Here is a 54,791-nt window from a genome sequence, read left to right as displayed (position 1 = left end):
GATTATCTGATCAACCTGCTGCAAAACGCCATCGAGGCGCTGCTGTTCTTCCACCCTGCCGTCTGGTGGATTTCACGCGGCGTGCGCCTCGAACGCGAACACATTGCAGATGATTTCGCAGCAAGACAACTGGGCGAACCGCGGCGTCTGGCTCTTGCACTCTCGGAACTGGAACGTCTCCAGTTCTCAACCCACCACCTGGCCCAGGCGGCCAACGGAGGAGATCTTATGTCACGTATCAAACGATTGCTGCGCCCCGCACCACAAACCCTGAACTGGAAAGCGGCCGTGCCGCTGCTGGCACTGGCCGGCGCCTGCCTTGGCATCTACGGCCAGGCCGTCGCCGCCGACAGCGCGCCCGTACTGGAACGCCGCCCCGTCATCGACTTTGGCGTCTGCGGCAAGCCGGTCTGGCCAGCAGCATCGCGGCAGGCGAAGGAAGAGGGCACGGTCAACATGTCCTTCGACGTGAATGCGGCCGGCAAGGTAACGGGTTCGAGCGTGGTCAAAAGCAGCGGCCACCCGGCCCTCGACGAGGCGGCGCGCAGCGGCATCGCCAAGTGCACGTTCAAGCCGGCCCTCGCTGGCGGCAAGCCTGTCAGCGCCAGCGTCAAGGTGCAATACGTCTGGCGCCTGAACTAATGCAGGAGCGGCGGCGTTACAACATTGCTGCAGCGCTGCCGCCGCCCGCTTGCGGGTATGATCATGGATTCTTCCACGCACCTGTGAACACGCCATGAACAAGATCAAAACCGGCCTCGTCGGCTACGGCTTTGCCGGCTCCACCTTCCACGCTCCCGTCCTGTCCACCATCGCTGCCCTGGAACTGACGGCCGTCGCCTCCAGCAAGCCGGAGCTCGTGCACAAGGATTGGCCGCACGCGACCGTATATGCGGATGCGGCGCAGCTGTTTGCCGATCCGTCCATCGAGTTGGTCGTCATCGCCGCGCCCAACGAGGCGCATTTCAGCCTGGCCCAAGCGGCCCTGCAAGCGGGCAAGCACGTGGTGGTCGACAAGCCCTTCACCATTTCCAGCGCCGAGGCACTGAGCCTGATCGCGCTGGCGAAGGAACGCAAGCTGGTGCTCAGCGTGTATCACAACCGGCGCTGGGATGGCGATTTCCTGACACTGAAAGCGCTGCTGGCCCAGGGTACCCTGGGCCGCATCGCCAGCGTCGAATCGCATTTCGACCGTTTCCGCCCCGAGATCCGCCAGCGCTGGCGCGAGTCCGGCGCACCCGGCGGCGGCCTGTTGTACGACCTGGGTCCGCACATGCTGGACCAGGCCATGCAGCTGTTCGGCATGCCGGAAAAGCTGTACGCCGATATCGCCCTGCAGCGCGATGGCGCGCAAGCCGTCGACTACATGCACATTGTTTTGTACTACGACCGGCTGCGCGTGGTGCTGCAAGCGGGCTGCCTTGTAAAAGCGCCGACGGCGCGCTTTGCCGTGCATGGCGACAAGGGCAGTTTCGTGAAGTTTGGCCTCGACCCGCAGGAAGACGCCCTGAAGGCGGGCGGCAGGCCGGGACAGCCTGGCTGGGGCGCGGACCCCGTGCGCGGCGCACTGCATTTGGGCGCGCAGCCGGACGGCCATTTCGAGCACATGGAGATGCAGGCGGGCCGCTACCAGGACTTTTACCAGGGCATGGCCGACGCCATCCGCCACGGCGCGGCGGCGCCCGTGGCGGCCGAAGATGCAGAGGCAACGATACGCCTGATCGAACTGGCGCTGCAAAGCGCCGCCGAAGGGCGCGTGCTCAAGGTCAGTTAATCGAAATCAGTTGATGACGAAGGCCAGCACGACGGCGCCCAGCGCCAGCAGGGCCAGGCCGCAAAGGAACAGCAGCTCGCCCCACCATTCGTAGCGCAAGCGCGACTGGCCGGGGCGCAGCGACATGAACGAGAGCACGGCGCTGACGAGGAACACGATGGCATCGACAGCCAGCAGCTTGTCGATGGCCACGCGCACCTCGCCGCGCGGCGCCAGGTGGCCGATCGACAGCACCGTCATGCACACGCCGACCATCGTCGCCGACGTGGGCAGGATATGTGCTGACAAGCCCCGCGCCGACAAGCCCTGTTCAGGCGCCTTGCCGTCGCCAGCCATCAGGATTTACCTTGATTCGTTCCCGCCGGCCAGACCAGCTCCACCCGCGCGGACGATCCCGCCTTGACCTGCACCTTGCGTTCCAGTGTCTTGCCGGCCAGGGTGGCGTGCAGGCTGTAGCTGCCCGGTGCCAGTTTCGCCAGCAGGAACGGTCCGCTGGCCGTCGTTTCCAGCGCCACGACACCCTTGGCGTCGCGTATTGTCAGCTTCACGTCGGAGGCAAATTCCGCCTTGCCCGCCGCCTGCACGGAAAACACGAGGCTCAAAGGCCAATGCCGGCTGGCGCTCTTGATGGCCATCGATTCATCGAGGCCGATACCGCCGCTCAGGTACTCCACCGCCCCGCTCTTCTGCACGGGAGGCAGTGCGCTGTCGGTTTGCGCCTGCGCCGCACTTCCCATCAACAGCCCGGCGGCCAGCATTGCCGCCGCCAGGGTCAAGGTACCGCGTCTGTCTGGTGCCATCTCACTCTCCTCATGTCGGTTGAATCAAGATAGGAAGCGCAGCTTAGGCCAGTCTTAGGTCAGCGCCGGCGCATGGCCTCGGCGATCTTCTGGTCCGTCTTGTACTGGCTCAGCGAGTACACGGCCCAGATCGTCGCTGGCAGCCAGCCGATCAGGGTGATCTGCAGGATCAGGCAAATGATGCCGGCAATGGGGCGGCCGATGGTGAAAAAGGTCAGCCACGGGAGTATCAGGGCAATCAGCAAGCGCATCGTTCGTTCCTTGAGTATTCCCCTGTGCCGCGGGGACCGGACCGGCATGCGCCGGCGGTGAATTCAGTGAATCCGATTATAACGATACTGGCGCCTCACGGCGCTACGGGCGCCAGCAGTTTCTCCATCCATGCCAGGATGGCGGCGAAAATCACGTCGCGGTTCACTTCATTGAAATTCTCGTGATAATTGGCCGGATAGTAGTGGTAGTCGAGCAGGCCATCGGGCACGCTGCGCAACATGCTCTCCGTGGCGCGGCTGTCGGCCAGCTTGTCGTCGCCCGCCACCACGGCGAACAGGGGGAAGCGCCAGCCGGACAAGCCGCCCGCCAGTTCCTTTTGCGCCGACGTCAAGGCATGAGCAAAACGCACCGACGCCGCACTGGCACGGATGCCGTCACGCTCATCCTGGAAATGGCGCGCCGTGATGGTTTGATCGTGCGTCAGCAGCATGGTCAGGTTCCCCAGCGGCACCTTCATCGTGGGGAAACGCTGCGCCAGCCAGCCGGACAGCATCTGCAACACCTTCGGCACGGGAATCGCGTTCACATAATACGGCGACGAGATGATGAAGCCTTTGATCGCCGGATCGCCAGCAAAGCGCCGCAGCCCAAGATGGGTGGCGATCAGGCCGCCCATGGAGTGGCCCATGACGAAAATCGGCACGCCCGGATACGTGGCCTTGACCCACGCAAGGAACAGTTCCTCGTCAGCGAGGAAGGCCTCGAACGAGGGGATATCGACCTTGCGCTTGCCATCGTGGCCCACCATGTCGAAGCTGACGGTGGCGATGCCGTGCTGGCGGAAGGTCAGCGCCGGCGTGACGTAGTCGCCCGCATGCGCCATGCCGCCGTGGATCGCCAAAATCACGGCGCGGGGATGCTCGGGCTGCCAGATGTGGATCGGTCGCTCGACCTGGTCGCTGCACCGCAGGCTGGCCATCTTGTCTTCTGAAAAACGCATCGCTGCTCCTGTCATGCCCTGTCACGCCTTCAGATGATCGATCAACTGGCGCGCATACAGGGGTAATTCACTGAACTGGCGCACGCAGATTGTCAGGTTGCGTACCGACCAGGGATCGGATAATTCCATGCAGCGCAGCGCCATCGTCTGCTGGCAGCGGCTGGCAGCCGCCAGCGGCACCACGCTGATGCCCACGCCGCTGGCCACCATGCGGCACACGGCATCGAAACTGCGCAGGCGCACGCGCACCTTCAATGGGCGCCCCAGGCGCGCCGCATGCATGCCCAGGTACTGCTGCATCGCGCTGTCGTCGGCCAGGCCGATGAAATCGTGATCCAGCACGCTGGCAAAGTCGACGACGCCATCCTGGCCGAGCGCGCGGTGATGCACGCCGTCGGCCGCGGCGATGACCACCAGCCGGTCGGGGCGAAACAAAAACGTCTGCAAGCCGCGCATGTCGACCGAGTCGGAGACGATGCCCATGTCGGCCAGCCCTTCCGAGACGGCCTTGACGATATCGTAACTGAGGCGCTCTTCCAGGTCGATGGTCAGGTTCGGATGCCGGTCGAGAAAAGCACCGAGCGCTTCGGGCAAAAATTCGCTGAGCGCGGCCGTATTGCACAGCAGCCGCAACTGCCCTTTCAAGCCGCGCGCAAATTCGCCGAGTTCGCCGCGCATTTTCTCCATTTGCAGCAGCACCAGGCGCGCGTGATGCAGCAATGTCTGGCCCACGGAAGTGGGCTCCACGCCGCGCCGGCCGCGCAGCAGCAAGGGCATGCCCAGCATTTCTTCCATGCCGCGCACGCGCGCACTGCTCGACGCCAATGCGAGATGGCTGCGCGCGGCGCCCGCCGTCAGGCTGCCCGCCTCCACAACGTTGACAAACAGCTGCAAATCGACCAGATCAAAGCGCATGGCGGCTCTCCTTTTCGCCATCTTATCAGCCTTCGTATTTTACTAAGGCTGACTCAAAATAATCCGCCTTGGCGAAATCCCCGGGCAAGCGCAGAATCCACGCAAAATCACTCTGGATAAAAAAGATGGAGACGTCATTTCTGCTGGCTGTCGGCGCCAGCTTCCTCGTCGCAGGCTTCGTCAAGGGCGTAGTCGGACTGGGCTTGCCGACTGTAGCCATGGGCACGCTCAGCCTCGTCATGCCGCCCGTGCAGGCGGCCGCCCTGCTGATCGTGCCATCGATGGTGACGAATGTCTGGCAGCTGTCGGCCGGCCCCGGCCTGCGCGCCCTGCTGCACCGTTTGTGGCCCATGCTGGCGGCCGTCATGACGGGTACCCTGGCGGGCGGCGCCCTGCTGCCGAAGGGCAGCGGGGCCTGGGCCGTCGTCGCGCTGGGCGTGGCGCTGATGCTGTATGCGCTGGCCGGCCTGTTCTCGCTGCAGCTGCGCGTGCCGGCCCGGCACGAAGCGTGGCTGGGCCCCTTGGCGGGTGCGGTGACGGGACTGGTGACGGCCGCCACGGGCGTCTTCGTCATCCCCGCCGTGCCGTATCTGCAGGGACTGGGGCTGGCGCGCGATGCGCTGGTGCAGGCACTGGGCCTGGCGTTTACGGCATCGACCGTGGCGCTGGCGGCCAGCTTGGCCTTGCACGGCGACTTCAGCCTCGGCGCGGCCGGCGCCTCCGCGTATGCGCTGCTGCCGGCGCTAGCCGGCATGCTGGCCGGTCAATGGCTACGCGGACGCATCGCGCAGCAGGTATTCAAGCGATGCTTTTATATCGGCCTGTTTGCCCTGGGCTTGCACGCGGCATTGAAACCATGGCTGGCGTGATGCAGATAGACTGGCAAGGGGAAAGCGCGCTGTGCGCGTGGATCGACGGCCAGCAGGTGGCCATGCTTGACATCAGCAAGTGCGCGGACGGGGTGACGGTGAACATGCTGTTCGTGAAACCGCCATTCCGCCGGCGCGGCATCGGCGGCGCGCTGCTGCGGCGGCTACTGCAATGCCATCCGCAAGCTGGCGCCGCCTGCAGCGACCCGCGGCTGCGGGCGCTGCTGGATAAGACGACTTAAATACCGTAACGGGCGCGGTATGCCGAAACGGCTTCTTTATATTTCAGCAGTTCCGGATCGGCGCCCGCGCCGTTCAGGTAGCCAAACAAGTCGTCCAGGTTGCCGATCGAGATGACGGGGATGCCGTACTGTTTCGACACTTCCTGTACGGCCGAACTTGGCGACAGCTGGCCGTCCGGGCCCGAACGCTCCATGCGGTCCAGGGCGATCAGCACGGCGCATGGTTCGGCGCCGGCGGCACGGATCATGTCCACCGATTCGCGCACCGAGGTACCGGCCGAGATCACATCGTCAATGATGACGACTTTGCCATGTAGCTTGGCGCCGACAATGGTGCCGCCTTCGCCATGGTCCTTGGCTTCCTTGCGGTTGAAGGCGAACGAGGTGTTGCGCCCCTTGCCGGCCAGCGCCACGGCGGTAGCCGACGCCAAAGTGATGCCCTTGTAGGCGGGGCCGAACAGCATGTCGAACTCCACGCCCGAGTCGAGCAGGGTCTGCGCGTAGAACTGCGCCAGCTCGGCCAGGGTGGCGCCGTCGTGGAACAGGCCAGCATTGAAGAAGTACGGCGACTGGCGTCCGGCCTTGGTGGTGAACTCGCCAAACCGCAAGACTCCCTTGGATACTGAAAACGCGATAAACTGCTGGCGTAAATTATTCACATTAGCCTCATTTTTTAAAAGTGCCTGTATTTTAATCCGCGCGCACCGGCGAGACAATCGCCATGCCGCGCCCGCCGGCCCCGTCCAGCGCCCTTTCACTCTCGACCTATGCCAAAAATTATTTCCGCCAACCTGAACGGTATCCGTTCCGCCGCCAAAAAAGGCTTTTTCAACTGGATGGGCACGCAGACGGCCGATTTCATCTGCGTGCAGGAATTGAAGGCGCAACTGCCCGACATGACGCCGGAATTCCTCAACCCGCACGGCTACCATGGCCATTTCCACTACGCCGAGAAAAAGGGTTACTCCGGCACGGGCGTGTACAGCAAGGTCGAACCGGACGCCGTGCATATCGGCTTCGGCAGCCCTGAATTCGATGCCGAAGGCCGCTACGTGCGCTGTGATTTTGGCAACCTGTCCGTCATTTCCGTGTATTGCCCGTCCGGTTCGTCCGGCCCCGAGCGCCAGGAAGCCAAGTTCCGCTTCATGGAACTGTTCCTGCCGCACCTGCTGGCATTGAAGGCCCTGGGCCGCGAAGTGGTCATCTGCGGCGACTGGAACATCGCCCATCACGAAATCGACCTGAAGAACTGGAAGGGCAACAAGAAAAATTCCGGCTTCCTGCCCGAGGAACGCGCATGGCTGACGCGTGTCTTCGACGAAGTGGGCTTTGTCGACGTGCACCGCGGCCTGGACAAGCGCGAAGACCAGTACACGTGGTGGAGCAACCGCGGACAAGCCTACGCGAAAAACGTGGGCTGGCGCATCGACTACCACGTCGCCACGCCAGGCATCGCAGCCCAGGCGCATACGGTCAGCGTCTACAAGGACGAGCGTTTTTCCGACCACGCACCGCTGATCATCGATTACACGATCAAGGGCTAAGCTTCTAGGCTGCGCCGACTTTCAAAACGGCGCGGCTCGCCGCTCAACGGATCCGTGAAATCAATCGCCCGCGCCAGCAACTGCAAGGGCTGCGACATGTCGTCTTCCTTGCACGGCAAGGCCACCGGGTAAAACGCATCGTTGACGATGGGGATACCCAGCGAGGCCAGGTGCACGCGCAGCTGGTGCTTGCGGCCCGTGTGCGGCTGCAGCCGGTACAGGTTCACGTCGCCGCGCTCCTCAATCACGTCGATGACGGTTTCCGAATTCGGCTCCCCCGCTTCCTCGCGCATGAGGAAAAACTGCGCGCCCTCGACCATGCGGCTGCGGTAGGTAAATGGAAAATCGCGGCCTGCCAGCACGGGCGCCAGCGCCTCGTACGTCTTGCGCACTTCGCGGCGCTGGAACAGCGACTGATAGGCGCCACGGCTGGCCACCTGCCGCGAAAAAATCACCACGCCGGCCGTCTCGCGGTCGAGGCGGTGGATCGGCGTCAGCTCGGCGCAGTCCAGGCTTTTCTTCAGGCGCGTCAGCAGGGTCTCCTGCACGAAGCGCCCGGCCGGCGTCATGGGCAGGAAGTGCGGCTTGTCGACCACGATCAAATGTTCGTCCTGGAACAGGATGACTTCCTGGAAGGGGATCGGCGTTTCCCGTTCCAGCTCGCGGTAGTAAAAAATGCGCATGCCGCGCCGGTATGCACTATCGGGTGCCAGCACGGCGCCGTCGCCATTGACCACTTCGCCGCGCGCCATGCGGTCCAGCCATTGCGCCGCGCTGATCTGCGGATAGCGTTCGAGCAGAAACGTCAGCATGTCGGGCCACTGCCCGTCCGGCAGCCACAGGTAGCTGGGCGCCACGCCGTCGCGCATGGGCAAGGGTGCGGCAACGTGACGACTGGACATCCTAGCGCTGCGCGATGGCGTTGCTGCGGTATGGCGGCAAGGCGTCCACGCTGACGCCCTTGCTGCGCGCGTACAGGGGCAACACTTGCGCCATGTGGCTGTTCATCTGCGAAATGCGGTCCTTGCCCGACGGGTGGGTCGAGAGGAATTCCGGCGGCGCACCCGCGCTCACGGCTGCCATCTTCTGCCACAGCACCACACCGGCGCGCGGATCGAAACCGGCGCGCGCGGCCAGATCCATGCCGATCAGGTCCGCTTCGCGTTCATCGTCGCGCGAGAACTTCAGCATCACGCCCTTGGCCGCCATGTTCGTGGCGGTGCTGGTCAGATTCGGGTCGACGCCGAGCCAGGCCGACAGGCCCGCACCCACCAGCTTCGAGCCGACGGCGGCCAGGTTGCCCTTGCCGGCCTGCGCCTGCGAGTGTTCGCGCAGGGCGTGCGAAATTTCATGTCCCATGACGACGGCCACTTCATCGTCGGTCAGGTTCAGCTTGGTGATGATGCCGCTGTAAAAAGCGATTTGCCCGCCCGGCATGCAAAAGGCGTTGACCTCGTCGGAGTTGAGCAGGTTGATCTGCCAGTTCCAGCTGGCCGCCGCCTCGTTCCAGCGCGTGGCGAAAGGGATGATGCGCTGGGCGATGGCGCGCAGGCGTTTCACCTGCGGATCGCTGTCGGGCACCAGCGCATTTTTTTCCTTCGCTTCATTGACCAGCTGCGTATATTGCTGCTTCGATTCTGCATTGAAATCGGCGCCGCCGGCAAAGATGCGCGAGGTCGACAAGGGACGCACCTTGATGCCATCCTGTACCGTCGCCTGCTGCGCAAAGACGGACAGGGGCGCCAGCGCGGTGGCGGCGCACAGGCTGGCCAGGACGGTGTAACGTTTAAGGGATATTGGTGCCATTGGCAGACCTCCATGGAGCGATTTTAGGCAGCATCATCATGGCCGGGAAGGCCAGGAAGAAGCACACGATGAAAAATGAGAACCAACCCAGCTCGGCGACGAGGAAACCCACCGAGGCGTTGATCAGGGTGCGCGGCACGGCGCTCAGGCTGGAAAACAAGGCATATTGCGTGGCAGTGTAGCGCGGGTCCGTGCTGCGCGACAGGAACGCGACAAAGGCGGCCGCGCCCAGACCCAGGCTGGCGAATGCTTCGAAGCCGATCACGGCGCTCAATAGCATGGTGTTCGGCCCCGCCTGCGCCAGCCAGGCGAAGCCCAGAATGGCGATCGCCTGCAATGCGCCAAACACCCACAGACCCCGGTTGATGCCCAGCTTGAGCATCCACACGCCGCCCACCACGCCGCCGGCCAGGCTGGCCCAGAACCCAGTGGTGTTGGCGGCCAGGCCGATCTGCGTCATGCTAAAACCCAGGTCGAGATAAAATTTCGTCGCCAGCGCCGTGGCCATGCTGTCGCCGATTTTGTAGAGTAATACGAAGGCGAGGATCCACATTGCGTTACGCCAACCATCGCGCGCGATGAATTCCTGGAACGGCAGGATGATCGCTTCGCGCATGGTTTTCGGCGGCGAGCCGTACACGGTGGGTTCCTTGATCAGCAGGGTGCAGACAAACCCCGGCAGCATGAAGGCGGCCGTGATCCAGAAAACGGGCTGCCACGGCATGCGGTCGGCCAGGATCAGCGACAGCGCGCCCGGCACCATGCCTGCCACTTTATACGCGTTGACGATGACGGCGGCGCCCAGGCCCTGCTCATTGTCGCTGAGGATTTCGCGCCGGTAGGCGTCGATGACGATGTCCTGGCTGGCCGACAGGAAGGCCACGCCGCCGGCGGCGGCAGCGATCAGGCCAATCTGCGTGAGCGGGTCCAGCATGCCCATGCCGCCGATGGCAAAGAACAGCGCCACTTGCGTCAGCGCCATCCAGCCGCGCCGGCGTCCCAGGCCCAGGATGCGGTAGCGGTCCATCAGGGGCGCCCACAGGAATTTCCAGATATACGGGAACTGCACCAGGGCGAACAGCCCCAGCGCCTTGACGTTCAAGCCCGACTTGGCCAGCCATGCCTGCAGCAGATACAGCAGGATGAACAGGGGCAGACCGGAACTGAAGCCCAGGACCAGAACGGCCAGCATGCGGCCATTGGCATGGGAACGCCAGCCTGGCACCGGGCTTGTGGTCATCAATGCACCGCTTTTTTACGCAGGCGGAAGACGGCCAGGTCGCCGCGCAGGTTCGGCAGCACGGAGACCATCTTGCCTTCGGCCAGGGCCACGCATTCGATCACTTCCAGGCCGCATTCCTCGGCCAGTTCGCGGAAGTCGTTGATGGTTGCGCAGCGCACGTTGGGCGTGTCATACCACTGGTACGGCAGCGATTTCGACACGGGCATACGCCCTTTCAGCAATGCCACGCGGTGCGGCCAGTAGGCGAAGTTGGGGAACGAGACGATGGCCTCGGCGCCCACGCGCACGATGTCGCGCAGCAGCGGCTCGACCTGCTTCATCATCTGCAAGGACGACAGGCACAACACCGTATCAAAACTGTTGTCGCCAAAGATGGCCAGGCCCTTTTCCATGTCCTGCTGGATCACGTTGACGCCACGCAGGGTGCTGGCCAGCACCTTGTCATCGGCGATCTCGATGCCGTAACCGCTGCACTCCTTGTCGCTTTGCAGGTACTGCAGCATCACGCCTTCGCCGCAGCCCACGTCCAGCACATGCGCGTTGTTCGGCACCCAGTGGGCGATAAAGGCCAGGTCGGGGCGCAGCGCGCTCAATTCGTCAAAAGTCATGCAATCTCCTTGGCGCCCTGGCGGACGGCGGTGTGCTGTGCAGGAGCGGGCAAGCCCGCCCCGATGTCGTTCCATACCTGGCCATAATAGGCGCGCACCATGTTCATGTAGCGCGCGTCTTCCAGCAAAAAGGCGTCGTGGCCGTGCGGCGCATCGATTTCCGCATACGTGACCTGGCGGCGGTTGCACACGAGCGCTTCGACGATTTCGCGGCTGCGCTCGGGCGAAAAGCGCCAGTCGGTGGAAAACGAGGCGAGGAAGAACTTGGCCTTCGTGCCCGACAGGGCCTTGGCCAGGTCGCCGCCATGCGCGCGCGCTGGATCGAAATAGTCGAGCGCCTTGGTAATCAATAAATACGTGTTGGCGTCGAAGTATTCGGAAAACTTGTCGCCCTGGTAGCGCAGATACGATTCGATCTCGAAGTCGATGCCGAAGCCGAATTTGTAGTCGCCCGTCTGCGCCGCGTCGCGCAGCTTGCGGCCAAATTTCTCGGCCATGTCATCGTTCGACAGATACGTGATGTGGCCCACCATGCGCGCCACGCGCAAGCCGTTCTTCGGCACCACGCCATGGGCATAGAAATCGCCGCCATGGTAATCGGGATCGGACAGGATGGCCTGGCGCGCCACGTCATTGAAGGCGATATTCTGCGCCGACAGCTTGGCCGTCGAGGCGATTACCACGCAGTGGCGCAGGCGCTCGGGGAACATGATGCTCCACGCCAGCGCCTGCATGCCGCCCAGCGATCCGCCCATCACGGCGGCGAACTGCTTGACGCCCAGTTCATCGGCCAGGCGCGCCTGCGCGCTGACCCAGTCTTCCACCGTGACGACGGGGAAGGAGGCGCCATACGGCTTGCCGGTGGCGGGATTGGTGTGCATGGGGCCCGTCGAACCGAAGCAGGAACCCAGGTTGTTGACGCCGATGACGAAGAATTTGTTGGTGTCGAGCGGCTTGCCGGGACCAACCATATTGTCCCACCAGCCCGTGCTTTTCGGTTCGTCCGCGTAGACGCCGGCCACGTGGTGCGAGGCGTTCAGGGCGTGGCAGACCAGCACCGCGTTCGATTTGTCGGCGTTCAGGGTGCCGTAGGTTTCATACATCAACATATAGTCTTGCAGCGATGCTCCGCTTTGCAGCTGCAAGGGTTGCGCAAAATACATGGTTTGCGGCGAAACGATTCCAATGGATGACATGTGTGTCGGTTTATAAAAGGAGGTTGGCCCCACGGGCCATAGTCGATGCAGCACCGCGATGATAGGTGCTGCAACTTTAGCATCAGGACACATCTTGCCGCGCGCGACGTGTCCTGATGCCGATAGGGTGACAGTTTACATGAGCTGCAACTGTTGTACGGCTTCCGCGATCACATTTGGTTCCATGGAACGCATAATTTTGCGCATTTGTGGCGCAATCAGGCCCAGGTCGCTGTTGAGGATCTCTTGCTTGACCGCCAATAGTTGCGCCGGATGCATGGAAAACTCGCGCAGCCCCATGCCCAGCAGCAAGCGCGTAAGCTTCACGTCGCCCGCCATTTCGCCGCAGACGGCCACGTCGATGCCCGCCTTGTGGCCGGCGGCGATCGTCATGGAGATCAGTTGCAGCACGGCCGGGTGCAGCGGATTGTACAAATGCGCCACTTCGTAGTCGACGCGGTCGATGGCCAAGGTGTACTGGATCAGGTCATTCGTGCCGATCGACAGGAAATCCATGCGCTTGACGAACATGGGCAAGGCCAGCGCGGCGGCGGGAATCTCGATCATGGCGCCCACCTCGACCTCGTCGTCAAACTTGACGCCCTCTTCGCGCAGGCTGGCCTTCGCTTGCGCGATCATGGCCAGCGACTGGTCGATCTCGAAGGCATGCGCCAGCATGGGGATCAGGATGCGCACCTTGCCGAAGGCGGAGGCGCGCAGGATGGCCCGCAGCTGCGTCAGGAACAATTGCGGTTCGGCCAGGCAATAGCGGATGGCGCGCAGACCCAGCGCGGGATTCAAGGCCGTATGGTCGGCCTGGTCGAGCGGCTTGTCGGCGCCGATGTCGAGTGTGCGGATGGTCACCACGCGCCCTTTCATCGATTGCACCGTGTTGCGGTAAGCCTCGAATTGCTCGTCCTCGGTGGGTATCTTGTGGGCGCGGCCCATGAACAGGAATTCGGAGCGGAACAGGCCCACGCCGCTGGCGCCCGATTCCAGGGCAAACGGACAATCCTCGGGCAACTCGATATTCGCCAGCAGGGTGACGGGCGTGCCGCACTTGGTCACGGCCGGCGTCTTTTTCAGCTTGCCCAGCTTCTTGCGCGCGCGCTGCATGGCCACCTGACGCTCGCGGTACTGCTCCAGCACCAGCGCACTGGGGTTGGCGATGACGACGCCGGCATCGCCGTCGATGATCAGCCAGTCGTCCTGGTCGATCAGCATCGACGCCTGCGACATGCCGACGGCGGCCGGGATATCGAGGCTGCGCGCGACGATGGCCGTGTGCGAGTTCTGCCCGCCCACGTCGGTGATGAAGCCGATGAAGGAGCGGTCGCGGAACTGCAGCATGTCGGCCGGTGAAATATCGTGGGCGACGACGATCATCTGCGCCAGCAATTCATCGTTGGCCGCCGCTTTCGGCAGCAGCTGTTCCGTGCCCAGCAAGACCTTCAGCACGCGTTCGGCCACCTGCTGGATATCGGCCTTGCGTTCGCGCAAATACGGGTCTTCGATTTCGTCGAACTGGGCCGATAATTCATCAATTTGCGTCAACAGCGCCCATTCGGCGTTGTAGTGGCGCGAGCGGATGATGTCGAGCGGCGCTTCGGCGATCATCGGGTCCGACAGGATCAGCGCATGCACGTCGATGAACGCGCCCAGTTCCGTGGGGGCGTCCTTCGGCAGCTCGTTCCACAGGGTTTGCAATTCCTTGTGGACGGCGGCGATGGCGTTTTGCAAACGCTGGACTTCCGCTTCGATCTGTTCCTGGGCGACCAGGTAGTGTTTGACGTCAAGGGCGGCCGGCGCCAGCAGATGCGCGCGGCCAATGGCGATGCCGCGGGAGACCGGGATGCCGTGGAGCGTGAAAGATGCCATGGGGTGACCTGTCGGAATGCGGCTGCGGCTGCGTTCGGCGGGCATTACTCGCCTTCGCCAAACCTGTCATTAATCAGGGAGGTGAGCGCATCGACACATGCCAGCTCATCATCGCCCTCGGCTTCCAGAGTCACTTTCGCGCCCTTGCCGGCGGCCAGCATCATCACGCCCATGATGGACTTGGCGTTGATGCGGCGCGCGTTGCGGGTCAGCCAGACGTCGCTCTTGAACTTGGCGGCGAGCTGGGTAAATTTGGCGGAGGCGCGTGCGTGCAATCCCAGCTTGTTGATGATTTCGAGTTCTCTTTGAATCATTTTTGTATGGTCTCTATCCCTGAATGCACTACGCTGATGACAATCTTGGCCTATAAAACCCGCCGCCTTCAGGGCGGCGGCCATGCACTTCCTTATTCTCCCACGCGGATGCGGTTATCGACGCGCACGGCGCCGCTTTGCGCACCGGCCAGTGCCATCTCCACCACCACATCGAGCGTGTCACGACGATATGTGATGGCGCGCAGCAGCATCGGCAGGCTGATGCCGGCGATGACTTCCACGCGGCCCGCATCGGCCAGCTTGTTGCAGCAGTTCGACGGCGTGCCGCCCTTCACGTCGGTAATCACCAGCACGCCGGAGCCGTCGTCGAGGCGGCAGATGGCGTCCGACGCCAGCTTCTGCACCTCGGCCAGATCCTGGTCGGCGACGACGTCGATGGCTTCAAACCGTTCCGTTGGCCCCCGAAACACATGCGCGCAGGCGGCGATGAAGGCCTGTCCCAGCGGTGCATGTGTCATGAGCAAAATCCCTACCATAGTCATTTCACCTTCTAGCGCTGCTGCGCTTGCGCAACGCCATGCTCGACGGCGTCGACAAACATGGCCGCCACGTCAAAACCCGTCTGCTGCATGATTTCCTGGAAGCAGGTCGGGCTGGTGACATTGACTTCCGTCAGATAGTCGCCGATCACGTCCAATCCTACCAGCATCAGGCCACGCGCGGCCAGGATAGGGCCCAGCTTTTCAGCGATTTCCAGGTCGCGCGCCGTCAAGGGCTGCGCCACGCCCGTGCCGCCGGCGGCCAGGTTGCCCCGTACTTCGCCCGCCTGCGGGATGCGCGCCAGCGAAAACGGCACCGGCTTGCCGCCGATGACGAGGATGCGCTTGTCGCCCTTGTCGATGTCGGGAATAAACCGCTGCGCCATGATGGTTTGCGCGCCGTTCTCGCTGAGAGTCTCGATGATGGCGCCCAGGTTCAGGCCATCTGCCTTGACGCGGAAGATGCCCGTGCCACCCATGCCGTCGAGCGGCTTGAAGATGACGTCCTGGTGCTTGGCGTGGAAGGCGCGCAGGCGCGCTTCGTTCGACGTCACCAGGGTCGGCGAAGTGAATTCGGAAAACTGCGCAATGGCCAGCTTTTCATTGTTGTCGCGGATGGCCGACGGCTTGTTGAAGACGCAAGCGCCCTGCTTTTCCGCCAGTTCCAGCAGATACGTGCCGTACACGTATTCCATGTCGAACGGCGGGTCCTTGCGCTCGATGATGGCGTCCAGGGTCGACAGGCGCACTTCTTCGGTGGAGACGACCTTGTACCAGTCATGTTCGTCGCCCGTCAGCTCGATGTGCTGTACCCGTGCCGTGACGATGCCCTCTTCCAGCGCCATGTCCTTCTGTTCGAAGGCATACACGGCATGGCCGCGTTTGGCCGCCTCGCGCATCATGGCGAAGGTGGAATCTTTGTAAGTCTTGAAGCCTGCCAGCGGGTCGGCAAGGAATGCAATTTTCATGGTGCGTCCAATCGGGGAACCTGGATAAGGAATGCTTGATTCTAGCCGAGATCGCCAGGCGCGGTAGTCACCGCGCCCGGCAAGTCTCCTTGATGGATCAATACACCTCGGGATTCGGGTCCGTACGCTCCATTTCCAGCGACGCGGCCAGCAAGGCCAGGCGCGCCACCACGCCATACACATAGAAGCGGTTCGGCGCGGCCGTGCCTGGCTTGGCCTTCAAGTCCGGTACGGCATGCTGCTGGGCAAATGCCAGCGGCACGTACTGCGAACCGGGCGCGTTCAGGTTCTGGTCCACGCCCCGCTCCGCGTGCACGCGGTAGAAACCGCCCACCACGTAGCGGTCGATCATGTAGACGACCGGTTCGGCCACGGCGTCCTTGATGCTTTCAAAAGTCGGCACACCTTCCTGGATGATCACGTCGGTCACCAGTTGGCCATCCTTGACGATGGACATTTTTTCGCGCTGCTTGCGCGACAGGTCGCGCACTTCGCTGGCGTCGCGCACCGTCATGATGCCCGCGCCATACGTGCCCGCGTCGGGCTTGACGATGACAAACGGCTTTTCCTTGATGCCGTATTCCTTGTATTTCTTGCGGATCTTGGCCAGCAGCACGTCGACGCTGGCGGCCAGCGCATCTTCGCCCTCGCCTTCCTGGAAATTGACGTCGCTGCACTTGGCGTGGAAGGGATTGAGCATCCACGGGTCGACATCGATCATCTTGCCGAATTTCTTCACCACTTCATCGTAGGCCGTGTAGTGATTGCTCTTGCGGCGCAAGGCCCAGCCCGCGTGCAAGGGCGGCAGCAGGCTTTGCTCGTGAATATTTTGCAAGATATCGGGGATGCCGTCCGACAAGTCGTTGTTCAGCAAAATCGTGCACGGGTCGAAATCCTTCAAGCCCAGGCGGCGCCCATTGTTCAGGCGCACGAGCGGCTCGATCACCAGCATGTTGCCATCTGGCAACGCCAAGGGTGTCGGCTGGGTGATCTCGGGCGACCACGAACCCAGGCGCACGTGCAAGCCCGTCTGGCGGAAGATCTGCATCAAGCGCGCCACGTTTTGCAGGTATTGCGGCGTGGTATTGTGCAATTCCGGCACCATCAGCAGGTTGCGGGCGTCCGGGCAATACTTGTCGATGGCGGCCATGGCCGCCTGCACGGACAAGGGCAGCATTTCCGTGGCCAGGTTGTGAAAACCGCCTGGAAACAGATTGGTATCGACGGGCGCCAGCTTGTAGCCGGCGTTGCGCAAGTCTACCGAGCAATAGAAAGGCGGCGTGTGCTCTTGCCATTCCATGCGAAACCAGCGCTCAATGGCCGGCGTCGCGGCCAGAATCTTTTTTTCGAGGTCGAGCAGCGGTCCGGTCAGGGCCGTGACGAGATGGGGAACCATAGTTACATCCTTAAATTATGTGCAGTATTCAAAAAAGCACACAGAACTGCCGACTATATTACCGTGTAAGTACCCCAAATCGGGGCAAAAGCCTTGTTTTAAAGACCTTTTACATTCCCACAACGAAAAAAAGGCACCTCAATGAGGCGCCTTTTCCGGCCGGACATGCCGCGCCGGGGCGCTGGCATGCCAGATAATTGCTATTTAGCCATGGTACGCTTGCTCGCCGTGGCTCGTGATATCGAGGCCTTCGCGCTCTTCTTCTTCCGGTACGCGCAGGCCGATGACGATGTCGACCAGTTTATAGGCGATGACGGAAACGATGGCCGACCAGAGGATGGTGGTGCCGACCGCTTGCGCTTGCACCCACACCTGGTGGCCGATCGAGTACGGATCTGCCGACATCTTGTTGGTGACATAGTCGAAGATGCCCTGGCCGCCCAGTTGTGGTGCAGCAAACACACCCGTCAGCAAGGCACCGAGGATACCGCCCACGCCATGCACGCCGAACACGTCGAGCGAATCATCGGCGCCGATCAGGCGTTTCAGGCCATTTACGCCCCACAGGCAGACGACACCGGCCAGCAAGCCGATAACCAGGCCGCCCATCGGGCCGACAAAGCCGGCCGCCGGGGTGATCGCCACCAGGCCGGCCACGGCGCCGGACGCGCCACCCAGCATGGAAGGCTTGCCCTTGGAAATCCATTCGCCAAACACCCACGACAGGGTGGCGGCAGCCGTTGCCAGCAAGGTGTTGACAAAGGCCAAGGCCGCCACGTCGCCCGCTTCCATCGAGGAACCGGCATTGAAACCGAACCAGCCCACCCACAGCAGCGACGCGCCGATCATGGTCATCGTCAGCGAGTGCGGTGCCATCGATTCGCGGCCGTAGCCGACGCGCTTGCCGATCATGATGGCGCCCACCAGGCCGGCAACGGCGGCGTTGATGTGCACCACGGTGCCGCCGGCGAAGTCCAGCGCGCCTTTTTGCCAGATCCAGCCAGCTTTCAGGGCTTCGCTGGCCGAGGTGGCGGCGTTGGTGATCAGGTCAGGACCGGTCCAGAACCACACCATGTGGGCCGCTGGCAGGTAGGCGAACGTGAACCACAGCACGACGAACGCCAGCACGGCGGAAAACTTGGCGCGCTCGGCAAAGGCACCGACGATCAGTGCGCAGGTGATGGCGGCAAACGTGCCCTGGAAAGCAACGAAGACGAACTCGGGAATGACGACGCCCTTGCTGAAGGTGGCGGCGGCGGCAAACGTGCCCTTGGCCGGATCCCAGATGCCGTTCAGGAACAAGCGGTCGAAGCCACCGAAGAAGGCGGTTTTTTCCGTGAAGGCGATCGAGTAGCCATAAATACACCATAGCACGATGACCAGCGCGAACACCATGAACACTTGCATCAGCACCGACAGCATGTTCTTGGAGCGCACCAGGCCGCCGTAGAACAGGGCCAGGCCCGGGATCGTCATCAAGATCACCAGCAAGGTGCTGATCATCATGAAACTGGTGTCACCCTTGTTGGCGACGGGTGCGGTGGCTGGCGCAGCAGCGGCCGGGGCCGGAGCGGCAGCAGCCGGTGCTGTTGCGTCAGGCACCGGCGTGACGGCGGGGGCGGCAACGGCCGTGGTCGTGGCCGCCTCCGTCTTGGCAGGTGCATCGGCAAAGCTCGGCGTGGCAATGCCAAACGCACACAGGCAGGCTATCCCAGCTAGCAATTTTGTTATATTTTTATGCATCAATATTCCCCTTAGAGCGCTTCGTTGCCGGTTTCACCGGTACGGATGCGGATGACCTGTTCCAGGTTGTAGACGAAAATCTTGCCATCACCGATTTTACCGGTACGCGCGGCGCCTTCGATCGCTTCGATGGCCTGGTCGACAATGGCGTCATCGACGGCCGCTTCAATCTTGGTCTTTGGCAAGAAATCAACGACATACTCGGCGCCACGGTAGAGTTCCGTGTGACCTTTCTGGCGGCCGAAACCCTTGACTTCCGTGACGGTAATGCCTTGCACATTGATAGCCGACAAAGCTTCGCGTACTTCGTCCAGTTTGAACGGTTTAATGATTGCAGTAATCATTTTCATGGCAGTCTCGCTTAAAAGGTTTTGGACACGGTCAGCACGAGACCGGATTTCGCCAGATTCTTGCCATTCGGTGCCACAGACACGATATTGGCCTTGACGGCCGCCAGGGAAACGGTCGCCATGCCAAAGTCCTTGGTCACGCCGATCTTGTAATCGCTGTAGCTGAGGGAATCGTTGTGCTCGACCTTCTGACGGCCCACATGCAGGTTCAGCATGTAGCCATCATGCACCTCGACGTTGGCGCCCACGTCGAGGTAGCCGCTGTTCTTGCTGTCGGCAACACCGAACAGATTGGTGGTCGAATGCGAGTATTTGATATACATCGGGCCATAGCCGAGCTGGCCGTACAGCTCGAACGTGTTGGCATTGGTGCTCAGTCCATTCGAGGGATAGAAATAGTACAGGCCGCCCACGTCATAGGTAAAATCCTTGCTGATCTCGCCCCGCTTGCCGCCGTAGATATCCCATTCCAGATTCGTATCGCCGCCGCCGTCCTTGATCCATTTGATGCTCGACAGCCAGGTGCCCACATACAGGCCCGTCGGGTTATGGGTATAGTCGGCACCGCCGCTGATGGCCGGGTTCAAGCGGCTTTGCGAGATGCCGCGGTAACGGTAGTCGCTGGTCAGCGCCACGTTGTAGCTCACCACGTTATCAGGTACGACTTCGGCCGCAGCAGGCGCCGCCACTGCATCCTGGGCCATGGCGCTACCGCACACGGCGGTCATGGCCAGCGTCAACGCTGCAGCTAAAGTCATGTTCTTGGACAGATTCTTCATGGCGATTCCCTTTTATTGAACTTTTAAAGCGGTTGAGGTTTAAAATCTTGGCTGGAGATCACAAAGCGTTCATACCTTCTTTAGCAGAATACGTGCCAGCTCTCTTGCCACCTTGACAGGTGCGTTTCCGCCCATACATACCCTGCAAGCCTCTGGGCATGCGGGTACGGGCTGCTGAAGCATTGTGAATTTGCCCAGTTTCGCACCAGATTAACGCCGCTGTGCACCGCAATGGTGCGATGCACAGGCCGCACCATAAAAGGACTGACCATGGACATGAATACCTTCTTTAACGACTTGCAAGGCAAGATCCATCAAGCCATCGAAAACTCGCCGGCCAAGGATATCGAGAAAAACGTGAAGTCGATGATGACCCAGGGCTTCGCCCGCCTCGATCTCGTCACGCGCGAAGAATTCGATATCCAGGCGCAAGTGCTGGCCAAGACGCGCGCCAAACTGGACGCACTGGAATTGCGCCTGATCGAACTGGAAACGCACCTGAACGATCCAAAAGCCTGAACCGCTGCTGCACGCAGGGCGCCGTAATCGGCGACCTTGCTGGCATACCTCAAGCCTCCCCCTTTTTCAAGCGCTAGACTGATCCTGCCCGCGTCCGCGCTACAGGGGAGTCTGATGAGCCTGGCCGTCCTGAAAAGCCGCGCCCTGGCCGGCATGGAGGCGCCCGAGGTAAGTGTCGAAGTCCACCTTGCCAATGGCTTGCCTTCGTTTACGATTGTCGGCCTGCCGGATACGGAAGTGAAGGAGTCGCGCGACCGCGTGCGTGCCGCGTTACAAAACTGCGGCTTTGAGATGCCGGCGCGGCGCATCACGGCCAATCTGGCGCCGGCAGACTTGCCCAAGGAATCGGGCCGCTTCGACCTGCCCATTGCGCTGGGCATTCTGGCCGCCTCTGGCCAGTTGCAGGGCGACCAATTACATCACTATGAATTCGCGGGTGAACTGTCGCTGTCAGGCCAGTTGCGTCCCATCCGCGGCGCCCTGGCCATGACCTTTGCCATGCAGCGCAGCCAGCCGGGTGCGCCACGCGCCTTCATCCTGCCGCAGGCGAACGCGGACGAGGCCGCTCTCGTCAGCGATGCCTGCATCTATCCCGCCCACAGCCTGCTCGAGGTCTGCGCGCATTTTGCCGCGCACGCCAACCAGACGGCCTTGCAACGCCACCAGCCCGTGTTGGCAGCGCACGCTTTTCCCTATCCCGACTTTGCCGACGTGCAAGGGCAGCAACAGGCGCGACGCGCACTGGAAGTGGCCGCAGCGGGCGGTCACAATGTCCTGATGGTGGGACCGCCGGGCGCAGGCAAGACCATGCTGGCCAGCCGCTTTCCCGGCGTGCTGCCGCCCATGAGCGATGAAGAGGCGCTGGAATCGGCTGCCGTGCACTCCCTGGGCGGCCACTTCAAGGTGGAGCACTGGAAACGCCGCCCCTATCGTGCCCCGCATCACACCGCGTCCGGCGTGGCCCTGGTGGGCGGCGGCAACGTGCCGCGTCCGGGAGAAATCTCGCTGGCCCACTGTGGCGTGCTGTTTCTCGATGAAATTGCCGAATTCCAGCGCCGGGTGCTCGATGTGCTGCGCCAGCCCATGGAATCGGGCGTGATCAGCATTTCACGCGCGGCCCGCCAGGCCGAGTTTCCTGCCCGTTTTCAATTGATCGCCGCCATGAATCCCTGTCCGTGCGGCTATCTGGGCCACGCCTCCGGCCGTTGCCGTTGCACGCCAGACGCCGTGTTGCGCTATCACAATCGCCTGTCCGGCCCGCTGCTCGACCGCATCGACCTGCAAATTGAAGTGGCCGCCATGCCGCCGGCGGCGCTGGGGCGGCATGCCCGCGCCGGCGAAAGTACGCAAGCCATCGCCACCAGGGTAGCGGCAGCCTATGCCTTGCAGCTGGCACGCCAGGGAAAAGCGAACCAACGGCTGAGCAACACGGAAATCGAACAGCATTGTCGCTTGGAAACGCATGGCGAACAGTTGCTGCATGGCGCCATGACGCGATTGCACTGGTCCGCGCGCACCTACCACAGGGTATTGCGCGTGGCGCGCAGCATCGCGGACCTGGCCGGCAGCCCCGCCATCGCGCAGCCGCATGTCGCCGAAGCGATCCAGTACCGGCGCGTGCTGCGTGAAATATAAGGCGGCCAGTGAACGCCACGCGCGCGCGATTGCGCGTGAGTGGCGGCGCTGCTACCATCTGCTGATGAAAAAAACATCACTGGCCCTCTTCCTGGCGACGCTCGCGGCTGCCAGCATCCTGTCCGCCTGCAGTCCGAAATTCGACTGGCGCGACTATCGCAGCCCCGACGCCCAGTTCACGGCCTTGTTTCCAGGCAAGCCGGCCGTGCTGACACGCGAGATTGATCTCGATGGCAAGAAAGTCAGCCTGACCATGACGGCCAGCGAGGTCGATGGCAATACCTTCGCCATCGGCAGCGCCGTGCTCGACAGCGCAGAACAGGCGCAAGCGGCCCTGCCCGCCATGCAGACGGCGCTGTTGAAAAATATCAACGGCAACGTGCGCAGCGAAAAATCGGCGTCGGCTGCCAGCAGCACGGCGGCCGGAATGCACCAGCGCAGCTCGCTCAGCATCGAAGCGACGGGGATGCAGCAAGGCAAGCCCGTCCTGCTGGTCGGGCGTTTTGTGGCGCAGGACAAACGCATCTTCCAGATCATCATTGTCGGTGAAGAAAGCAAGCTGTCGCGTGACACCATCGACACGTTCATGGACTCGGTGAAACTGGATTGAGACTTAACGCTCGCTTAAAAGGGGTGTTGTCGCGGCAAGCAAGCTCTTGTAAATACGTGCGTTGTCCAACAGATGGCCCTATCCGGCTTGCAAATATGCAATCCGGGCAAACGGACGGCCTGTGCGACATTTCAAGTCGTGATATTGTTTCGACACTAACAACAAGTTTCAGAAAGCGCTTATGTTGATCTCATTCAAATCCAAATCCTCCCCAGAAGTGCTGATGTACCAGGAACATGCCCAGCGCATCCTCGACATCCTGCACAAGAACCCCACGCGCGGCGTCATCACGCCAGCTGAAGCGGGCGATGCCCTGGCCCTGTTGGAAAAAGAAGTCGCGGAAAGCAAATTGCATCCGGAAAATGACATCGAACACGATGCGCATACCCCGGAAACCCTGGAAGATGGCGAAACGGGCGCCCATGCGCGCGCGCAAAAAGTGCATTTTTCGCAGCGCGCCTATCCCCTGATGGAAATGCTGCGCTTGGCCAAGGCGGAAAATGAAAGCATCACCTGGGGCATCTGATCCGATGAACGCCGCAGACGAAAAAAAACCCCGCATCTAGCGGGGTTTTTTTATATAACAAGCCTGACGATAACCTACTTTCACACTGGTTGCAGCACTATCATCGGCGCAAAGTTGTTTCACGGTCCTGTTCGGGATGGGAAGGGGTGGGACCAACTTGCTATGGTCATCAGGCATAACTTTTTCAACAGCCTGCTCCCAACGGGGCAGCAAACCATCTGATCTGAGGAGGCGAATTATATAGCAATTTGCCTGGAAATGGGACTAAAAGTGGGCTTTTATCGCGATAAAACCATCAGACGAAAAAAACCCGACCATTGCTGATCGGGTTTTTTTCTACTGCGAATAACAAGCCTGACGATAACCTACTTTCACACTGGTTGCAGCACTATCATCGGCGCAAAGTTGTTTCACGGTCCTGTTCGGGATGGGAAGGGGTGGGACCAACTTGCTATGGTCATCAGGCATAACTTGTACTGGCGTTTGTCCTCAATGGAGCGACAAAGCCTGAATCTGGAAGAAGCAAAGATTGGGGTAATGAATAGTAGTATCAACACACACGCAACGTTGTACCGTCTTATCCTCTGTACCTGCTAAGGTTATAGGGACAAGCCGTACGGGCAATTAGTACTGGTTAGCTTAATGCATTACTGCACTTCCACACCCAGCCTATCAACGTCCTGGTCTCGAACGACCCTTCAAAGAGCTCAAGGCTCTGGGAAATCTCATCTCAAGGCAAGTTTCCCGCTTAGATGCTTTCAGCGGTTATCTCTTCCGAACTTAGCTACCCGGCAATGCCACTGGCGTGACAACCGGTACACCAGAGGTTCGTCCACTCCGGTCCTCTCGTACTAGGAGCAGCCCCCTTCAAATTTCCAACGCCCACGGCAGATAGGGACCAAACTGTCTCACGACGTTTTAAACCCAGCTCACGTACCACTTTAAATGGCGAACAGCCATACCCTTGGGACCGGCTACAGCCCCAGGATGTGATGAGCCGACATCGAGGTGCCAAACTCCCCCGTCGATATGAACTCTTGGGAGGAATCAGCCTGTTATCCCCAGAGTACCTTTTATCCGTTGAGCGATGGCCCTTCCATACAGAACCACCGGATCACTATGTCCTACTTTCGTACCTGCTCGACTTGTCAGTCTCGCAGTTAAGCACGCTTATGCCATTGCACTATCAACACGATGTCCGACCGTATCTAGCGTACCTTCGAACTCCTCCGTTACACTTTAGGAGGAGACCGCCCCAGTCAAACTGCCTACCATGCACTGTCCCCGATCCGGATAACGGACCAAGGTTAGAACCTCAAACAAACCAGGGTGGTATTTCAAGGTTGGCTCCACGAGAACTAGCGTCCCCGCTTCAAAGCCTCCCACCTATCCTACACAGATTGGTTCAAAGTCCAATGCAAAGCTACAGTAAAGGTTCATGGGGTCTTTCCGTCTAGCCGCGGGTAGATTGCATCATCACAAACATTTCAACTTCGCTGAGTCTCGGGAGGAGACAGTGTGGCCATCGTTACGCCATTCGTGCAGGTCGGAACTTACCCGACAAGGAATTTCGCTACCTTAGGACCGTTATAGTTACGGCCGCCGTTTACTGGGACTTCAATCAAGAGCTTGCACCCCATCATTTAATCTTCCAGCACCGGGCAGGCGTCACACCCTATACGTCCACTTTCGTGTTTGCAGAGTGCTGTGTTTTTATTAAACAGTCGCAGCCACCAGTTTATTGCAACCCTTTCACCCTTCCACAGTAAAGTGGTCAAGCTACCGGGGCGTACCTTTTCCCGAAGTTACGGTACCAATTTGCCGAGTTCCTTCTCCCGAGTTCTCTCAAGCGCCTTAGAATACTCATCTCGCCCACCTGTGTCGGTTTGCGGTACGGTCTCGTATGACTGAAGCTTAGAGGCTTTTCTTGGAACCACTTCCGATTGCTTCGTGAACAAGTTCACTCGTCTCAACCCCTTGAATTCCGTACCCGGATTTGCCTAAGTACCTTCTATGAGCCAAAAACCAACTATTCCAACAGTTGGACAACCTTCCGCGATCCGTCCCCCCATCGCATCATACGACGGTGCAGGAATATTAACCTGCTTCCCATCAGCTACGCATCTCTGCCTCGCCTTAGGGGCCGACTCACCCTGCTCCGATGAACGTTGAACAGGAAACCTTGGGCTTACGGCGTGGAGGCTTTTCACCCCCATTATCGCTACTCATGTCAGCATTCGCACTTCTGATACCTCCAGCATCCTTTACAAGACACCTTCGCAGGCTTACAGAACGCTCTCCTACCATATATATTGCTATATATCCGCAGCTTCGGTGACTGGCTTAGCCCCGTTACATCTTCCGCGCAGGACGACTCGATCAGTGAGCTATTACGCTTTCTTTAAATGATGGCTGCTTCTAAGCCAACATCCTGACTGTTTTAGCCTTCCCACTTCGTTTTCCACTTAGCCAATCTTTGGGACCTTAGCTGGCGGTCTGGGTTGTTTCCCTCTTGACGCCGGACGTTAGCACCCGACGTCTGTCTCCCAAGCTCGCACTCATCGGTATTCGGAGTTTGCAATGGTTTGGTAAGTCGCAATGACCCCCTAGCCATAACAGTGCTCTACCCCCGATGGTGATACTTGAGGCACTACCTAAATAGTTTTCGGAGAGAACCAGCTATTTCCAAGTTTGTTTAGCCTTTCACCCCTACCCACAGCTCATCCCCTAATTTTTCAACATTAGTGGGTTCGGACCTCCAGGGCGTGTTACCGCACCTTCATCCTGGCCATGAGTAGATCACTTGGTTTCGGGTCTACACCCAGCGACTGATCGCCCTATTCGGACTCGATTTCTCTACGGCTTCCCTATGCGGTTAACCTTGCCACTGAATGTAAGTCGCTGACCCATTATACAAAAGGTACGCAGTCACGGAACAAGTCCGCTCCTACTGTTTGTATGCACACGGTTTCAGGATCTATTTCACTCCCCTTCCGGGGTTCTTTTCGCCTTTCCCTCACGGTACTGGTTCACTATCGGTCGATTACGAGTATTTAGCCTTGGAGGATGGTCCCCCCATATTCAGACAGGATGTCACGTGTCCCGCCCTACTTGTCGTACGCTTAGTATCACCGGTCCGATTTCACATACGGGGCTATCACCCACTATGGCTCCTATTTCCAGAGGATTCTGTTATCGGTCCGACTATCACGTACAGGCTCTTCCCATTTCGCTCGCCGCTACTTTGGGAATCTCGGTTGATTTCTTTTCCTGCAGCTACTTAGATGTTTCAGTTCGCCGCGTTCGCCTTGCATACCTATGTATTCAGTATGCAATACCCTAAAAGGGTGGGTTGCCCCATTCGGAAATCTGCGGATCAAAGTGTGTTTGCTCACTCCCCGCAGCTTATCGCAAGCTACTACGTCCTTCATCGCCTGTAATCGCCAAGGCATCCACCATGTGCACTTATTCGCTTGTCCCTATAACGTTAGCCTCTGATTACCTAAATAATCAAAGAGCGCTACAGGGATAAGAAAGTACAACGTTGTTGCTTGTTTGTTGATACATACAATCATTACCCATCGATTTACTTTTTACGGCAAACCGATCAATAAATAATCTTTACTTCTTCCAGATTGTTAAAGAACGAAACAGCTTTGATCGCTAAAAGATCAAATCTAAACCCACAGGCTTACATTTGTACTTTCGAGTAAAACGTGGTGGAGGATGACGGGATCGAACCGACGACCCCCTGCTTGCAAAGCAGGTGCTCTCCCAGCTGAGCTAATCCCCCTGAGATTTTACTAATTAGCTGGTAGGGCTGGTTGGACTCGAACCAACGACCCCCGCGTTATCAACACGGTGCTCTAACCAGCTGAGCTACAGCCCCAACGCGGAACTACTACGACTACTGTTTCTTCTTAATTAAACAGCCGATAAGTGTGAACATTTGATGCGTGAATCATTGCTGATTCGTGCAAACTCTAGAAAGGAGGTGATCCAGCCGCACCTTCCGATACGGCTACCTTGTTACGACTTCACCCCAGTCACGAATCCTACCGTGGTAAGCGCCCTCCTTACGGTTAAGCTACCTACTTCTGGTAAAACCCGCTCCCATGGTGTGACGGGCGGTGTGTACAAGACCCGGGAACGTATTCACCGCGACATGCTGATCCGCGATTACTAGCGATTCCAACTTCATGCAGTCGAGTTGCAGACTACAATCCGGACTACGATACACTTTCTGCGATTAGCTCCCCCTCGCGGGTTGGCGGCGCTCTGTATGTACCATTGTATGACGTGTGAAGCCCTACCCATAAGGGCCATGAGGACTTGACGTCATCCCCACCTTCCTCCGGTTTGTCACCGGCAGTCTCATTAGAGTGCCCTTTCGTAGCAACTAATGACAAGGGTTGCGCTCGTTGCGGGACTTAACCCAACATCTCACGACACGAGCTGACGACAGCCATGCAGCACCTGTGTACTGGTTCTCTTTCGAGCACTCCTCAATCTCTCGAGGATTCCAGCCATGTCAAGGGTAGGTAAGGTTTTTCGCGTTGCATCGAATTAATCCACATCATCCACCGCTTGTGCGGGTCCCCGTCAATTCCTTTGAGTTTTAATCTTGCGACCGTACTCCCCAGGCGGTCTACTTCACGCGTTAGCTGCGTTACCAAGTCAATTAAGACCCGACAACTAGTAGACATCGTTTAGGGCGTGGACTACCAGGGTATCTAATCCTGTTTGCTCCCCACGCTTTCGTGCATGAGCGTCAATCTTGACCCAGGGGGCTGCCTTCGCCATCGGTGTTCCTCCACATATCTACGCATTTCACTGCTACACGTGGAATTCTACCCCCCTCTGCCAGATTCTAGCCTTGCAGTCTCCAATGCAATTCCCAGGTTGAGCCCGGGGATTTCACATCAGACTTACAAAACCGCCTGCGCACGCTTTACGCCCAGTAATTCCGATTAACGCTTGCACCCTACGTATTACCGCGGCTGCTGGCACGTAGTTAGCCGGTGCTTATTCTTCAGGTACCGTCATTAGCAAGAGATATTAGCTCTCACCGTTTCTTCCCTGACAAAAGAGCTTTACAACCCGAAGGCCTTCTTCACTCACGCGGCATTGCTGGATCAGGCTTTCGCCCATTGTCCAAAATTCCCCACTGCTGCCTCCCGTAGGAGTCTGGACCGTGTCTCAGTTCCAGTGTGGCTGGTCGTCCTCTCAGACCAGCTACTGATCGATGCCTTGGTAGGCTTTTACCCTACCAACTAGCTAATCAGATATCGGCCGCTCCACGAGCATGAGGTCTTGCGATCCCCCACTTTCATCCTTAGATCGTATGCGGTATTAGCGTAACTTTCGCTACGTTATCCCCCACTCTAGGGTACGTTCCGATATATTACTCACCCGTTCGCCACTCGCCACCAGAGCAAGCTCCGTGCTGCCGTTCGACTTGCATGTGTAAGGCATGCCGCCAGCGTTCAATCTGAGCCAGGATCAAACTCTTCAGTTTAATCTCTGTTTAATGTCATTTCTGACAGGTCGGACAGCATCACTACCATCCAAATCTTTTGCACTGCAAAAGATTTGCTCACTCAAAAAACTGACAGGCCACTACTTTCGTAGCGCCTATTTCATTATTTCTTGTGAACATTTGATATATTTTAAGTTAGACGCCAATCCGAAGATTGACGCTGCACTTACATCAAATGCCCACACTTATCGACTGTTAATTGTTAAAGAACTGTATTCGGTTACTGCTTTCGCGCTATCGACAAAGCGTTGTGTTTGTCAGCTGCGAAGAAGGAAGAGTATGAAGCGTTTGCAGCATTTCGTCAACCTTCTTTTTTACTACCCAGCCTCTGAAGGCCGTCCCTTTTGTGCCGCAAACCAGTGCGTCTCATCGGGGAGGCGAATCATATCAAAGACCGTCGAAGTTTGGCAAGCGCTTTTCAAGGAAAGCGTGCATGCCTTCTTTTTGAGCAGGCGTACCGAAGGCAGCCTGGAACAAACGACGCTCGTAGGCGACACCATCGGTCAGGGTGGTTTCAAAAGCGCGGTTGACGCAATCCTTGATCATCATGGCCACCGAGGTCGGCATGGCGGCGATGGTCCTGGCGGCAGCCAAGGTTTCTTCCAGCAATTTATCAGCAGGCACCACGCGCGACACGAGGCCGATGCGTTCCGCCTCGGCGGCATCGATGGTGCGCGCCGTCAGCAACAGGTCCATGGCCTTGGCCTTGCCGATGGCGCGCGGCAGACGCTGCGTACCGCCCGCACCCGGCGTGACGCCGACCTTGATTTCCGGCTGGCCAAATTTGGCGCTGTCGGCGGCGATCAGAAAATCACACATCATGGCCAGTTCGCAACCACCACCAAGCGCATAGCCGGCCACCGCGCCCACCACAGGTTTGCGCACGCGCAAGATATGTTCCCAGTTGCGGCTGATATAGCCCTGGGTAAAGGTGTCCGGGTAGGTGTAATCGGCCATGGCGGCGATATCGGCGCCAGCGGCAAATGCTTTTTCGCTGCCCGTGAGCACGATACAGCCGATATTGTCATCCGCGTCGAACTTCAGCAAGGCGTCGCCCAGCTCATTCATCATGTTGTCGTTCAAGGCGTTCAAGGCCTTCGGGCGGTTCAGGCGGATGACCGCCACCTTGTCCTGGATGTCGATGATCAGGTCTTCGTATTGCATAGTGTCTCCTCTCGATGAACGGTGCAACGATTGTAGCGGCTAACGGCAGCGGCGCGGCGGGTGCGCTGCTATTATTGTGAACCCGGTCACCTTTATCGAGCAGCGTATTTTCTCCTCCCTCTTTCAGTACTGCGCCAGCTACCTGCGCGGCGACGGCAGCGCCGCCAGCGTCAATTTCCGCCGCTTGTGGTTCAGCAACGGCCTCAATTGCTTCGGCGCCCAGATCACCTCGCTGGCCCTGCCCCTGTGCGCGGTACTATTGCTACATGCGACGCCGGAACAGATGGGCGTGCTGGTCGCCTTGCAGGCACTGCCGTTCGCCCTGTTCGGCTTGCCCGTCGGCGTGCTGCTGGACCGGCGCAGCAAGCACCCGATCATGCTGTTCAGCGAAAGCATGTCCGGCCTGGCCCTAGCCAGCGTGGCCGTGGCCTATTGGTGCGGCGTGCTGTCGATGCCATGGTTATATATAGTGGGGTTCATCATCGGCACGGGCTTCGTCGTTGGTGGCGGCGCCGAGCAAGTGTTTCTGACTTTCCTGGTGGGCCGCGACGGCTTGATCGATGCGCAATCGAAATTTGCCGCCACCGAATCGGCTTCGCGCCTGATCGGCCCCGGCCTGGCCGGCGTGCTGGTGCAAGTGCTGTCAGCACCCGTCGCCATCCTGTGCACGGCTTGCGGCTATCTGGTTTCCGTCTTTAATTTGCGCGCCATGAGCGTGCGCGATCCGCGTCCCGCACCATCCGACAAGCACGCCTTGCGCGACATCGCCGACGGCTTGCTGTTCGTCTGGCGCGAACCGCTGCTGCGCGCGCTGGCCTGGGGCGCCGGCATCTGGCACTTCCTCTTTTACGCCAGCATGGCTTTGACGGTGCTGTTCGCCACGCGCGACCTGGGCATGAGTCCTGGTGTGCTGGGCATGACGCAGATGCTCGGTGGCGCCGGCGTCTTGCTCAGCGCCTTCATCGTCAAGCCGCTGACGCGCCGCTACGGCGCCGGACGCACGATCCTGATCGGGCTGGCGTCCACCTCCGTGTGCTTTGCGCTGACGCCAACGATACCCGCCGCGCTGTTCGGCAGCGCGGCCGCCAGCGCCGTAGCGTATGCCATCTTGATGTTCTTTTTCGATTGCGGCGTGATGCTGTTCTTTATTCCCTACCTGGGCTTGCGTCAGAAGGTCACGCCCGATCCCATGCTGGGCCGCATGACGTCCACCATGCGCTTCCTGACGGTGGCGACGGCGCCGCTGGGCGCGCTGGCCGCCGGCTGGGTAGCGGAACACTTTGGCGTGCGCAATGGCCTCGCTTGCATCGCGGCAGGCAGCATTATGTTGACCGTCGCCATGGTGTGGGGCACGCCGCTGCGTAGCGTGCGCACCTGATGCGATGAACGGGCATACACTGCTGAAAGATTGCTTTGGCGACACTATTCACGCCAAAGCCTGTGAGGTTTGATTTACATCAAGGTTTTAATTGATGTAAATCCATAAGCTGTCTTACATCACTTGAGGAGCACGCTATGTTTAACACCATCTTATTTCCTACCGACGGCTCGCCGTTGTCCGACAAAGCCGCCGAGACCGCCCTCGCCTTCGCCCAACTGAACAAGGCCAAGCTGGTCGCCATCAGCGTGGTGCAGCCTTTCCCGTTCTCGCCGATGGCCGATGGCGGCATCGTGCTCGACGCCAGCCTGTATGAACAGCAGATGCAGGAAACGTCGCAACGCGCCATCGACAAGATCGGCGCAGCGGCAAGCGCCGCCGGCGTACCCTTCGAAGGCGTGGTGGCCGTGTCGCCGAGCCCGCACGATGAAATCGTCAATGCGGCGCAGACCTACCATTGCGACATCATCCTGATGGCCTCGCATGGCCGCAAGGGCTTGAACAAGCTATTCGTGGGCAGCGAAACGCAAAAAGTGCTGGCGCATACCCATCTGCCAGTCATGGTTCTGCGCTAAGCCACGGCCTACCCGGCGGCGCGAGAAATTCAGCGCGCCGGCGCCTGTTTCGGCAACAACACCCACACGGCGCCGCTCTGCTTCATGCGGCCCGCATTCTCGGCCGCTTCTGCGCCAAAGCCAAAGAAGTAATCGACCCGGATCGGCCCGCGAATGGCGCCGCCCGTATCCTGCGCCATCACCAGGCGCTGCATGGGAATCTCGCTATTGGCTTGCGTGGTGGACAGGAACACGGGCGCGCCCAGCGGCAGGAAGCGCGAATCGATGGCCACCGAGCGCTGCGGCGTCAGCGGCACGCCCAGCGCGCCCTTCGGCCCCACTTTCGGATCGGGCAGGCGCTCTTCCTTGAAGAAGACATAGCTGGGATTGGCGTTGAACAATTCATCCTTGCGCGTGGGGTGGCCGGCGATCCACGCCTTGATGCCCTGCGCGGACGCCTGGCTCAGGGTCAGCTCACCCTTGTCGACCAGGTAGCGGCCGATCGATTTATACGGGTGGCCATTCTGATCCGCATACGCCACACGCACGGTTTCCTGCGTATCGGTCAGCTGCACGCGCCCGGAACCCTGCACTTGCAGGAAGAAGGCCTCGACTTCATCATCCACCCACAGCAATTCCTTGCCCGTGACGGACGTGGCGCGCTCGATGTCGGCGCGGGTCGCATACGGTATCACTTTCTTTCCGACCAGCTTGCCCCGCAAGCGCATGTTTTTCAGTTCCGGATACACGCCGGACAAATCCACCGAAACCAGGTCGTCGGGCACCTTGTACAGCGGTGTCTGGTATGGGCCGCCGCGCTTGCGCGCGCCGTGCAGCAAGGGTTCGTAATAGCCGGTCACCAAGCCAGTATTGGCGCCATCGGCGGCCACCACTTGATTTGGCACAAAGAATGTCTCGAAAAACAGGCGGATGGCCTTGTCGCTGTCCGCATTCACCTGGCGCGCGATTGTGCACGACTCTTTCCAGTCCGGCCGCTTGACCAGCACGCCGCACGATGCCATGAAGGCGGGCCAGGCGGCACGCATGTCGTCGCGGGCCCAGCCAGGCAAGGCGGCAAACTTGGCGGGCACGAAGGTGGGGGCCGCCACATCCGTGGCATCCTTGGCGTCGGCCGGCTTGGCAGGCACAGGCTTGACGACGGTCGGCGCGATGGCGGGCGCCTTGCCGCTGGAAGCAGCGGGCGGTGCGGGTGGCGTGGTGCAGGCGGATAAAGCAAGCGCGACGGCGCCGATTGAAACGGGTAGACTACCGCGTGTCAACAGACGGCGGGTAAATACTAAGCTGCGGGTAAATAACATAGGAGTGCGTATGTGGATCTTAATGATAGAGGCGCTGGTGGCGTTCTTCTTGCTGGCATTTATAGTCTGGTGGACCATGTATTCAGGCAAAAAGCCCGCACCGCCGGCGCGCAAGCAGCTCAGTGAAGAACAGGACGCCACCGAAAAACTGAAGTAAGGGGGCAAGCCCCCGGCGTTTCCTTAATGCAGGGTGCGCGGCACCGACAGCACGAATTCGGGAATTAAAGCTTCGAACTGGTGACCATCTTCGGCCACGCAAAAGTATTCACCGTGCATCGAGCCTTGCGGCGTGCCCAGCATGGTGCCGCTCGTGTATTCGAACTGTTCGCCCGGCTGCAGCAGCGGCTGGTGGCCGACGGCGCCCAGGCCGCGCACCTCTTCCACCTTGTTGTTCGCATCCGTGATGACCCAGTGGCGCGAAATCAGTTGCGCGCCCGCCGTGCCCGTGTTGACGACGCGGATCGTGTAGCTGAACACGTGCCGCCCCTGGTCCGGTGCCGATTGCTCGGGCAGGTATTGCGTCTTGACCGTTACCGTAAATTCATAAGTCGCCATCGTCATTCCTATTCAGACATTGCCAGTCATATTGTGTATCGCGCGCGACGCATAGGTCATCGCGCGATGCGTATTCTGTGTTTCACCGTACTTCAATGAGGCATGGTAACGGCGTCAGGCGTAAAATAGCGCAAATCGCATTTTCTATCCTTTGGCTACTTCACCATGACAACATTCCGTATCGCTCCCAGCATCCTGTCCGCCGACTTTGCCCGCCTGGGCGAGGAAGTGCGCAACGTCGTTACCGCCGGCGCCGACATCATCCACTTCGACGTGATGGATAACCATTACGTGCCGAACCTGACCATCGGCCCGCTGGTGTGCGAAGCGATCCGCCCGCACGTGCAAGTCCCCATCGATGTGCACCTGATGGTCAAGCCTGTCGATCGCATTATCCCGGATTTCGCCAAGGCTGGCGCGAACATCATCACCTTTCACCCGGAAGCGTCGGATCACGTCGACCGTTCCTTGCAGCTGATCCGCGACAATGGCTGCAAATCGGGCCTGGTATTCAACCCCGGCACGCCGCTGCACTACCTGGAACACGTGATGGACAAGATCGACATCATCCTGATCATGTCCGTCAATCCGGGCTTCGGCGGCCAGTCCTTCATTCCGCAAGCATTGAAAAAAATCGCCGAAGCGCGCCGCATGATCGACGAATCGGGCCGTGACATCATGCTCGAAGTCGATGGCGGCATCAAGATCGACAACATCGCCGCCGCCGCTGCCGCTGGCGCCGATACCTTTGTCGCCGGCTCCGCCATCTTCGGCAAGCCCGACTACAAGGCCGTCATCGACGCCATGCGCGCCGAACTGGCCGCCGTCAAGGGCGCCTGATGCAAGCGGGCACGGTGAAAGACCACGTACTGGCCGGCGTACGCGCCGCCATCATCGACCTCGATGGCACGATGCTCGACACCGTGCCCGATTTCCATGTCGCCATCAATGGCATGCGCGCCGAACTGGACCTGGCGCCCATCAGCGCCGACGCCATCAAGCTGATGGTCGGCAAAGGCTCGGAAAACCTGATCCGCACCGTGCTGGCGCTCGACTTCGACGCGGCCGGCGTGGAACAGCATTTCGAGCAGGCGATGGACGGCTACCAGCGCCACTACCTGGCCATCAACGGCCAGTTCAGCACCCTGTACCCGGACGTGGAAGCGGGACTGGCGGCGATGAAGGCGGCAGGCTTGCGCCTGGCCTGCGTCACCAACAAGCCGATCGCCTTCGCCCTGCCCCTGCTGAAACTGAAAAACCTGGACCAGTATTTCGAGATCGTCTACGGCGGCGATTCGCTGCCGCAGAAAAAACCGCACCCCATGCCGCTGCTGCAAGTGTGTGCGGACTTCGACCTGGCGCCATCCAAAGTGGTGGCCATCGGCGACTCCTCGAATGACGCGCAAGCGGCCAGGGCTGCGGCTTGTCCCGTACTGACGGTACCGTATGGATACAATCACGGACACTCTATACACGATACCGATTCCGATGGTATAGTAAAGACACTGCTCGAAGCAGCCCGTTTTATTGGCATGCAAAACTAACCGGCATACTGACCAAACCCAACACCATATCGTGAACACGTTTCTCATCAAAAAACACAATGTCACCCAAACCGGCTCGATTGAGGCCTGGCTTTGGCGACGCTGGCAATCCTGGCAGGCCTAAGGGCCGAGCCGTTACGATTGCTGCCGGCTGCACACGCGTCCTTTGCGCATTTTGCGCATGTTGCATGTACCGGCAAGTTTTTTGATAACCCACCGCAGGGTTTGTGCACTATGCACACTCATACCCTGACGGCATGGAGAGAAACATGACCGAACTCGAATTCAAATCGCTGGCCCAGCAAGGCTACAACCGCATCCCCCTGATCGCGGAAGCGTTCGCCGACCTGGAAACACCGCTCACCCTGTACCTGAAACTGGCACAGGCCCAACAAGGTGGCAAGAACACCTTCCTGCTCGAATCCGTCGTCGGCGGCGAACGCTTCGGCCGCTATTCCTTCATCGGCTTGCCCGCCACGACCGTGTTGCGCAGCTATGGCAAGCGCACCGAAATCGTCAAGAACGGCGTCGTGATCGAAGAGCACGAAGGCAATCCGCTCGACTTCATCGAACAGTTCCAGTCGCGCTTCAAAGTGGCCCTGCGCCCCGGCATGCCGCGCTTCTGCGGCGGCCTGGCCGGCTACTTCGGCTACGACACCGTGCGCCACATCGAGAAAAAACTGGCCGGCGGCGCGCCGAAAGATGACTTGAAGCTGCCCGACATCCAGCTGATGGTGACGGAAGAACTGGCCGTCATCGACAACCTGTCCGGCAAACTGTATTTGATCGTTTACGCCGACACCACGCAGCCCGAATCGTTTTCGAAAGCACAGCAGCGCCTGAAGGACTTGCGCATGATGTTGCGCCGCGGTGTCGATGCGCCCGTCACCAGCGCTTCCGTGCGCACGGAAACCATCCGCGATTTTTCCAAGGAAGACTACCTGAAGGCCGTCGCCAAGGCGCATGAATACGTGATGGCGGGCGACCTGATGCAAGTGCAGATCGGCCAGCGCATCCGCAAGCCGTATGTCGATTCGCCGCTGACCCTGTACCGCGCCTTGCGTTCGCTCAACCCGTCGCCGTATATGTACTTCTATAATTTCGGTGACATGCAGATCATCGGCGCCTCGCCGGAAATCCTGGTGCGCAACGAGAAGACGGCGGACGGCGGCAAGAAAGTCACCCTGCGCCCCATCGCCGGCACCCGTCCGCGCGGCGCCACGCCAGAGCGCGACGCCGAACTGTCGGCCGAGCTGCTGGCCGATCCGAAAGAGATCGCCGAGCACGTGATGCTGATCGACCTGGCGCGCAACGACATCGGCCGCATCGCCGAGACGGGCAGCGTACAAGTCACCGACCGCATGGTCATCGAAAAATACTCGCATGTGCAGCACATCGTCTCGAACGTGGAAGGCACCCTCAAGGAGGGCCTGTCGAACCTGGATGTGCTGCGCGCAACCTTCCCCGCCGGCACCCTGACGGGTGCGCCGAAAGTGCGCGCCATGGAGGTGATCGACGAGCTGGAAATCACCAAGCGCGGCATCTACGGCGGCGCCTGCGGCTACCTGTCGTTTGGCGGCGAAATGGATGTGGCCATCGCCATCCGCACGGGCGTGGTCAAGGACGGCATGCTGTATGTGCAGGCCGCGGCCGGCATCGTGGCCGACTCCATCCCTGAAATGGAATGGCAGGAAACCGAAAACAAGGCGCGCGCCGTGCTGCGCGCCGCCGAACAAGTGCAAGATGGCCTGGATGGAGGGTTTTAAGATGCTGCTCATGATCGACAACTACGACTCCTTCACCTACAACATCGTGCAGTATTTCGGCGAATTGGGCGAAGACGTGCGGGTCTACCGCAACGATGAAATCACGATCGCACAGATCGAGGCGCTGAACCCGGACCGCATCTGCATCTCGCCCGGCCCGAAAGCACCGGCACAGGCGGGTATTTCGGTGGAAGTGCTCAAGCACTTCGCCGGCAAGAAGCCGATACTGGGCGTGTGCCTGGGCCACCAGGCCATCGGCGAAGCGTTTGGCGGCAAGGTCATCCGCGCCAAGCAAGTCATGCATGGCAAGACTTCCCTCATCGCGCATACGGGCGTGGGGGTCTTCAAGGACATCACCAGCCCCTTCACAGTGATCCGCTACCACTCTTTGGCGATCGAACGCGCCTCGCTGCCTTCCTGCCTGGAAGTGACCGCGTGGACGGACGACGGCGAAATCATGGGCGTGCGCCACAGGGAATACGATATCGAGGGCGTGCAGTTCCACCCCGAATCGATCCTCTCGGAGCACGGCCACGCCCTGCTGAAGAATTTTCTCGAGCGCTGATTTTCCGCGCACGCCGCGGCGTGCCATCAGTGTCCTCCTGCGCCATCATTGAAGAAGGAAGCATCATGCCGATCACACCACAAGAAGCCCTGCTGCGCTGCATCGAACACCGCGAAATCTTTCACGACGAAATGCTGTACCTGTTCCGCCAGATCATGTCCGGCGAAATGTCGCCCACCATGATCGCCGCGCTCACCATGGGCTTGCGCGTGAAAAAGGAAACCATCGGCGAAATCGCCGCCGCCGCGCAAGTGATGCGCGAGTTTTCCACCAAGGTGCCCATGGCCGACACCACCAACCTGCTCGACATCGTCGGCACGGGCGGCGACGGCGCGCACACTTTCAATATTTCCACCGCCTCGATGTTCGTGGCGGCGGCCGCCGGCGCGCGCGTGGCCAAGCATGGCGGGCGCAGCGTCTCTTCCTCGTCCGGCAGCGCCGATGTGCTGGACTCCTTGGGCGTCAACATCAACCTGCAGCCCGAGCAGATCGCCCAGTCGATCGCGCAAACGGGCATCGGCTTCATGTACGCGCCCAACCACCATGCGGCCATGAAGCATGCGGCGCCCGTGCGCAAGGAACTGGGCGTGCGCACGATCTTCAACATCCTCGGCCCGCTGACGAATCCGGCCGGTGCGCCGAACATTTTGATGGGCGTGTTCCACGCCGACCTGGTCGGCATCCAGGTGCGCGTGCTGCAGCGCCTGGGCGCGCAGCATGCCATCGTCGTGTATGGCCGCGACAATATGGATGAAGTGTCGCTCGGTGCGGCCACCATGGTGGGTGAACTGGTCAACGGCGAAATCCGCGAATATGAAATCCATCCCGAGGACTTCGGCATGTCGATGATCGCCAGCCGCAACCTGAAGGTGGCCGATGCCGTCGAATCGAAAGCGAAGATGATGGAAGCGCTGCGCGGCGAGCCCGGCGCGGCCGCCGACATCGTCGCCCTGAATGCTGGCACGGCGCTGTACGCGGCCGGCGTGGCCAATTCGATCGAAGACGGCCTGGCGCGCGCGCGCACCGCCGTCAGCTCGGGCGCGGCGCTGGCGAAACTCGCTCAATTCGTGCAGATCACGCAGCAACTGGGCACCCCGGCGCAAGCGTAAGCGCCCTGCCCTCCTTTATAGAATAGCGATCATCATGTCCGACATACTCAATAAAATCCTGGCCGTGAAAGCCGATGAAGTGGCCAAGGCCAAGGCCCACCGCAGCCTGGCCAGCCTGCGCAGCGACGTGGAAAGCGACAGCGCCCTTCGCGCCGGCCTGCGCGGCTTTGAAGCAAGCCTGCGCCAGCACATCGCCGACGGCAAGCCCGGCATCATCGCCGAAATCAAAAAAGCGTCGCCCTCGAAAGGCGTCATTCGCGCCGACTTCCGCCCGTTTGATATCGCCGCCAGCTATGCGGCGCATGGCGCGGCTTGCCTGTCCGTGCTGACGGACGAACAGTTCTTCCAGGGATCCGTGGCATATCTGCAGCAGGCGCGCGCCGCCTGCGCCATTCCCGTGCTGCGCAAGGACTTCATGGTCGACATGTACCAGATCTATGAAGCGCGCGCCATGGGTGCCGACTGCATCCTCCTGATCGTCGCAGCGCTCGACCACGGCCTGATGGCGGAAATGGAAGCGTGCGCCCACGAGCTGGGCATGGGCGTGCTGATCGAAAGCCACGATGGCGACGAGCTGACGGCGGCCTTGAAACTCAAGAGCGCGCTGATCGGCATCAACAACCGCAACCTGCGCACCTTCGAAACCTCGCTCGACACGACCATCAAGCTGTTACCGCGCATCCCGCAGGACAAATTGATCATCACGGAATCGGGCATCCACAGCACGACCGACGTGCAACGCATGCGCGAGGCGCACATCCACAGCTTCCTCGTGGGCGAAGCGTTCATGCGCGCGCCAGACCCCGGCGTGGAGCTGGAACGCCTGTTCAGTTAAAGCATGGTAGTCTGGCAGACATGAGACACGCGATCATCGTCCTTGCCACTGCTGCCCTGCTGTCGGCTTGCCAGATTGCGCCCCCGCCCGTGGGCCGCACACCCTCGCCAGTGGAGCGCACGCCCCCTGGCACGCCGGCCGCGATACAGCTCGCCGCCAGCATCGACGCCTACAAGGCGCTGGTGGCGCAGCAGATCATGGCCGCCAACACAGAATACACGTTCAGCGGGCGCCTGCCGCCCATGCTGCCGGCCATCGTCGTGCTCGACCTGAGCGTGGGCCCCGACGGCGAATTGAAAAGCGTGCACGTCCACCGCTCGCGCGACAGCGAAGCATCGGCCGCGGCGCTGGCCGCCGTGCGGCGCGTGCCAACCCTCTTTCCGCCAGCGGCACACCTGATGCGCCGCCACGCCCGGACCTTCGATTTCTCCGAAACCTTCCTCTTCAACGACCAGTACCGGTTCCAACTGCGGACCTTGTCCGGTCCACAGTAAACGCGGCGGTATCGAGTTCAATGCGGTCGCGTCCCCGCTCCTTGGCCAGGTACAGGGCCGCATCGGCGCGCGACAACAGCTGTTCCAGCCCTTCCACCACCGATGCCTGGCAAGCGATGCCGATGCTGACCGTACACGATGGCAGCCCCGCATGACTGGGCTCGCGCAGCAAGGCGCGGATGCGTTCGGCCACGCCCAGCGCATTATGCGCCGGCATGTCCGGCATCAGCACGACGAACTCCTCGCCGCCGAAACGCGCCACGCAATCCGATTCGCGCAAGGCGCCTTTGATAACGGCGGCCACATGCGCCAGCACCTGGTCACCCACCGCGTGACCGTAGCGGTCATTGATCAATTTGAAGTAATCGAGGTCGATGCTGAGTAATGTCAGCGGCAAACGGTGGCGGCGCAGATTGCCTATCTCGCGCGCATAGGCGTCGCCAAAGCCGCGCCGGTTCAGCACCTGCGTCAGCGGATCGTGGGTCGAGCGGCGCTCCAGTATCTGCTGCAGGCGGCGCGTCGCCACCGTCATGAAGCCCACCGTCAGCAGCAGCGCCATGAAATTGGCCACCGCCAGATAGATGCCGGCCGGCGTGCCGGCCACCGTCAGGTTCACGCTGGCGCCGCCATGCAGCAAGGCTGACACGCCGCGCGCCAGCACCACGACGGCTTGCATCAGCATCAGCGCGCCAAAGAAAAAACTGGAGAAATGACGTTCGCCATGGAGCCACACCAGTTGCACCTGGCGCGCATAAAACAGGAAGACCAGCAGGGAAAAGACCGCCACGCGCGCCGAGAAATCGGGGTGCACCTGCAGCCACCAGCTGTTGCCGGCGATGGCCAGGGCAAGTATCAGCAGATAGGCGCGGCGGCTGGGCGCCAGGCCAAAGAATTTCTCCGTGCCCAGCATCGACAGGCCGATGCCGGCCACCAGCGCCGCATTGGCCGCGATCATGGACAACGCCGGCGGCAGCACCTCGCGGGTGCCGAACAGCAGGGACGCACACACCAGCAACAGCAAGCCGGCCGCCCAATGCCCCAGGCCATGCACCTCGCGCCGGAAACTGCGATACACCGAGAACATGACGATGCTCATCGCCCCGCACATCAGGGTCGTCATCAGCATGATCGTTCGAGGATCGAGGGTTTGCACGTTGGGCGCGATCTAAAAGAAGCAGTTCGGCAATTTTAGTTTAGTTAAAGAAAAATTAGTTCATTTGCAGTAAATATGCTGGCTGTCCGCGGCTGCCGGCGGATAAGTTGCATTTGAGAAATTGCTGCCTGAAATAGAAAACCGGCCAGTGACGGCCGGTTTTCTGTCTTGCCGCGTGACGAACAGCTTATACAGCGCTAGGACGCTTCGGTCCCGTGGCCTTCTTTGGCGCCGGCAGCAGGGTCAGGCTGACACCGGGCACGCGGTCGCCCTGCAGCACGGCCGCAAACGTCATCAGCTCGTCGCGGCGGAAGGCGTGGATGGCTACCTTGGCGCCGACGGCGTAACGGCCCAGCAAGGTGTCCAGGTTGGTGCCCGTCACGCGCAAGCCATCGACGGCCACCAACACGTCGCCCGCCGACAGGCCAGCTACGTGAGCAGCGCCGCCCTGGTGTACCTGCGCCAATTTGGCGTCGTTGCCGTCGCGGCCCAGGTTGACGTCCAGGCTGGCTTTCTCGGCCTTGCGCGCATCGCTGTATTTCACGCCGAACGGCGCCAGCAGGCGCGCCAGCGGCACGTCGTCCGTGCCGCGGATGTAGCGCTCGAAGAACGGCTTCATGCGCGTGCCGGCAATCTCATCGAACAGGGCTTCGACTTCGGCCGGCGTCACGCCGCGCGCTTTACCCTTGTAGAAATCGCGGCCATAGCGCTGCCACAGCGCCTGCATCACGTCGTCCAGCGATTTCTCTCCATTCGTCTTGCTGCGGATCGTCAGGTCGAAGGCCAGCGCGATCAGCGAACCCTTGGTGTAGTAGCTGACGATGGCGTTCGGCGCGTTTTCATCCTGGCGGTAGTACTTGCCCCAGGCGTCGAAGCTGGAATCGGCCACGCTTTGCTTGCTGCGGCCGCTGCCGCGCAAGACGCTGTTGACAGTTTTTCCGAGCAATTTGAAATAGGCCGCTTCATCGATCAGGCCAGCGCGCACCAGCATCAGGTCATCGTAATAGCTGGTGAAGCCTTCGAAGAGCCACAGCAGCGGCGAATAGCTTTCCGCCTGCAGGTTGTACGGCGCGAAGGCGGCTGGCTTGATGCGCTTGACGTTCCAGGTGTGGAAGTACTCGTGGCTGCACAGGCCGAGAAATTTCAGGTAGCCGTCGCCGATCTCGGTGCTGGTCGAAGCCGTCGTCGGCAAGTCGGCGCGGGCGCAGATCAGCGCCGTCGAGGCGCGGTGTTCCAGGCCGCCATAACCATCGCCGACGGCCATGGTCATGAACACGTAGCGCTCCATCGGCGCTTTCTTTGTCTTCGGCTCGAAGAAGGCGATCTGCGTTTCGCAGATGGCTTTCAGGTCGCGGCACAAGCGGTCCAGGTCCAGGTTCGGCACCTTGCCCGTGACGACGATATCGTGCGGCACGCCATACGCATTGAAGGTGGCCAGCGCGAAGTCGCCCATCTCCACCGGGTGGTCGATCAGCTCATCGTAGTTGGCCGCCTGGTAGCTGCCGAAACCATAGCGCTTCGCCTTGAGTTCCGGCAGGGTGGTGGCCACTCGCCAGGTCTTGCAGGCCGCATCCTTCGGCTGCACGATGTGCACTTCATGGGCGTCGGATTCCTGGCCCAGCACGCGCAGGAACACGCTGGTGCCGTTGAAGAAGCCGTGATTCTGGTCCAGGTGGGCGGCTCGCACGGACAGGTCCCAGGCATACACGTCGTATTCGACCGTCAACGGGCCCTGGCACGGGGCGGCTTGCCACGAGTGCTTGTCCAACTTGGTCAGCGCCAGGGTCTTGCCCTCGGATTCGGCGCGGATGCTGACGATGTTGCGCGAAAATTCGCGGATCATGTAGCTGCCCGGAATCCAGGCCGGCAAGGAGAGAATCTGGCCGATGGCGGCCGGCGACTTGACCGTCAACGTCACCTTGAACATATGGCCGGCCAGATCCAGCGCCGCGATGCTGTAGATGATGCCGGCCGCCGGTGCGGCTTTTGCCCTGGTTTTCGCAACGGCTTTGCTTGTGGCTTTGCCGCTTGCCTTGGCTTCCGCCTTGGCGGTGATTTTTTGAATCGGTGCTTTCTTCATGTTTTCCTCGTGTCTGGCATGGATGTTCTACAATCGCCCGGGCGCGCCAGGCACCGGCGACAAATCGTCAGGTGTATCAATATCGCGCAAGATGCCGCTGTCGTCCACTGTCACTTCGCACACGGCATGGCTGCGCACAATGCTGCGCGCGCCCTGATCGCCATCGAGCGCCAGCAGCAGCGGCAAGTGAAAGGCGCTGAACGCGACAGGATTGCCGCGCCGTCCCTGGAACACGGGCACGGCGATGTGCGCGCCATCGTCGATGGCGTGCGACAAGGCGGCGATTGTAGCCGCTTCCACGTAAGGCATGTCGCCCAGGGCAATCAGCCAGCCCGGCGCGCCGCGCACGTAGTCGATGGCGCAGGTGAGCGAGGCGGCCATGCCCGTGTCGGCGTCATGGCAGACGCGCACCTCGCAGCCCAGCGCACCGAGCGCGCGCGCCACCTGCGTATCGTCGGCACGCACCACGGCCAGCACGCGCGGCAAGGCCGCCAGTAGGGACTTTGCGGCCGCCACCACGACCGGCAAGCCCGCATGCGTGCCTTCCGTCAACGGCTGCAATAATTTGTTCTGCACGCCGGAAGGGTCGAACCTGCGTCCCCTTCCGGCTGCCAGCAAGATGCCGACCGTACTCAAAAAACCGCTGCCGTCATGCGGCCGCCAGGTCGAACGGCAGCTTGCGCAGGCGCTTGCCCGTCAAGGCGAACAGCGCATTGGCAAACGCGGGCGCCAGCGGCGGCACGCCCGGCTCGCCCATCCCCGTCGGCGCGTCGCCGGACGGCACCAGGTGCACCTCGATTACCGGCATGTCGGGCATGCGCGGCACCGGATAGTCGCCGAAGTTCTGCTGCTGCACCACGCCATCCTTGAGCGTGATGGCCGCGCCGGGGATGGTCATGCCCAGCGCCATCAGCGCGGCGCCCTGCACTTGCGCCTCGATCGTCAGGGGATTGACGGCCAGGTTGCAATGCACGCCCGCCCACACCTGATGCAGCTTGGGCGCGCCTTCCACCACGGAAGCCGTCACCACGTAGGCGACGACGGAATTGAACGACTCGTGCATGGCCACGCCCCAGGCCTGTCCTTTCGGCAGCTTCTTCTTGCCATAACCGGACTTGGCCACGGCCAGGTCCAGCGCGGCGATGTGGCGCGTGTGCTTCGCGTCGATCAGCTGCTTGCGGTAGGCGACGGGGTCCATCTTCGCCACGTGCGCCGCCTCGTCGATCAGGGTTTCCATGACAAAGGCCGTATGCGTCGAGCCGACGGAGCGCCACCACAGCACGGGCACGTTCGCCTTGGCCGTATGCACGGACAATTTCATCGGCAAGGTGTACGGTTCGCCCATGCCTTCGACCATGGTGCCGTCGACGCCATTTTTCACCATGAAGGCTTCGAACGGCGTGCCGGCCATGATGGACTGGCCCACGATGGTGTGGTCCCAAGCGAGGATCTTGCCCTTGGCGTCGAGGCCGATCTGCGCGCGGTGCACATGCGACGGCCGGTAGTAGCCGCCCTTGATGTCATCCTCGCGGCTCCACATCAGCTTTAACGGACCGCTCTTGCCCGCCGCCCGGTATGCCTTGGCGACGTTGACGGCTTCGACCACGTAGTCGGAACTAGGCACGGCGCGCCGGCCGAAGCCGCCGCCGGCCATCATCGTGTGCAGGGTTACTTGTTCCGGTTTCAGGCCGGAAGTGGCCGCGATGGCCGCCTGGTCGCCCGTCTGGAATTGCGAACCCACCCACATCGTGCATTTGTCGGCTTGCAGGTCGACCACGCAATTGAGCGGCTCCATCGGCGCGTGTGCCAGGTAGGGAAATTCATAGACGGCTTCGATTTTCTTCGGCGCCTTGGCCAGCTTGCCCATGTCGGCGGGCCGGGCAACGGTGCCCGGCGTTTTCGCCAGCGCCTTGAAAGCGGCCAGCTGCTTGTCGCTGCTGACCTTTTCCACGGCGCTCGTATCCCACTCGATCGCCAGCGCGTCGCGCCCCTGCTTGGCGGGCCAGTAGCCGTCGGCGATGACGGCCACGCCGCTGCCGCCACGGTCGGTCTTCACTTCCAGCACCTCGAGCACGCCCTTGATGGCCTTGGCCTTGCTGGCGTCGAATTTCGCCACTTTCGCGCCAAACACGGGTGGGCGCGCCACCATGGCCACTTTCGCGCCGGGCGGCTTGAAGTCGATGCCGAACTGCTGCTTGCCCGTCGATTTGGCGGCCGCGTCCAGGCGTTTCACGGGTTTGCCGATGATAGCAAAGTCGCGCGGGTCTTTCAGCTTGACGGTGGCGGGCACGGGCTGGCGCATGGCCGCGTCGGCAAGTTCGCCATACGTCGCTTTTTGTCCGCCGGGGCCATACAGCACGCCCTTGGCGGCGCGCACCTGATCGGGACTGACTTTCCACTGCGCGGCAGCGGCGCCCACCAGCATGGCGCGCGCCTTCGCGCCAATTTCGCGGTACTGCGTAAACGAGTGGGCGATGCTGCCCGAGCCACCCGTCATCTGCATGCCGTAGGCCGCATCCTTGTATTGTTCTCCGGCGGGTGCCAGGGCGCCGTGCACCAGGCTCCAGTCGGCGTCGAGTTCCTCGGCGATCAGCATGGGCAAGCTCGTTTGCACGCCCTGGCCGAATTCCAGCCGGTTCACCTGTACCGTCACCGTGTTATCGGGAGCGATGTGCAAAAAGGCGTTCGGCGCATACACGGGCTTGGCGGGAGCGGCATCGGCCGCCTGCGCCAGCTTGCCTGCGCCGGGCAGGAAAAAGCCCAACATCAAGCCGCCGCCAGCCACCGCGCCGGCCTTCATGAAACCGCGCCGCGACACGCCATCGGCCGCGCCAATGACAGCCACCGGCGCCGATGCCAGCGCCGCGCCCAGGGTCACGCCGCCATGCTGCAATGCTTCCTGATTCAACCATTCGATACGCATGTCGTTCTCCTCAGGCCAGGGTCTTGGCCGCGTCCTTGATGGCTGCGCGGATCCGTTGATAGGTGCCGCAGCGGCAGATATTGCCGCTCATGGCGCCGTCGATGTCTGCATCGCTGGGCGCCTTGTTGGTGCGCAGCAGCGCCGTGGCGCTCATCACCTGGCCGCTTTGACAGTAGCCGCATTGCGGCACGTCGTGGCGCACCCACGCCGCCTGCACGGCCTTGCCCACCTGGTCGTTTTCCATCGCTTCGATGGTGGTGATCTTTTGCGCGCCCACCGAGGAAATCGGCGTGATGCACGAACGAATGGGTTGGCCGTCGAGGTGCACCGTGCAGGCGCCGCACAGGGCCGCGCCGCAACCGAACTTGGTGCCCGTCATGTTCAGGTTATCGCGCAGCGCCCACAGGATGGGCGTGGATGGATCGGCGTCGACCTGCGTGTCGCTTCCGTTGATATTCAAGGTAATCATCTGCTGCTTCCCCTTTTTTGGATTGTTATGGCGTCTACGAACAACACTTGATGATACGACAGCGGAAAAAAGTGCAAAAAAAAGCGCGCCTTGCGAGGGCGCGCCGTCCAGCCTTCCTGGCGACAGCCCGGATTACTTAATGGTCGAGAATTTCTGTTCCAGCGTTTTCGCATCGACCGCGCCCGGAATGCGGCTGCCGTCGGCAAAGAAGATGGCTGGCGTGCCCGAGACACGCAATTGCTGGCCCAGGGCCAGGATTTTTTCATGCGGGTTGGCGCACGTGGCGGCCACCGTTGCCGGCGCCTTGCCGTTCAACATCCAGTCATCCCAGGCCTTGTTGCGGTCCGGTGCGCACCACACATTGCGCGACTTGACGATGGAATCGGGGGACAGGATGTTGTACATGAAGGTGTAGACGGTGACGTTGTCGATTTCCTTCAACGCATTCTGGCGGAAGCGCTTGCAATAGCCGCAGTTCGGATCTTCGAACACGGCGATCACGCGCTTGCCATTGCCCTTGACAGTCTTCATGGCGGAGTCGAGCGGCAGGTCGGAGAACTTGATGCGGTTGACTTCATCCAGGCGCACCTTGGTCAGGTCTTGCGACGTCTTGGCGTCAAAGACGTGGCCGACGAACAGGTATTGCGCAGCTTTGTCCGTGTACAGGATGTCGCCGCCCGTGCGCACTTCGTACAGGCCGCCGTATGGCGTTTCCTTGACCGAATCGACCTTGGCGCCTTCGCCCAGGCGCGGCTCGATCAGCTTCTTGATGTTTGCTTCCGTCGGCGTTTCCGCGCCGGCGCACGACATCATCAGGCCCGAGGCCATTACCAATGCGATTCTGCTCATTTTGATCACTATCACTTCTCCACTTTGTAACGCCCGGCGAAACTGGCAGGGGGCCCGGCGCCGTTATCTCTTTAATAAAACGAGCGCCGCAGACCAGCTGCGGCGACCTTGAATTTTCACTAATGCCATTATCCGGCGATATCTTAAGATTTGCTGATATCTACGGATGTCCCAATGCGTGCGCAATCATTTTTCGCTTCAGGGCCGGCAATTTATCCAGCAAGTTTAATCCCAAATTGCGAACCACGCGCAACGGTTCCAGATCGGCGCCAAATAATCGCGCCAGGCCGTCGGTGGCCAGCTGCATCAGCAGCACGTCTTCCTTGCGCGCGCGCGCATAGCGGGCCAGCACGCGCTCGTCGCCGATGCCGCGGTGCGCTTCGCGTTCGCTGATCGTCTTGACCAGCTGCGCCACGTCGGCAAAGCCCAGGTTCATGCCATGCCCGGCCATCGGATGGACCACGTGGGCGGCGTCGCCGACCAAAGCCACGCGCGGCGCCACCATGGCGTGCGGGCGCATCAGGGTCAATGGAAAGGCGCGCACCAGCTCCGGCTGCAACGGCGTGAGCTTGCCCAACTTGTCGTTGCAGTATGCGGCCAGGCGCGCGGCCAGGGCATCGGCCGATTCGGCCATCAAGGTATCGGCCAGCGCATCGGGCGCCGACCAGACGAGCGAGACACGGTCACCCGGCAGCGGCAGCAGCGCGACGATGCCTTCGCTGCCCGTGAACCACTGGTGGGCCGCGCCATGGTGCGGCTTTTCGCAGGCGAAGTTGCTGACCACGCCGCGCTGGCCGTAAGAGCGGTAATCGAGGCCGATGTCGCACTGGCCCCGCACCCACGACTGGGCACCATCCGCGCCCACCACCAGCGCGCAGGTGATGGTGTCGCCGCCATCGAGGTGCACGATGGCCGAATCGTTCGTCCATTCCAGGCGGCTGGCGCGGCCCTGCAGCACGCTGACGTTCGGCGCGAATTTGAGGGCGGCGTCCAGCGCCTGGCCCAGGTTGCGGTCTTCGATGATCCACGCCAGAGTGCCCACATGGGCGCCGTAGGCGTCGAAACCGAGTCCGCCCGCCTGCGCGCCGTCGCCGTTGACCAGCATGGCGTCGACGGGCGCCACCCTGTCGGGCGCCAAAGCACCCCACACCTTCAGCGACGACAGCAGCTGGTGCGCCGTATTATTGAGCGCATACACGCGCACATCCCAGCTGGCTTCGACCGGCTTGACGGCCGACACGGGCGGGCTCACAGGGGATAACAGGGTGACGCTTTGTCCTGCCTGGGCAAACGCCAGCGCCGTGGTTTTCGCGATGGCGCCATTGCCGACGATGCAAACGTCGCTGTGGCTATGCATGAAGCGCCGCATGGTAGGGGGAGTGGGACTGTTCATGCGGCCATTATAGCGTTTGCCCCACCCTTTTCAGCTAGTCCCGAAGTACGGGACGCGTGCCCCAGATCAAGCGGCGCCATGAAAGACGGGCAGCACGTGGTCCGCGATCTCCTGCATCGTCTCGGCCAGCGGGCGGCGGTTCTGCCGCAGCTGCAAGCCAATATGCCGCACGCCGGCCGCGCGCATGGCGTGCAGCTCCGCGATCAGGCCATCGCGCCCCGTGCGTCCACCGAAACGGAAGCGCTGCAGCGGCAGGTTCGGATCCTCATCCAGGTCCAGGTGGATGAAGCTGACATACGGCTTGTCGTCGCCGGCCACGGCGCGCCATTGCGCCGAACGCCACATATGGTCTTCCGGCGTGCCCGGATAGGCGAGCCAGCCATCCATCTGCGCGCCGATCCACGCGGGCGACTGCTGCGCCAGCCCCGCCACCAGTAGCGGCAAGGGCGCGGCGGGTTTGGGCAGCAGACGGATGCCGGGCGGCAGGCGCATCTCGCCCCAGTCGCGCAGCATGGCGACCTGCTCGCGAAAGGCGGTGCCGCGCTGGTCGAAATCGCGACCAAACACGGGATACTCGACGGGCCGGTCGCCGCTGGCCACGCCCAGCAGCAAACGCCCGCCGCTCAACTGATCCACGCTGGCCGCCGCTTTTAACGTCAGCACCGGCTCACGCAGCGGCAGCACCACGGCGGCCGTGCCCAGCAAGATGTTGTCCGTGATACCGGCCAGGTAGCCGAGGTAAGTAAACACCTCGAAGACCTGGGCCGCGTCGCCGAACGACGGGTCGTACAGGGGCACGTCGCGCAGCCACAGGGCCCGAAAATCCAGGCGGTCGGCCAGCTTCGCCAGCGCCGCATGCTGTTTCAGGTCAGGTTCGCCCGGCACCCGGCCGGACGCCGCATTCGCCTGGCGTCCCGTGGACGACCAGTCATTATCGAGCGGCAGTTCCAGGCCGATACTGAAACCGCCCTGCCCCAGCTTTTGCATCGCAGTCATGGGCTTCACCTCAATCCCACTGCGGCGCCAGCCCGTCCGGGTTGGCCAGGCGCTCGCCACGCTCCAGCGTCGCCATCTGCGCCATCTCGTCCGGCGACAGGGTGATGCGCTGGAAATGCAGGTTCGCTTCCAGGTTGGCGCGCCGGGTCGACGACGGGATCACGGCAAAGCCCTGCTGGAGCGACCAGCTCAGGGCCACTTGCGCCGGCGTCACGCCGTGCCTGGCGGCGATGGCCGCGATCACGGGATCCGCCATCACCTTGCCATACGCGAGCGGCATGTAGGCCGTGATGTGGATGCCTTGGCTGCGCACGAAGTCGATGACCTTGCGGTTTTGCAGGAACGGGTGGATCTCGATCTGCTGCGTGGCGATTTCTGCCGCGCCCACCGTATCGATGGCTTGCCGCAGCTGCGCGTTGGTGAAGTTCGATACGCCGATGGCCCTGGTCAGCCCCTGCGCCTTGGCATCCGCCAGCGCCGCCATGTATTCGGCCACGGGAATCGCGTCTTGCGGCGACGGCCAGTGGATCAGGGTCAGGTCCAACTGTTCCAGCCGCAGCTTGTGCAGGCTGTCTTTCAAACTTGGAATCAGCTTGTCGCGCTGCAGGCTCTCGATCCAGATCTTGGTGGTGACGAACAACTCGTCGCGCGGGACGGCGCTGGCGGCGATCGCCTGCCCCACTTCGGCTTCATTGCCATAGATTTGCGCCGTATCGATATGGCGGTAGCCGACGTCCAGGCCCGTGGTGACGGAATCGATGACGACCTGGCCCTGCAGGCGGAAAGTGCCCAGGCCGATTTCAGAGATGGCGGTGTGTTGGGTGCTGGTGTTCATGCGGTAGTCCTCTCAAATAGATTTCGATGACCACACTATGCGCCCATCTTTTGTTGAGAAAAATACCGTTTATATCAAATCATATTTGACCCACGCGCAAGTAACGCAATGCCGATCCGGGAAATACAGGAAAAGTCGCAGCCGGCTCTTGCATTCCCGTTTTGGTCTGCTATAATTCGCCACCTTGGCCTGGTAGCTCAGTCGGTAGAGCAGAGGATTGAAAATCCTTGTGTCGGTGGTTCGATTCCGCCCCGGGCCACCAAGAATTCGTTATACGTTCAAAAACGCCACCTTCGGGTGGCGTTTTTGTTTCTGCAGCATTTGTATTCCACGCAGGCCGTTTCCGGCCCGCGCGCTGCCATCATCCCGCACATTGGGTGCCGGACGATTCCCCTCTTACCACATCAAATCATCCGGAATCTGGAACGCCGCATACGGATCGTCCTCATCCACTTCCGTGCTGGCCTGTTTCACGCGCACGACGATGGCGGGGTCGCGTTCGGCGATCTTGTCGGCGATGATGCGCGGCACCAGTTCCACGGCGCCGCCCAGGCAGATGATGACCAGGCGGCCCGCCACCAGGTGGGCTTGCACGGCGGCCGTCACGTAGATGCGCTCGATCTTGTTGTTGAACGTAAAGTTATACGGCACGTCGCCGTTGTTGCCCTTGCTCTGGCGGTTTTTTAGCACCATTTGCGCGATCTGCGCCACGATGGCCTTCTGGTTGGCGGCCGCGTCGCGCTGGGCGTTCAGTTCGCGCGCCCGTTCCGCGTTCTTGCGCTGCGTCTCGAGCGCGGCCAGGCGCACTTCGTCGACGCTTTGCGTGCCGCTCTTGCGCTCGTCCTTTTTTTGCTTGCTCTTGTCCTGGTTGGCCAGCTTGACCTTCTTCTTGTCGACCAGGCCGGCCTTTAAAAACTGCTCTTGCAACGAGACCATAACTACTCCGTATTGAGGGTGCGCCGGCCAAGGCAGCGGCATCGGCCGGTGGAAAGACGCTAGCATAGCAAAAAACAGGAGCGCTGCCGCCGCAACATGGCTGCACGGGCCAGCCGGGCAGCGCCTTCTGTCTGCCAGTAACAAAAAGACACACTCGAGTGGAAATTTTGTTGATAAATGTCATATAGTTAGTTACGTTTTGCATATCGGCATTCTCTGCCGGTTGCATCGCCCCCTTCCACTGACTGCGTCTACAAGGATTTGCCATGAAACAATTAATCGCCCTCTGCATCGCCGCCGCGTTTGCCAGCACCGCCTTTGCCGCCGCACCGGAAGCGGCGCCTGTCGCCAAGACGGCCCAACAGTCAAAAATGACGACCTGCAATGCGGACGCCGCCGGCAAGAAAGGCGATGAGCGCAAGGCCTTCATGAAGGAATGCCTGAGCGCCAAACCGGCGCCGGCCATGACGCAGCAAAACAAGATGAAAGCGTGCAATGTCGACGCCAAGGACATGAAGGGCGATGCCCGCAAGGCTTTCATGAAGGAATGCCTGAGCGCGCCGAAGAAATAGGCGCCTCGCCGCTTGCCCCACAACGCCAGCATCATGCTGGCGTTTTTTTAGGCTATGTCACCGTCAAATGTGGGAATGCTCCCAGCGTTGCTTTCAATAACGTTTCTGGTGAGCGGATGCGCCCGGCGTCGAGTATCCAGCGCCAGCCCAGGTAATTTGGCAGGTAGCGCGTGGCCACGCCATGAAACGGACCGAGCCATTGCCGCAAGCGGCTGTGATACGCATTGACGTTCTGCACATGCGCGGCGCCCTGCGCGCGGATGCCGGCGCGCAAGTTGACGGCCTGGTGGCTGATGCCCGCTTCCCTCGCAAACGCCCGGTAGGCCGCATGGCCATCCGTTACCAGCAGAACATCCTTGTCGATAACGGGCAACAAACATCGGTGCAGCTGCGCCTTCGTCAACGCGCCTTTGCCCGTGACGAAATCAAGGGTCTGGCCCGTGCGGTCGCGCGCCACCAGGATGCAGACTTGCTCATTCGAGATACCGCGTTTAAAGGCATGGCCGCCCCGGCGGCGAGCCGGCCGCGTCATCTGCCTCGATCCCTTTTCCGATTCCAGCACGTAGAGTTCATCGGCCTCGGCGATGCCATGCAGGCCATGCGGCCGGTCCGTCTTTGCCAACGACAAAAACCGGTGGCGCCAGCGGAACGTAGTGTTACGGTGTATGCCCAGCTGTAACGCCGCCTTGCGCACGGAATCCGATGCCAGAAGGCAATCGGCATAGTCGAGCCACAGCGCCTTGTGGCGCAAGCGGGCCAGCGGCGTGCCAGTCAAGGCATTGAAGGTGCGGCCGCAGGACATGCAGCGGTAGCGCTGCAAACCGTGCGCATGGCCATGCCGGTGCAATTGGTCTGAATGGCAAGCGGGACAGGCCAATCGCGGTTGGGCCACACTTTCTAGCAGCGCGACGGTCGCGTCTTGTGGAGAGCTGCCACGCAACAGGGCAATGCCTGCCTGCCGCTGGCGTTGGCTCAGCTGAGCAAACTGCGCAATCAAGGTGATCCATTCGGCTGGCCGCATGATCTGCTCCTGCAGGGTGGGTATGCAGAGTCAGACAGCACGGTCACAGGAAGATTCCGGCATTTCCCCTACTTGCCGATGACAGAGCCTTTTTTTATTGCGCTGCGTACGCCTGCATCAGCCGGTCAAGGAAAACAAACAGCTGGCCGTTCATGGCCTGCCAGTCGTGGGCGCGCAGGGTGGCTGGCTGCTGCACGAAGCGGTGCGACGCGAGCGTGGCCAGTTCCGTTTCTGCCGCGGCGATCAGCAGCTCGACCACCTCCGGCGTAAACTCCATATGGCACTGGAAGCCGTATACCAGATTGCCGTATTCGATGATCTGGCGGGGGCAGCCCTGGCTATAGGCGATGACCTTCGCGCTGTCGGTCAGCCCCGGCATGTCGCTGTGCCAATGCCCGCTTTCCAGGACATCGCCGACATGCTTGAACTTGTCGTTCGCCTTTCCGTCTGCCGTCAGCACGATGGGGAACTTGCCGATCTCCTTTTCTGGGCTGTGCGCATGGCGCGCTCCCAGGGCTGCGCCGATCAGCTGCGCGCCCAGGCAAACGCCGACGACGGCCTTGCCCGCCGCGGCACAGGCGGCTATCAGGGCCTGTTCGGCTGCGGCGTCGAAATGCGGGCATTCCTCGCGCGTCGTCGACGGCGACTGCGGCCCGCCCATGACGACCAGCAGGTCGATGTCCGCGATGGAACCGGGCAGCGGTTCATGGGCATGGACGCGGGAATACGTAGCCTGGTGGCCGCGCTCGCGCACCCATGTCTCATAGGCGCCCGGCGCCTCGAACGCTTCATGCACGATGAAATGGACTTTCATGACGTTCCCTTTCTGTGGCGAGGAATTAAAAAACTATGGCTGGCCCAGCACCTGGGCCAGCACCGCGGCGAACGCCTGCGCGCCAGCTTCATCGATGGTCGACACGGTGATCCGCAATCCCTGCGCCAACACCTGCACGCCGAAAGCTTCGCCGCCGCGCACCAGCCAGCCATGCCGGGCCAGCGCCAGCACGGCCGCCTGGCTGCTATCCGGCAGTGGCAGCCACAGGTTCAGGCCATCGGCGGGACTGGCGCAGACCAGGCCGTGCGCCGCCAGCGCCGCCGCCATCATGTCGCGGCGGCGCGCATAGTCGGCGCGGGCCAGGACCACTTGTGCGGACACGTCGGGCGACGACAGGCAGGCGCTCACGGCATCCTGCAAGAGATGGCTGACCCAGTTCGTGCCGGGCGCCAGGCGCAGACGCAGGCGCTGGGCGGTCTGCCCGTCGCTGGCGACAACGGCCAGGCGCAGGTCGGGGCCGAAGATCTTCGACACTGAAC

General features: G+C 61.2%; 55 protein-coding genes, 3 tRNA genes and 4 rRNA genes (2 of these 62 running past the window's edge). 21 read left to right on the top strand and 41 right to left on the bottom strand.

Annotated features, from left to right (window positions below):
- Together AC3IQ7_RS04630 and AC3IQ7_RS04625 are read left to right on the top strand one after the other, a co-directional pair.
- A protein-coding gene (locus AC3IQ7_RS04630; RefSeq protein ID WP_489208475.1) for a TonB family protein crosses the window boundary here: on the top strand, positions 1–642 show its 3' portion. The gene continues 606 nt to the left of window position 1, outside the view; only the last 642 of its 1,248 coding nucleotides appear in the window; the start codon falls outside the window, past its left edge; the stop codon is at positions 640–642.
- A 94-nt stretch (positions 643–736) separates the two neighbouring features.
- Positions 737–1,774 carry an oxidoreductase gene (locus tag AC3IQ7_RS04625; RefSeq protein ID WP_489208474.1) on the top strand — a complete coding sequence of 346 codons (1,038 nt, stop codon included), beginning with the start codon at positions 737–739 and terminating at the stop codon, positions 1,772–1,774.
- Between the two features lie 6 nt (positions 1,775–1,780).
- Here the strand turns inward: AC3IQ7_RS04625 and AC3IQ7_RS04620 are convergent, their stop codons facing one another.
- The 5 genes from AC3IQ7_RS04620 to AC3IQ7_RS04600 all read right to left on the bottom strand — a co-directional run bounded on the left by AC3IQ7_RS04620 (position 1,781) and on the right by AC3IQ7_RS04600 (position 4,702).
- The gene (locus tag AC3IQ7_RS04620; RefSeq protein ID WP_099379991.1) at positions 1,781–2,110 is read right to left on the bottom strand and encodes a hypothetical protein; all 330 of its coding nucleotides are present in this window, start codon (positions 2,108–2,110) and stop codon (positions 1,781–1,783) included.
- A complete protein-coding gene (locus tag AC3IQ7_RS04615) occupies positions 2,110–2,574 on the bottom strand; it encodes a carboxypeptidase-like regulatory domain-containing protein (RefSeq protein ID WP_489208473.1) in 465 nt (154 codons plus the stop codon). The genes AC3IQ7_RS04620 and AC3IQ7_RS04615 overlap by 1 nt, the downstream gene beginning before the upstream one ends.
- A 59-nt stretch (positions 2,575–2,633) precedes the next feature.
- On the bottom strand, positions 2,634–2,825 hold the full coding sequence (locus AC3IQ7_RS04610; protein ID WP_099379993.1) for a YqaE/Pmp3 family membrane protein: 192 nt from the start codon (positions 2,823–2,825) through the stop codon (positions 2,634–2,636).
- A 95-nt stretch (positions 2,826–2,920) separates the two neighbouring features.
- Positions 2,921–3,787, bottom strand: a complete 867-nt coding sequence (locus AC3IQ7_RS04605) for an alpha/beta fold hydrolase (RefSeq protein ID WP_099379994.1) — start codon at positions 3,785–3,787, stop codon at positions 2,921–2,923.
- Between the two features lie 21 nt (positions 3,788–3,808).
- A complete protein-coding gene (locus AC3IQ7_RS04600; protein WP_322429262.1) occupies positions 3,809–4,702 on the bottom strand; it encodes a LysR family transcriptional regulator in 894 nt (297 codons plus the stop codon).
- 125 nt (positions 4,703–4,827) lie between these two features.
- Between AC3IQ7_RS04600 and AC3IQ7_RS04595 the strand changes: the two genes are divergently transcribed.
- Both AC3IQ7_RS04595 and AC3IQ7_RS04590 read left to right on the top strand, forming a co-directional pair.
- Positions 4,828–5,571 (top strand): sulfite exporter TauE/SafE family protein, encoded by a 744-nt coding sequence (locus AC3IQ7_RS04595; protein WP_099379996.1) that lies wholly within the window; start codon positions 4,828–4,830, stop codon positions 5,569–5,571.
- Positions 5,571–5,813, top strand: coding sequence for a GNAT family N-acetyltransferase (locus tag AC3IQ7_RS04590; protein WP_233516303.1), 243 nt, complete (start codon positions 5,571–5,573; stop codon positions 5,811–5,813). Before AC3IQ7_RS04595 ends, AC3IQ7_RS04590 begins: the two co-directional genes overlap by 1 nt.
- Here AC3IQ7_RS04590 and pyrE read toward each other — a convergent pair.
- Positions 5,810–6,472 carry an orotate phosphoribosyltransferase gene (gene pyrE / locus AC3IQ7_RS04585; RefSeq protein ID WP_099379998.1) on the bottom strand — a complete coding sequence of 221 codons (663 nt, stop codon included), beginning with the start codon at positions 6,470–6,472 and terminating at the stop codon, positions 5,810–5,812. The two genes, AC3IQ7_RS04590 and pyrE, sit on opposite strands and share 4 nt — an antisense overlap.
- A gap of 108 nt (positions 6,473–6,580) precedes the next feature.
- Here pyrE and AC3IQ7_RS04580 point away from each other — a divergent pair, with 108 nt between their 5' ends.
- Entirely contained in the window at positions 6,581–7,357 is a 777-nt protein-coding gene (locus AC3IQ7_RS04580) for an exodeoxyribonuclease III (protein ID WP_099379999.1), read from the top strand.
- Here the strand turns inward: AC3IQ7_RS04580 and AC3IQ7_RS04575 are convergent.
- From AC3IQ7_RS04575 to AC3IQ7_RS04515, 13 genes are all read right to left on the bottom strand, one after another.
- Positions 7,354–8,259 (bottom strand): RluA family pseudouridine synthase, encoded by a 906-nt coding sequence (locus AC3IQ7_RS04575; RefSeq protein ID WP_489208472.1) that lies wholly within the window; start codon positions 8,257–8,259, stop codon positions 7,354–7,356. The genes AC3IQ7_RS04580 and AC3IQ7_RS04575 overlap by 4 nt on opposite strands.
- 1 nt (position 8,260) lies before the next feature.
- Positions 8,261–9,163, bottom strand: a complete 903-nt coding sequence (locus AC3IQ7_RS04570; protein ID WP_489208471.1) for a M48 family metallopeptidase — start codon at positions 9,161–9,163, stop codon at positions 8,261–8,263.
- Positions 9,144–10,403 carry an AmpG family muropeptide MFS transporter gene (locus AC3IQ7_RS04565; RefSeq protein WP_489208470.1) on the bottom strand — a complete coding sequence of 420 codons (1,260 nt, stop codon included), beginning with the start codon at positions 10,401–10,403 and terminating at the stop codon, positions 9,144–9,146. Before AC3IQ7_RS04565 ends, AC3IQ7_RS04570 begins: the two co-directional genes overlap by 20 nt.
- Entirely contained in the window at positions 10,403–11,014 is a 612-nt protein-coding gene (metW, locus tag AC3IQ7_RS04560; RefSeq protein ID WP_070222822.1) for a methionine biosynthesis protein MetW, read from the bottom strand. The genes AC3IQ7_RS04565 and metW overlap by 1 nt, the downstream gene beginning before the upstream one ends.
- On the bottom strand, positions 11,011–12,210 hold the full coding sequence (gene metX / locus AC3IQ7_RS04555; RefSeq protein WP_099380003.1) for a homoserine O-succinyltransferase MetX: 1,200 nt from the start codon (positions 12,208–12,210) through the stop codon (positions 11,011–11,013). The genes metW and metX overlap by 4 nt, the downstream gene beginning before the upstream one ends.
- A 135-nt stretch (positions 12,211–12,345) precedes the next feature.
- Complete coding sequence (gene ptsP / locus AC3IQ7_RS04550; protein WP_099380017.1) at positions 12,346–14,088, bottom strand: phosphoenolpyruvate--protein phosphotransferase; 1,743 nt, start codon at positions 14,086–14,088, stop codon at positions 12,346–12,348.
- A gap of 44 nt (positions 14,089–14,132) precedes the next feature.
- Complete coding sequence (locus AC3IQ7_RS04545) at positions 14,133–14,402, bottom strand: HPr family phosphocarrier protein (protein ID WP_489210387.1); 270 nt, start codon at positions 14,400–14,402, stop codon at positions 14,133–14,135.
- Between the two features lie 92 nt (positions 14,403–14,494).
- Positions 14,495–14,899 (bottom strand): PTS sugar transporter subunit IIA, encoded by a 405-nt coding sequence (locus AC3IQ7_RS04540; protein WP_035824452.1) that lies wholly within the window; start codon positions 14,897–14,899, stop codon positions 14,495–14,497.
- A 14-nt stretch (positions 14,900–14,913) separates the two neighbouring features.
- On the bottom strand, positions 14,914–15,870 hold the full coding sequence (gene gshB / locus AC3IQ7_RS04535; protein ID WP_219311949.1) for a glutathione synthase: 957 nt from the start codon (positions 15,868–15,870) through the stop codon (positions 14,914–14,916).
- 97 nt (positions 15,871–15,967) lie between these two features.
- Positions 15,968–17,266 carry a glutamate--cysteine ligase gene (gene gshA, locus AC3IQ7_RS04530; RefSeq protein ID WP_489208469.1) on the bottom strand — a complete coding sequence of 433 codons (1,299 nt, stop codon included), beginning with the start codon at positions 17,264–17,266 and terminating at the stop codon, positions 15,968–15,970.
- Positions 17,267–17,470: 204 nt separating this feature from the next.
- A complete protein-coding gene (locus AC3IQ7_RS04525) occupies positions 17,471–19,009 on the bottom strand; it encodes an ammonium transporter (protein ID WP_489208468.1) in 1,539 nt (512 codons plus the stop codon).
- 11 nt (positions 19,010–19,020) lie between these two features.
- Positions 19,021–19,359, bottom strand: a complete 339-nt coding sequence (locus AC3IQ7_RS04520) for a P-II family nitrogen regulator (RefSeq protein ID WP_010393464.1) — start codon at positions 19,357–19,359, stop codon at positions 19,021–19,023.
- A gap of 11 nt (positions 19,360–19,370) precedes the next feature.
- Positions 19,371–20,138, bottom strand: a complete 768-nt coding sequence (locus AC3IQ7_RS04515) for a TorF family putative porin (RefSeq protein ID WP_099380007.1) — start codon at positions 20,136–20,138, stop codon at positions 19,371–19,373.
- 270 nt (positions 20,139–20,408) lie between these two features.
- Here AC3IQ7_RS04515 and AC3IQ7_RS04510 point away from each other — a divergent pair, with 270 nt between their 5' ends.
- The 4 genes from AC3IQ7_RS04510 (at position 20,409) to AC3IQ7_RS04495 (ending at position 23,428) form a co-directional block, all read left to right on the top strand.
- Positions 20,409–20,657: an accessory factor UbiK family protein gene (locus tag AC3IQ7_RS04510; protein WP_099380008.1), complete on the top strand. Its 249-nt coding sequence runs from the start codon at positions 20,409–20,411 to the stop codon at positions 20,655–20,657.
- A gap of 114 nt (positions 20,658–20,771) precedes the next feature.
- Positions 20,772–22,292 (top strand): YifB family Mg chelatase-like AAA ATPase, encoded by a 1,521-nt coding sequence (locus AC3IQ7_RS04505; protein WP_489208467.1) that lies wholly within the window; start codon positions 20,772–20,774, stop codon positions 22,290–22,292.
- Between the two features lie 64 nt (positions 22,293–22,356).
- On the top strand, positions 22,357–22,902 hold the full coding sequence (locus tag AC3IQ7_RS04500) for a hypothetical protein (protein WP_489208466.1): 546 nt from the start codon (positions 22,357–22,359) through the stop codon (positions 22,900–22,902).
- A 181-nt stretch (positions 22,903–23,083) separates the two neighbouring features.
- Positions 23,084–23,428 carry a DUF1840 domain-containing protein gene (locus AC3IQ7_RS04495; RefSeq protein ID WP_489208465.1) on the top strand — a complete coding sequence of 115 codons (345 nt, stop codon included), beginning with the start codon at positions 23,084–23,086 and terminating at the stop codon, positions 23,426–23,428.
- Positions 23,429–23,489: 61 nt separating this feature from the next.
- Here the strand turns inward: AC3IQ7_RS04495 and rrf (AC3IQ7_RS04490) are convergent.
- The 7 genes from rrf (AC3IQ7_RS04490) to AC3IQ7_RS04460 form a co-directional block, all read right to left on the bottom strand.
- Positions 23,490–23,602, bottom strand: a 5S ribosomal RNA gene (gene rrf, locus AC3IQ7_RS04490).
- A 178-nt stretch (positions 23,603–23,780) separates the two neighbouring features.
- Positions 23,781–23,893: ribosomal RNA gene (gene rrf / locus AC3IQ7_RS04485) — 5S ribosomal RNA — on the bottom strand.
- A 138-nt stretch (positions 23,894–24,031) separates the two neighbouring features.
- Positions 24,032–26,907, bottom strand: a 23S ribosomal RNA gene (locus tag AC3IQ7_RS04480).
- 238 nt (positions 26,908–27,145) lie between these two features.
- Positions 27,146–27,221, bottom strand: a tRNA-Ala gene (locus tag AC3IQ7_RS04475).
- 19 nt (positions 27,222–27,240) lie between these two features.
- Positions 27,241–27,317, bottom strand: a tRNA-Ile gene (locus AC3IQ7_RS04470).
- A gap of 98 nt (positions 27,318–27,415) precedes the next feature.
- A 16S ribosomal RNA gene (locus AC3IQ7_RS04465) occupies positions 27,416–28,946 on the bottom strand.
- The 16S, 23S and 5S rRNA genes sit together here with 2 tRNA genes alongside, the layout of an rRNA operon.
- A 408-nt stretch (positions 28,947–29,354) precedes the next feature.
- On the bottom strand, positions 29,355–30,131 hold the full coding sequence (locus AC3IQ7_RS04460) for an enoyl-CoA hydratase (RefSeq protein WP_099378625.1): 777 nt from the start codon (positions 30,129–30,131) through the stop codon (positions 29,355–29,357).
- Between the two features lie 76 nt (positions 30,132–30,207).
- Between AC3IQ7_RS04460 and AC3IQ7_RS04455 the strand changes: the two genes are divergently transcribed.
- Positions 30,208–31,509, top strand: a complete 1,302-nt coding sequence (locus AC3IQ7_RS04455; protein ID WP_233516179.1) for an MFS transporter — start codon at positions 30,208–30,210, stop codon at positions 31,507–31,509.
- 137 nt (positions 31,510–31,646) lie between these two features.
- Positions 31,647–32,084: a universal stress protein gene (locus AC3IQ7_RS04450; RefSeq protein WP_489208464.1), complete on the top strand. Its 438-nt coding sequence runs from the start codon at positions 31,647–31,649 to the stop codon at positions 32,082–32,084.
- A 29-nt stretch (positions 32,085–32,113) separates the two neighbouring features.
- On the opposite strand, the gene mltA is transcribed toward AC3IQ7_RS04450, so the two are convergent.
- Positions 32,114–33,316 carry a murein transglycosylase A gene (gene mltA, locus AC3IQ7_RS04445; protein ID WP_489210385.1) on the bottom strand — a complete coding sequence of 401 codons (1,203 nt, stop codon included), beginning with the start codon at positions 33,314–33,316 and terminating at the stop codon, positions 32,114–32,116.
- Positions 33,317–33,404: 88 nt separating this feature from the next.
- On the opposite strand from mltA, the gene AC3IQ7_RS04440 reads away from it, so the two are divergent.
- A complete protein-coding gene (locus AC3IQ7_RS04440) occupies positions 33,405–33,539 on the top strand; it encodes a hypothetical protein (protein ID WP_257218751.1) in 135 nt (44 codons plus the stop codon).
- A 23-nt stretch (positions 33,540–33,562) separates the two neighbouring features.
- Here AC3IQ7_RS04440 and apaG read toward each other — a convergent pair whose 3' ends face one another.
- On the bottom strand, positions 33,563–33,937 hold the full coding sequence (gene apaG / locus AC3IQ7_RS04435) for a Co2+/Mg2+ efflux protein ApaG (protein WP_035828598.1): 375 nt from the start codon (positions 33,935–33,937) through the stop codon (positions 33,563–33,565).
- Positions 33,938–34,102: 165 nt separating this feature from the next.
- On the opposite strand from apaG, the gene rpe reads away from it, so the two are divergent.
- From rpe to AC3IQ7_RS04400, 7 genes are all read left to right on the top strand, one after another.
- Complete coding sequence (rpe, locus tag AC3IQ7_RS04430; RefSeq protein ID WP_034753544.1) at positions 34,103–34,777, top strand: ribulose-phosphate 3-epimerase; 675 nt, start codon at positions 34,103–34,105, stop codon at positions 34,775–34,777.
- Entirely contained in the window at positions 34,777–35,481 is a 705-nt protein-coding gene (locus AC3IQ7_RS04425) for a phosphoglycolate phosphatase (RefSeq protein WP_099378623.1), read from the top strand. Before rpe ends, AC3IQ7_RS04425 begins: the two co-directional genes overlap by 1 nt.
- A gap of 269 nt (positions 35,482–35,750) precedes the next feature.
- Positions 35,751–37,247 (top strand): anthranilate synthase component I, encoded by a 1,497-nt coding sequence (trpE, locus tag AC3IQ7_RS04420; RefSeq protein WP_099378622.1) that lies wholly within the window; start codon positions 35,751–35,753, stop codon positions 37,245–37,247.
- Between the two features lies 1 nt (position 37,248).
- Entirely contained in the window at positions 37,249–37,812 is a 564-nt protein-coding gene (locus tag AC3IQ7_RS04415; RefSeq protein WP_489208463.1) for an aminodeoxychorismate/anthranilate synthase component II, read from the top strand.
- A 65-nt stretch (positions 37,813–37,877) separates the two neighbouring features.
- On the top strand, positions 37,878–38,921 hold the full coding sequence (gene trpD / locus AC3IQ7_RS04410; protein ID WP_489208462.1) for an anthranilate phosphoribosyltransferase: 1,044 nt from the start codon (positions 37,878–37,880) through the stop codon (positions 38,919–38,921).
- A 34-nt stretch (positions 38,922–38,955) separates the two neighbouring features.
- On the top strand, positions 38,956–39,756 hold the full coding sequence (trpC, locus tag AC3IQ7_RS04405) for an indole-3-glycerol phosphate synthase TrpC (RefSeq protein ID WP_489208461.1): 801 nt from the start codon (positions 38,956–38,958) through the stop codon (positions 39,754–39,756).
- A 20-nt stretch (positions 39,757–39,776) separates the two neighbouring features.
- Complete coding sequence (locus tag AC3IQ7_RS04400) at positions 39,777–40,250, top strand: hypothetical protein (protein WP_489208460.1); 474 nt, start codon at positions 39,777–39,779, stop codon at positions 40,248–40,250.
- Here the strand turns inward: AC3IQ7_RS04400 and AC3IQ7_RS04395 are convergent.
- The 9 genes from AC3IQ7_RS04395 to dkgB all read right to left on the bottom strand — a co-directional run bounded on the left by AC3IQ7_RS04395 (position 40,201) and on the right by dkgB (position 50,948).
- Entirely contained in the window at positions 40,201–41,376 is a 1,176-nt protein-coding gene (locus AC3IQ7_RS04395) for a GGDEF domain-containing protein (RefSeq protein WP_489208459.1), read from the bottom strand. The two genes, AC3IQ7_RS04400 and AC3IQ7_RS04395, sit on opposite strands and share 50 nt — an antisense overlap.
- 214 nt (positions 41,377–41,590) lie before the next feature.
- Positions 41,591–43,483, bottom strand: a complete 1,893-nt coding sequence (locus tag AC3IQ7_RS04390; protein ID WP_489208458.1) for a M61 family metallopeptidase — start codon at positions 43,481–43,483, stop codon at positions 41,591–41,593.
- 27 nt (positions 43,484–43,510) lie between these two features.
- Positions 43,511–44,119 (bottom strand): nucleotidyltransferase family protein, encoded by a 609-nt coding sequence (locus AC3IQ7_RS04385; protein ID WP_489208457.1) that lies wholly within the window; start codon positions 44,117–44,119, stop codon positions 43,511–43,513.
- A 13-nt stretch (positions 44,120–44,132) separates the two neighbouring features.
- Entirely contained in the window at positions 44,133–46,406 is a 2,274-nt protein-coding gene (locus AC3IQ7_RS04380; RefSeq protein ID WP_489208456.1) for a xanthine dehydrogenase family protein molybdopterin-binding subunit, read from the bottom strand.
- A 10-nt stretch (positions 46,407–46,416) separates the two neighbouring features.
- A complete protein-coding gene (locus tag AC3IQ7_RS04375; RefSeq protein ID WP_099378614.1) occupies positions 46,417–46,875 on the bottom strand; it encodes a (2Fe-2S)-binding protein in 459 nt (152 codons plus the stop codon).
- A 132-nt stretch (positions 46,876–47,007) separates the two neighbouring features.
- The gene (locus tag AC3IQ7_RS04370; RefSeq protein WP_199534415.1) at positions 47,008–47,724 is read right to left on the bottom strand and encodes a DsbC family protein; all 717 of its coding nucleotides are present in this window, start codon (positions 47,722–47,724) and stop codon (positions 47,008–47,010) included.
- Between the two features lie 160 nt (positions 47,725–47,884).
- Positions 47,885–49,117 carry an FAD-dependent monooxygenase gene (locus AC3IQ7_RS04365; protein WP_489208455.1) on the bottom strand — a complete coding sequence of 411 codons (1,233 nt, stop codon included), beginning with the start codon at positions 49,115–49,117 and terminating at the stop codon, positions 47,885–47,887.
- 66 nt (positions 49,118–49,183) lie between these two features.
- Positions 49,184–50,113: a TIGR03571 family LLM class oxidoreductase gene (locus tag AC3IQ7_RS04360; protein ID WP_489208454.1), complete on the bottom strand. Its 930-nt coding sequence runs from the start codon at positions 50,111–50,113 to the stop codon at positions 49,184–49,186.
- A gap of 10 nt (positions 50,114–50,123) precedes the next feature.
- Complete coding sequence (gene dkgB / locus AC3IQ7_RS04355; protein WP_489208453.1) at positions 50,124–50,948, bottom strand: 2,5-didehydrogluconate reductase DkgB; 825 nt, start codon at positions 50,946–50,948, stop codon at positions 50,124–50,126.
- Positions 50,949–51,134: 186 nt separating this feature from the next.
- Here dkgB and AC3IQ7_RS04350 point away from each other — a divergent pair.
- Positions 51,135–51,210 (top strand) — tRNA-Phe (locus AC3IQ7_RS04350).
- 134 nt (positions 51,211–51,344) lie between these two features.
- Here the strand turns inward: AC3IQ7_RS04350 and AC3IQ7_RS04345 are convergent.
- On the bottom strand, positions 51,345–51,884 hold the full coding sequence (locus tag AC3IQ7_RS04345) for a DUF2058 domain-containing protein (protein WP_099401417.1): 540 nt from the start codon (positions 51,882–51,884) through the stop codon (positions 51,345–51,347).
- Between the two features lie 266 nt (positions 51,885–52,150).
- Here AC3IQ7_RS04345 and AC3IQ7_RS04340 point away from each other — a divergent pair, with 266 nt between their 5' ends.
- Positions 52,151–52,456, top strand: a complete 306-nt coding sequence (locus AC3IQ7_RS04340; protein ID WP_099378608.1) for a PsiF family protein — start codon at positions 52,151–52,153, stop codon at positions 52,454–52,456.
- Between the two features lie 52 nt (positions 52,457–52,508).
- On the opposite strand, the gene AC3IQ7_RS04335 is transcribed toward AC3IQ7_RS04340, so the two are convergent.
- The 3 genes from AC3IQ7_RS04335 to ptsJ form a co-directional block, all read right to left on the bottom strand.
- Complete coding sequence (locus AC3IQ7_RS04335) at positions 52,509–53,477, bottom strand: IS1595 family transposase (RefSeq protein WP_489208452.1); 969 nt, start codon at positions 53,475–53,477, stop codon at positions 52,509–52,511.
- A 94-nt stretch (positions 53,478–53,571) separates the two neighbouring features.
- Entirely contained in the window at positions 53,572–54,291 is a 720-nt protein-coding gene (locus AC3IQ7_RS04330; RefSeq protein ID WP_489208451.1) for a glutamine amidotransferase-related protein, read from the bottom strand.
- Positions 54,292–54,324: 33 nt separating this feature from the next.
- Positions 54,325–54,791, bottom strand: partial view of a MocR-like B6 salvage transcription factor PtsJ gene (gene ptsJ, locus AC3IQ7_RS04325; protein ID WP_489210383.1) — the 3' end only. It continues 835 nt past the right edge of the window; only the last 467 of its 1,302 coding nucleotides appear in the window; the start codon falls outside the window, past its right edge — the gene reads right to left on this strand; it ends in the stop codon at positions 54,325–54,327.

The sequence above is a fragment of the Janthinobacterium sp. GL_088 genome (genome assembly GCF_057837845.1).
This window is presented reverse-complemented; position numbering and strand designations above follow the sequence as displayed.

Excerpts from the sequence above, each read along its gene's own strand:
- AC3IQ7_RS04625 (WP_489208474.1), top strand. The coding sequence starts at position 737 with ATGAACAAGATCAAAACCGGCCTCGTCGGCTACGGCTTTGCCGGCTCC.
- AC3IQ7_RS04620 (WP_099379991.1), bottom strand. The coding sequence starts at position 2,110 with ATGGCTGGCGACGGCAAGGCGCCTGAACAGGGCTTGTCGGCGCGGGGC.
- AC3IQ7_RS04615 (WP_489208473.1), bottom strand. The coding sequence starts at position 2,574 with ATGGCACCAGACAGACGCGGTACCTTGACCCTGGCGGCGGCAATGCTG.
- AC3IQ7_RS04610 (WP_099379993.1), bottom strand. The coding sequence starts at position 2,825 with ATGCGCTTGCTGATTGCCCTGATACTCCCGTGGCTGACCTTTTTCACC.
- AC3IQ7_RS04605 (WP_099379994.1), bottom strand. The coding sequence starts at position 3,787 with ATGCGTTTTTCAGAAGACAAGATGGCCAGCCTGCGGTGCAGCGACCAG.
- AC3IQ7_RS04600 (WP_322429262.1), bottom strand. The coding sequence starts at position 4,702 with ATGCGCTTTGATCTGGTCGATTTGCAGCTGTTTGTCAACGTTGTGGAG.
- AC3IQ7_RS04595 (WP_099379996.1), top strand. The coding sequence starts at position 4,828 with ATGGAGACGTCATTTCTGCTGGCTGTCGGCGCCAGCTTCCTCGTCGCA.
- AC3IQ7_RS04590 (WP_233516303.1), top strand. The coding sequence starts at position 5,571 with ATGCAGATAGACTGGCAAGGGGAAAGCGCGCTGTGCGCGTGGATCGAC.
- AC3IQ7_RS04580 (WP_099379999.1), top strand. The coding sequence starts at position 6,581 with ATGCCAAAAATTATTTCCGCCAACCTGAACGGTATCCGTTCCGCCGCC.
- AC3IQ7_RS04575 (WP_489208472.1), bottom strand. The coding sequence starts at position 8,259 with ATGTCCAGTCGTCACGTTGCCGCACCCTTGCCCATGCGCGACGGCGTG.
- AC3IQ7_RS04570 (WP_489208471.1), bottom strand. The coding sequence starts at position 9,163 with ATGGCACCAATATCCCTTAAACGTTACACCGTCCTGGCCAGCCTGTGC.
- AC3IQ7_RS04565 (WP_489208470.1), bottom strand. The coding sequence starts at position 10,403 with ATGACCACAAGCCCGGTGCCAGGCTGGCGTTCCCATGCCAATGGCCGC.
- metW (WP_070222822.1), bottom strand. The coding sequence starts at position 11,014 with ATGACTTTTGACGAATTGAGCGCGCTGCGCCCCGACCTGGCCTTTATC.
- metX (WP_099380003.1), bottom strand. The coding sequence starts at position 12,210 with ATGTCATCCATTGGAATCGTTTCGCCGCAAACCATGTATTTTGCGCAA.
- ptsP (WP_099380017.1), bottom strand. The coding sequence starts at position 14,088 with ATGGCATCTTTCACGCTCCACGGCATCCCGGTCTCCCGCGGCATCGCC.
- AC3IQ7_RS04545 (WP_489210387.1), bottom strand. The coding sequence starts at position 14,402 with ATGATTCAAAGAGAACTCGAAATCATCAACAAGCTGGGATTGCACGCA.
- AC3IQ7_RS04540 (WP_035824452.1), bottom strand. The coding sequence starts at position 14,899 with ATGGTAGGGATTTTGCTCATGACACATGCACCGCTGGGACAGGCCTTC.
- gshB (WP_219311949.1), bottom strand. The coding sequence starts at position 15,870 with ATGAAAATTGCATTCCTTGCCGACCCGCTGGCAGGCTTCAAGACTTAC.
- gshA (WP_489208469.1), bottom strand. The coding sequence starts at position 17,266 with ATGGTTCCCCATCTCGTCACGGCCCTGACCGGACCGCTGCTCGACCTC.
- AC3IQ7_RS04525 (WP_489208468.1), bottom strand. The coding sequence starts at position 19,009 with ATGCATAAAAATATAACAAAATTGCTAGCTGGGATAGCCTGCCTGTGT.
- AC3IQ7_RS04520 (WP_010393464.1), bottom strand. The coding sequence starts at position 19,359 with ATGAAAATGATTACTGCAATCATTAAACCGTTCAAACTGGACGAAGTA.
- AC3IQ7_RS04515 (WP_099380007.1), bottom strand. The coding sequence starts at position 20,138 with ATGAAGAATCTGTCCAAGAACATGACTTTAGCTGCAGCGTTGACGCTG.
- AC3IQ7_RS04510 (WP_099380008.1), top strand. The coding sequence starts at position 20,409 with ATGGACATGAATACCTTCTTTAACGACTTGCAAGGCAAGATCCATCAA.
- AC3IQ7_RS04505 (WP_489208467.1), top strand. The coding sequence starts at position 20,772 with ATGAGCCTGGCCGTCCTGAAAAGCCGCGCCCTGGCCGGCATGGAGGCG.
- AC3IQ7_RS04500 (WP_489208466.1), top strand. The coding sequence starts at position 22,357 with ATGAAAAAAACATCACTGGCCCTCTTCCTGGCGACGCTCGCGGCTGCC.
- AC3IQ7_RS04495 (WP_489208465.1), top strand. The coding sequence starts at position 23,084 with ATGTTGATCTCATTCAAATCCAAATCCTCCCCAGAAGTGCTGATGTAC.
- AC3IQ7_RS04460 (WP_099378625.1), bottom strand. The coding sequence starts at position 30,131 with ATGCAATACGAAGACCTGATCATCGACATCCAGGACAAGGTGGCGGTC.
- AC3IQ7_RS04450 (WP_489208464.1), top strand. The coding sequence starts at position 31,647 with ATGTTTAACACCATCTTATTTCCTACCGACGGCTCGCCGTTGTCCGAC.
- AC3IQ7_RS04440 (WP_257218751.1), top strand. The coding sequence starts at position 33,405 with ATGATAGAGGCGCTGGTGGCGTTCTTCTTGCTGGCATTTATAGTCTGG.
- apaG (WP_035828598.1), bottom strand. The coding sequence starts at position 33,937 with ATGGCGACTTATGAATTTACGGTAACGGTCAAGACGCAATACCTGCCC.
- rpe (WP_034753544.1), top strand. The coding sequence starts at position 34,103 with ATGACAACATTCCGTATCGCTCCCAGCATCCTGTCCGCCGACTTTGCC.
- AC3IQ7_RS04425 (WP_099378623.1), top strand. The coding sequence starts at position 34,777 with ATGCAAGCGGGCACGGTGAAAGACCACGTACTGGCCGGCGTACGCGCC.
- trpE (WP_099378622.1), top strand. The coding sequence starts at position 35,751 with ATGACCGAACTCGAATTCAAATCGCTGGCCCAGCAAGGCTACAACCGC.
- AC3IQ7_RS04415 (WP_489208463.1), top strand. The coding sequence starts at position 37,249 with ATGCTGCTCATGATCGACAACTACGACTCCTTCACCTACAACATCGTG.
- trpD (WP_489208462.1), top strand. The coding sequence starts at position 37,878 with ATGCCGATCACACCACAAGAAGCCCTGCTGCGCTGCATCGAACACCGC.
- trpC (WP_489208461.1), top strand. The coding sequence starts at position 38,956 with ATGTCCGACATACTCAATAAAATCCTGGCCGTGAAAGCCGATGAAGTG.
- AC3IQ7_RS04400 (WP_489208460.1), top strand. The coding sequence starts at position 39,777 with ATGAGACACGCGATCATCGTCCTTGCCACTGCTGCCCTGCTGTCGGCT.
- AC3IQ7_RS04395 (WP_489208459.1), bottom strand. The coding sequence starts at position 41,376 with ATGCTGATGACGACCCTGATGTGCGGGGCGATGAGCATCGTCATGTTC.
- AC3IQ7_RS04390 (WP_489208458.1), bottom strand. The coding sequence starts at position 43,483 with ATGAAGAAAGCACCGATTCAAAAAATCACCGCCAAGGCGGAAGCCAAG.
- AC3IQ7_RS04380 (WP_489208456.1), bottom strand. The coding sequence starts at position 46,406 with ATGCGTATCGAATGGTTGAATCAGGAAGCATTGCAGCATGGCGGCGTG.
- AC3IQ7_RS04375 (WP_099378614.1), bottom strand. The coding sequence starts at position 46,875 with ATGATTACCTTGAATATCAACGGAAGCGACACGCAGGTCGACGCCGAT.
- AC3IQ7_RS04370 (WP_199534415.1), bottom strand. The coding sequence starts at position 47,724 with ATGAGCAGAATCGCATTGGTAATGGCCTCGGGCCTGATGATGTCGTGC.
- AC3IQ7_RS04365 (WP_489208455.1), bottom strand. The coding sequence starts at position 49,117 with ATGAACAGTCCCACTCCCCCTACCATGCGGCGCTTCATGCATAGCCAC.
- AC3IQ7_RS04360 (WP_489208454.1), bottom strand. The coding sequence starts at position 50,113 with ATGACTGCGATGCAAAAGCTGGGGCAGGGCGGTTTCAGTATCGGCCTG.
- dkgB (WP_489208453.1), bottom strand. The coding sequence starts at position 50,948 with ATGAACACCAGCACCCAACACACCGCCATCTCTGAAATCGGCCTGGGC.
- AC3IQ7_RS04345 (WP_099401417.1), bottom strand. The coding sequence starts at position 51,884 with ATGGTCTCGTTGCAAGAGCAGTTTTTAAAGGCCGGCCTGGTCGACAAG.
- AC3IQ7_RS04340 (WP_099378608.1), top strand. The coding sequence starts at position 52,151 with ATGAAACAATTAATCGCCCTCTGCATCGCCGCCGCGTTTGCCAGCACC.
- AC3IQ7_RS04335 (WP_489208452.1), bottom strand. The coding sequence starts at position 53,477 with ATGCGGCCAGCCGAATGGATCACCTTGATTGCGCAGTTTGCTCAGCTG.
- AC3IQ7_RS04330 (WP_489208451.1), bottom strand. The coding sequence starts at position 54,291 with ATGAAAGTCCATTTCATCGTGCATGAAGCGTTCGAGGCGCCGGGCGCC.